General features: G+C 57.3%; 52 protein-coding genes and 6 pseudogenes. 29 read left to right on the top strand and 29 right to left on the bottom strand.

Annotation, left to right across the window (positions count from 1 at the left end; translation table 11 throughout):
* Positions 1-70 precede the first annotated feature (70 nt).
* Both GS429_RS21695 and GS429_RS02760 read left to right on the top strand, forming a co-directional pair.
* A complete protein-coding gene (locus tag GS429_RS21695; RefSeq protein ID WP_201293945.1) occupies positions 71-241 on the top strand; it encodes an HVO_0758 family zinc finger protein in 171 nt (56 codons plus the stop codon).
* Between the two features lie 315 nt (positions 242-556).
* The gene (locus GS429_RS02760; RefSeq protein ID WP_160062483.1) at positions 557-1,195 is read left to right on the top strand and encodes a hypothetical protein; all 639 of its coding nucleotides are present in this window, start codon (positions 557-559) and stop codon (positions 1,193-1,195) included.
* Positions 1,196-1,361: 166 nt separating this feature from the next.
* On the opposite strand, the gene GS429_RS02755 is transcribed toward GS429_RS02760, so the two are convergent.
* From GS429_RS02755 to GS429_RS02745, 3 genes are all read right to left on the bottom strand, one after another.
* Entirely contained in the window at positions 1,362-1,916 is a 555-nt protein-coding gene (locus GS429_RS02755; RefSeq protein ID WP_160062481.1) for a metal-dependent hydrolase, read from the bottom strand.
* 172 nt (positions 1,917-2,088) lie between these two features.
* Complete coding sequence (locus GS429_RS02750; RefSeq protein ID WP_328821209.1) at positions 2,089-2,607, bottom strand: metal-dependent hydrolase; 519 nt, start codon at positions 2,605-2,607, stop codon at positions 2,089-2,091.
* On the bottom strand, positions 2,600-3,205 hold the full coding sequence (locus tag GS429_RS02745) for an OB-like fold-containing membrane protein (protein ID WP_235920716.1): 606 nt from the start codon (positions 3,203-3,205) through the stop codon (positions 2,600-2,602). The genes GS429_RS02750 and GS429_RS02745 overlap by 8 nt, the downstream gene beginning before the upstream one ends.
* Positions 3,206-3,535: 330 nt before the next feature.
* On the opposite strand from GS429_RS02745, the gene GS429_RS02740 reads away from it, so the two are divergent.
* Positions 3,536-3,919, top strand: a complete 384-nt coding sequence (locus GS429_RS02740) for a CFI-box-CTERM domain-containing protein (RefSeq protein ID WP_160062479.1) — start codon at positions 3,536-3,538, stop codon at positions 3,917-3,919.
* The gene (locus GS429_RS02735; protein ID WP_425438174.1) at positions 3,912-5,471 is read left to right on the top strand and encodes a glycosyl hydrolase family 28-related protein; all 1,560 of its coding nucleotides are present in this window, start codon (positions 3,912-3,914) and stop codon (positions 5,469-5,471) included. The genes GS429_RS02740 and GS429_RS02735 overlap by 8 nt, the downstream gene beginning before the upstream one ends.
* A 169-nt stretch (positions 5,472-5,640) precedes the next feature.
* Here the strand turns inward: GS429_RS02735 and GS429_RS02730 are convergent, their stop codons facing one another.
* Complete coding sequence (locus GS429_RS02730) at positions 5,641-6,843, bottom strand: MFS transporter (RefSeq protein ID WP_160062477.1); 1,203 nt, start codon at positions 6,841-6,843, stop codon at positions 5,641-5,643.
* 120 nt (positions 6,844-6,963) lie between these two features.
* Entirely contained in the window at positions 6,964-7,725 is a 762-nt protein-coding gene (locus GS429_RS02725) for a proteasome assembly chaperone family protein (RefSeq protein ID WP_160062475.1), read from the bottom strand.
* A gap of 362 nt (positions 7,726-8,087) precedes the next feature.
* Here GS429_RS02725 and GS429_RS02720 point away from each other — a divergent pair, with 362 nt between their 5' ends.
* The gene (locus GS429_RS02720; protein WP_160062473.1) at positions 8,088-8,372 is read left to right on the top strand and encodes a PadR family transcriptional regulator; all 285 of its coding nucleotides are present in this window, start codon (positions 8,088-8,090) and stop codon (positions 8,370-8,372) included.
* Between the two features lie 107 nt (positions 8,373-8,479).
* The gene (locus GS429_RS02715; protein WP_160062471.1) at positions 8,480-10,351 is read left to right on the top strand and encodes a hybrid sensor histidine kinase/response regulator; all 1,872 of its coding nucleotides are present in this window, start codon (positions 8,480-8,482) and stop codon (positions 10,349-10,351) included.
* A 181-nt stretch (positions 10,352-10,532) separates the two neighbouring features.
* Here GS429_RS02715 and GS429_RS02710 read toward each other — a convergent pair whose 3' ends face one another.
* Positions 10,533-11,870, bottom strand: coding sequence for an RNA-guided endonuclease InsQ/TnpB family protein (locus tag GS429_RS02710; RefSeq protein ID WP_328821208.1), 1,338 nt, complete (start codon positions 11,868-11,870; stop codon positions 10,533-10,535).
* 1,060 nt (positions 11,871-12,930) lie between these two features.
* Here GS429_RS02710 and GS429_RS02705 point away from each other — a divergent pair.
* The 4 genes from GS429_RS02705 (at position 12,931) to GS429_RS02690 (ending at position 16,644) form a co-directional block, all read left to right on the top strand.
* Positions 12,931-13,644 (top strand): FxLYD domain-containing protein, encoded by a 714-nt coding sequence (locus tag GS429_RS02705; RefSeq protein ID WP_160062469.1) that lies wholly within the window; start codon positions 12,931-12,933, stop codon positions 13,642-13,644.
* 223 nt (positions 13,645-13,867) lie between these two features.
* Positions 13,868-14,482: a DUF7437 domain-containing protein gene (locus GS429_RS02700; protein ID WP_201293944.1), complete on the top strand. Its 615-nt coding sequence runs from the start codon at positions 13,868-13,870 to the stop codon at positions 14,480-14,482.
* Positions 14,479-15,024, top strand: a complete 546-nt coding sequence (locus tag GS429_RS02695; protein ID WP_160062467.1) for a PIN domain-containing protein — start codon at positions 14,479-14,481, stop codon at positions 15,022-15,024. The genes GS429_RS02700 and GS429_RS02695 overlap by 4 nt, the downstream gene beginning before the upstream one ends.
* 450 nt (positions 15,025-15,474) lie before the next feature.
* Positions 15,475-16,644, top strand: coding sequence for a hypothetical protein (locus tag GS429_RS02690; RefSeq protein WP_160062465.1), 1,170 nt, complete (start codon positions 15,475-15,477; stop codon positions 16,642-16,644).
* 695 nt (positions 16,645-17,339) lie between these two features.
* On the opposite strand, the gene GS429_RS02685 is transcribed toward GS429_RS02690, so the two are convergent.
* Entirely contained in the window at positions 17,340-17,585 is a 246-nt protein-coding gene (locus GS429_RS02685) for a hypothetical protein (RefSeq protein WP_160062463.1), read from the bottom strand.
* Between the two features lie 93 nt (positions 17,586-17,678).
* On the opposite strand from GS429_RS02685, the gene GS429_RS02680 reads away from it, so the two are divergent.
* Entirely contained in the window at positions 17,679-19,760 is a 2,082-nt protein-coding gene (locus tag GS429_RS02680; RefSeq protein ID WP_160062461.1) for a PKD domain-containing protein, read from the top strand.
* 133 nt (positions 19,761-19,893) lie between these two features.
* Here the strand turns inward: GS429_RS02680 and GS429_RS02675 are convergent, their stop codons facing one another.
* Positions 19,894-20,427: a hypothetical protein gene (locus tag GS429_RS02675; RefSeq protein WP_160062459.1), complete on the bottom strand. Its 534-nt coding sequence runs from the start codon at positions 20,425-20,427 to the stop codon at positions 19,894-19,896.
* A gap of 410 nt (positions 20,428-20,837) precedes the next feature.
* Positions 20,838-21,383, bottom strand: a complete 546-nt coding sequence (locus tag GS429_RS02670; protein ID WP_201293943.1) for a hypothetical protein — start codon at positions 21,381-21,383, stop codon at positions 20,838-20,840.
* A gap of 256 nt (positions 21,384-21,639) precedes the next feature.
* On the opposite strand from GS429_RS02670, the gene GS429_RS02665 reads away from it, so the two are divergent.
* Both GS429_RS02665 and GS429_RS02660 read left to right on the top strand, forming a co-directional pair.
* Positions 21,640-22,494, top strand: a complete 855-nt coding sequence (locus GS429_RS02665) for a hypothetical protein (protein WP_160062457.1) — start codon at positions 21,640-21,642, stop codon at positions 22,492-22,494.
* Between the two features lie 17 nt (positions 22,495-22,511).
* Complete coding sequence (locus GS429_RS02660) at positions 22,512-25,562, top strand: CFI-box-CTERM domain-containing protein (RefSeq protein WP_160062455.1); 3,051 nt, start codon at positions 22,512-22,514, stop codon at positions 25,560-25,562.
* Between the two features lie 348 nt (positions 25,563-25,910).
* Here the strand turns inward: GS429_RS02660 and GS429_RS02650 are convergent, their stop codons facing one another.
* The 5 genes from GS429_RS02650 to GS429_RS02630 form a co-directional block, all read right to left on the bottom strand.
* Positions 25,911-26,060, bottom strand: a complete 150-nt coding sequence (locus tag GS429_RS02650; RefSeq protein ID WP_160062453.1) for a hypothetical protein — start codon at positions 26,058-26,060, stop codon at positions 25,911-25,913.
* Between the two features lie 83 nt (positions 26,061-26,143).
* Positions 26,144-26,980 (bottom strand): DUF8137 family protein, encoded by an 837-nt coding sequence (locus GS429_RS02645; RefSeq protein ID WP_201293942.1) that lies wholly within the window; start codon positions 26,978-26,980, stop codon positions 26,144-26,146.
* 344 nt (positions 26,981-27,324) lie between these two features.
* Positions 27,325-27,486, bottom strand: a complete 162-nt coding sequence (locus GS429_RS02640; protein WP_201293941.1) for a hypothetical protein — start codon at positions 27,484-27,486, stop codon at positions 27,325-27,327.
* A gap of 67 nt (positions 27,487-27,553) precedes the next feature.
* Entirely contained in the window at positions 27,554-28,111 is a 558-nt protein-coding gene (locus GS429_RS02635; RefSeq protein ID WP_160062449.1) for an IS1096 element passenger TnpR family protein, read from the bottom strand.
* A gap of 315 nt (positions 28,112-28,426) precedes the next feature.
* Positions 28,427-28,795 (bottom strand): calcium-binding protein, encoded by a 369-nt coding sequence (locus GS429_RS02630; protein ID WP_160062447.1) that lies wholly within the window; start codon positions 28,793-28,795, stop codon positions 28,427-28,429.
* 150 nt (positions 28,796-28,945) lie between these two features.
* On the opposite strand from GS429_RS02630, the gene GS429_RS02625 reads away from it, so the two are divergent.
* A complete protein-coding gene (locus GS429_RS02625; RefSeq protein WP_160062445.1) occupies positions 28,946-29,317 on the top strand; it encodes a DUF7964 domain-containing protein in 372 nt (123 codons plus the stop codon).
* Positions 29,318-29,401: 84 nt separating this feature from the next.
* Positions 29,402-29,896 (top strand): DUF8045 domain-containing protein, encoded by a 495-nt coding sequence (locus tag GS429_RS02620; RefSeq protein ID WP_160062443.1) that lies wholly within the window; start codon positions 29,402-29,404, stop codon positions 29,894-29,896.
* A gap of 14 nt (positions 29,897-29,910) precedes the next feature.
* On the opposite strand, the gene GS429_RS02615 is transcribed toward GS429_RS02620, so the two are convergent.
* From GS429_RS02615 to GS429_RS02605, 3 genes are all read right to left on the bottom strand, one after another.
* Positions 29,911-30,159 (bottom strand): hypothetical protein, encoded by a 249-nt coding sequence (locus GS429_RS02615; protein WP_160062441.1) that lies wholly within the window; start codon positions 30,157-30,159, stop codon positions 29,911-29,913.
* A gap of 272 nt (positions 30,160-30,431) precedes the next feature.
* Positions 30,432-31,799, bottom strand: a complete 1,368-nt coding sequence (locus GS429_RS02610) for a DUF790 family protein (RefSeq protein WP_328821207.1) — start codon at positions 31,797-31,799, stop codon at positions 30,432-30,434.
* The gene (locus tag GS429_RS02605) at positions 31,786-33,219 is read right to left on the bottom strand and encodes a DEAD/DEAH box helicase family protein (RefSeq protein WP_160062437.1); all 1,434 of its coding nucleotides are present in this window, start codon (positions 33,217-33,219) and stop codon (positions 31,786-31,788) included. The genes GS429_RS02610 and GS429_RS02605 overlap by 14 nt, the downstream gene beginning before the upstream one ends.
* A 777-nt stretch (positions 33,220-33,996) precedes the next feature.
* Between GS429_RS02605 and GS429_RS02600 the strand changes: the two genes are divergently transcribed.
* Positions 33,997-34,386, top strand: a complete 390-nt coding sequence (locus GS429_RS02600; RefSeq protein WP_201293940.1) for a hypothetical protein — start codon at positions 33,997-33,999, stop codon at positions 34,384-34,386.
* A 1-nt stretch (position 34,387) separates the two neighbouring features.
* A complete protein-coding gene (locus GS429_RS02595; RefSeq protein WP_160062433.1) occupies positions 34,388-34,945 on the top strand; it encodes a hypothetical protein in 558 nt (185 codons plus the stop codon).
* Positions 34,946-35,046: 101 nt separating this feature from the next.
* Here GS429_RS02595 and GS429_RS02590 read toward each other — a convergent pair whose 3' ends face one another.
* From GS429_RS02590 to GS429_RS02565, 6 genes and pseudogenes are all read right to left on the bottom strand, one after another.
* Complete coding sequence (locus GS429_RS02590) at positions 35,047-35,820, bottom strand: RNA-guided endonuclease InsQ/TnpB family protein (RefSeq protein ID WP_201293939.1); 774 nt, start codon at positions 35,818-35,820, stop codon at positions 35,047-35,049.
* A 50-nt stretch (positions 35,821-35,870) separates the two neighbouring features.
* On the bottom strand, positions 35,871-37,103 hold the full coding sequence (locus tag GS429_RS02585) for an RNA-guided endonuclease InsQ/TnpB family protein (RefSeq protein ID WP_160062431.1): 1,233 nt from the start codon (positions 37,101-37,103) through the stop codon (positions 35,871-35,873).
* Between the two features lie 100 nt (positions 37,104-37,203).
* Positions 37,204-37,545 (bottom strand): annotated as a pseudogene (locus tag GS429_RS22060) (RNA-guided endonuclease TnpB family protein); the annotation flags it as partial.
* Positions 37,546-38,423: 878 nt separating this feature from the next.
* On the bottom strand, positions 38,424-38,948 hold the full coding sequence (locus tag GS429_RS02575; RefSeq protein ID WP_160062429.1) for a DUF7342 family protein: 525 nt from the start codon (positions 38,946-38,948) through the stop codon (positions 38,424-38,426).
* Between the two features lie 340 nt (positions 38,949-39,288).
* Positions 39,289-40,713, bottom strand: coding sequence for an SWIM zinc finger family protein (locus GS429_RS22455; protein WP_328821206.1), 1,425 nt, complete (start codon positions 40,711-40,713; stop codon positions 39,289-39,291).
* Between the two features lie 414 nt (positions 40,714-41,127).
* Positions 41,128-42,537: an ATP-binding protein gene (locus GS429_RS02565; RefSeq protein ID WP_160062425.1), complete on the bottom strand. Its 1,410-nt coding sequence runs from the start codon at positions 42,535-42,537 to the stop codon at positions 41,128-41,130.
* 128 nt (positions 42,538-42,665) lie between these two features.
* On the opposite strand from GS429_RS02565, the pseudogene GS429_RS02560 reads away from it, so the two are divergent.
* From GS429_RS02560 to GS429_RS21690, 5 genes and pseudogenes are all read left to right on the top strand, one after another.
* Positions 42,666-42,899 (top strand): annotated as a pseudogene (locus GS429_RS02560) (DUF7437 domain-containing protein); the annotation flags it as partial.
* 5 nt (positions 42,900-42,904) lie between these two features.
* Positions 42,905-43,084 carry a hypothetical protein gene (locus GS429_RS02555; protein ID WP_160062423.1) on the top strand — a complete coding sequence of 60 codons (180 nt, stop codon included), beginning with the start codon at positions 42,905-42,907 and terminating at the stop codon, positions 43,082-43,084.
* Between the two features lie 214 nt (positions 43,085-43,298).
* Positions 43,299-43,574, top strand: a pseudogene (locus tag GS429_RS02550) (hypothetical protein).
* Positions 43,571-43,996: a type II toxin-antitoxin system VapC family toxin gene (locus GS429_RS02545; RefSeq protein WP_160062421.1), complete on the top strand. Its 426-nt coding sequence runs from the start codon at positions 43,571-43,573 to the stop codon at positions 43,994-43,996. The pseudogene GS429_RS02550 and the gene GS429_RS02545 overlap by 4 nt, the downstream one beginning before the upstream one ends.
* Before the next feature lie 244 nt (positions 43,997-44,240).
* Positions 44,241-44,441, top strand: coding sequence for a hypothetical protein (locus tag GS429_RS21690; protein ID WP_201293938.1), 201 nt, complete (start codon positions 44,241-44,243; stop codon positions 44,439-44,441).
* Positions 44,442-44,612: 171 nt separating this feature from the next.
* On the opposite strand, the gene GS429_RS02540 is transcribed toward GS429_RS21690, so the two are convergent.
* Positions 44,613-45,650 (bottom strand): DUF8008 family protein, encoded by a 1,038-nt coding sequence (locus tag GS429_RS02540; protein ID WP_235920715.1) that lies wholly within the window; start codon positions 45,648-45,650, stop codon positions 44,613-44,615.
* Complete coding sequence (locus tag GS429_RS02535) at positions 45,643-46,245, bottom strand: hypothetical protein (RefSeq protein ID WP_160062419.1); 603 nt, start codon at positions 46,243-46,245, stop codon at positions 45,643-45,645. Before GS429_RS02535 ends, GS429_RS02540 begins: the two co-directional genes overlap by 8 nt.
* A 234-nt stretch (positions 46,246-46,479) precedes the next feature.
* Here GS429_RS02535 and GS429_RS02530 point away from each other — a divergent pair, with 234 nt between their 5' ends.
* Both GS429_RS02530 and GS429_RS02525 read left to right on the top strand, forming a co-directional pair.
* Entirely contained in the window at positions 46,480-46,740 is a 261-nt protein-coding gene (locus tag GS429_RS02530) for a MarR family transcriptional regulator (protein ID WP_201293937.1), read from the top strand.
* A gap of 431 nt (positions 46,741-47,171) precedes the next feature.
* On the top strand, positions 47,172-48,002 hold the full coding sequence (locus GS429_RS02525) for a hypothetical protein (protein WP_160062417.1): 831 nt from the start codon (positions 47,172-47,174) through the stop codon (positions 48,000-48,002).
* Positions 48,003-48,300: 298 nt separating this feature from the next.
* Here the strand turns inward: GS429_RS02525 and GS429_RS02520 are convergent, their stop codons facing one another.
* Complete coding sequence (locus GS429_RS02520; RefSeq protein WP_328821205.1) at positions 48,301-49,767, bottom strand: flippase; 1,467 nt, start codon at positions 49,765-49,767, stop codon at positions 48,301-48,303.
* Between the two features lie 195 nt (positions 49,768-49,962).
* Between GS429_RS02520 and GS429_RS02515 the strand changes: the two are divergent.
* Together GS429_RS02515 and GS429_RS02510 are read left to right on the top strand one after the other, a co-directional pair.
* A pseudogene (locus GS429_RS02515) lies at positions 49,963-50,930 on the top strand (IS1595 family transposase).
* A gap of 5 nt (positions 50,931-50,935) precedes the next feature.
* Positions 50,936-51,833, top strand: a pseudogene (locus tag GS429_RS02510) (ISH3 family transposase); the annotation flags it as partial.
* A 242-nt stretch (positions 51,834-52,075) separates the two neighbouring features.
* On the opposite strand, the gene GS429_RS02505 reads toward GS429_RS02510, so the two are convergent.
* On the bottom strand, positions 52,076-52,900 hold the full coding sequence (locus GS429_RS02505; RefSeq protein WP_160062415.1) for an FkbM family methyltransferase: 825 nt from the start codon (positions 52,898-52,900) through the stop codon (positions 52,076-52,078).
* A 155-nt stretch (positions 52,901-53,055) separates the two neighbouring features.
* On the opposite strand from GS429_RS02505, the gene GS429_RS02500 reads away from it, so the two are divergent.
* Together GS429_RS02500 and GS429_RS02495 are read left to right on the top strand one after the other, a co-directional pair.
* Positions 53,056-53,979, top strand: a complete 924-nt coding sequence (locus GS429_RS02500) for a polysaccharide deacetylase family protein (RefSeq protein WP_160062413.1) — start codon at positions 53,056-53,058, stop codon at positions 53,977-53,979.
* Positions 53,969-55,063: a GNAT family N-acetyltransferase gene (locus tag GS429_RS02495; RefSeq protein WP_160062411.1), complete on the top strand. Its 1,095-nt coding sequence runs from the start codon at positions 53,969-53,971 to the stop codon at positions 55,061-55,063. The genes GS429_RS02500 and GS429_RS02495 overlap by 11 nt, the downstream gene beginning before the upstream one ends.
* Positions 55,064-55,547: 484 nt before the next feature.
* Here GS429_RS02495 and GS429_RS02490 read toward each other — a convergent pair whose 3' ends face one another.
* Positions 55,548-56,351 carry an IS5 family transposase gene (locus tag GS429_RS02490; RefSeq protein WP_160062409.1) on the bottom strand — a complete coding sequence of 268 codons (804 nt, stop codon included), beginning with the start codon at positions 56,349-56,351 and terminating at the stop codon, positions 55,548-55,550.
* Between the two features lie 93 nt (positions 56,352-56,444).
* Here GS429_RS02490 and GS429_RS02485 point away from each other — a divergent pair.
* Positions 56,445-56,609 (top strand): annotated as a pseudogene (locus GS429_RS02485) (transposase); the annotation flags it as partial.
* A gap of 168 nt (positions 56,610-56,777) precedes the next feature.
* Here the strand turns inward: GS429_RS02485 and GS429_RS02480 are convergent.
* On the bottom strand, positions 56,778-57,284 hold the full coding sequence (locus GS429_RS02480; RefSeq protein WP_328821204.1) for a transposase: 507 nt from the start codon (positions 57,282-57,284) through the stop codon (positions 56,778-56,780).
* Positions 57,285-57,324: the final 40 nt, after the last annotated feature.

The following is a 57,324-nucleotide window of genomic DNA, read 5'->3' as shown; positions in this document are numbered from 1 at the left end:
CGGTTCCCTGTCACCAGCGAACTGGAGGAAGCCATGGTCTTTTTCTCCCCCACCTTCGTAGGGGGGGAACATGCAATCAGTCCGGAAGGCACTTCGCAACGGCGACCTCGAGAAGGACACGTACGATCGACTCGTCTGTGGCGAGTGTGAAAAGCCCCTGAAGACCGAGAACGACCCGGATCAGATCAAGACCGTCCGCATCTGTCCGGACTGCGACGCAGAGTGGAAAGAGATTCGGTAGCGTTCTCATTTTGTAGCGCCGCCCGGGCTCTCGAGTCCGTCAGCCGTCCGCCGTAAGCGTCGGCCTCGCGGCTCGCTCGGTGAGGCGTGGGTCCGATGGAGCCGATATCGGCTGCGATGAGTTGTATGCCGATCGCTGCGCTCGATTTGATCGTGACGTGCTCGTGGCTGCTTCGTGGCGGCTGTCACAGTGCAGTTGGTCGTCGGTCCGTGGGGCGAGGCCCACCGTATCAGCTGTCCGTTCGGTTTGTATTGCATGGCAGAGCAGATTTTCACCTTGGAGGACGTTCTTGTATCCTCGTCGGGAATTACGAGTATGAAACGGCGGCCCCTCCTCGCGGGAATCGGCGCACTGACGCTGGCGGGCTGTCTCGGCGAGACCGACCCAACCGACGGCGAGACCGACAGCGAAGAACACGGCGAGAACGATACGGAAGGCGCAGAACTCGTTGAGAGCGAGTTGAGCCGGTCGGAGGTAGGCGAGAAACTCGAGGACGCGACGGACATCGAGTACGAGGAGGTACACGTTGCACGGACCCACGAGACGCCGCCGTGGGCGGTGGATAGGGAGAACCCCGCCGGCTACGCCGCCCTGTACGACTCGGCGGCTGACGCGACCGAGAGCCTGCCGTTCGAGGAGGTCGAAGCGGATCGAGAGGACGACCTCGAGGCGTTCATCGACGAGACAGACTTCGATGCGGCGCGGCTACTCTACGTCGTCGCCGTCGGACTCGGCACGAGCGACCTCACAACCGACGTCGATCAACTGGGGGTCCGCGACGGCGAACTCGTCGGGAGTGCCTCCGTTGGGAACGGCGACGAGGGCGACTCGATGAACATGTACGCGTCGACGCTGGTTCGCGTAACGCCCGACGGGGGCGGCCTCCCGGATCGGGCGACCGTGCTCGTACAGTCCCGCCAGGACCGGGAAATCGTCGTTGAGGCGACGAGCTAGTGGCGCTAGCCGCTTCGGAAGGACCGCGAGGAGTGCCACCGCACAGTGTCTCCCGGACTGCGTCCTCCCGCTGCTCGGTTTTCCCGAACCCCACCCGCTAGCACCGACTCGTGTCCATCACGTCCGATCAGGTGTGTACCGACGTTTAGCGAGACTCCAGCTTCCATTACCCCGGTGTCGGCCTCACTCGAGCGAGCGCGGCTCGAAACGGCTCGAGGCCGGGGTAGCCGTCTCGACGCCAGAGCACGAACGCGATCGCGGCGAGGACGAACTCCGAGAGGAAGTAGGGGTCGCCAAGCGAGTCCTGAAAGAGCTGGAGGACGCTCGGCGCGCCGGTTTCGTAGGGTTCGACCGGCGTCACCGGCCAGAGGAGGTGCTCCGCGCTGGCGGTGTCTCCCCAGAGCGCTGGCAGGGCGTCGACCAGCGAGTGTGAGAGCGCCCCGATCGCGAAGGCGATCCCGTACTCGCTGCGGCCGTAGCGGCTGGCGAGTGCGTAGACGGCGATCGAGAGCGGGGCTAACACGAGCAACGAATGGGCGAGCGTTCGTCCCGTCGGGATGACCCCCAGATACCACGCCAACGGCTTATCCACGAGATCGGGGAACTGGCTGCCGAAGACGAGCACCAACACCGGAATATGTGCCGGCGGAGCGTCGAATCGGGCTCGAGTCGCGACCGTGTAACAGAGGTACGCGACGGCGGCGTGTCCGAGTGGCCACATTACGTCGGGGTGATGTGTGGGCGGAATATAACTGGCGCGGTTGGACGTCGTCGCTAGAGGGTGGCGCGGTGTGGCGGTTACGCGCACGGAGCGGTTTCGAGGGTGTCGTTACTCGAGCCTGCTGGTGCTTGAGCCTGTAGTCATTCGAGGGTGCAGTTACTCGAGCCTACAGTTAGTCGATCGTCGACGAGTCCGTTCCGGTCGCGCCCTCGGAATACCGAGCGACCGCCCAGACGAGAGCTGCGCCGAGCCCGGCGACGGCCGCCGGCCAGCGGTCGCTGCTCAGGAAGAGCCCGCCCGCGGGCGGTCGGTACTCGGTCAGCGGCCAGAAGACGGCGTAGGCTTCCCCCGTCGGCGTCATAAGCAACACGTCGAGGACGTGGTGGGACAGCGCGCCGATCGCGAACAGGACGATCGCCTGTGCTCGGTACTCGGGAGCGAGCAGGAGCGATCCGAGGGCGATGACGAGGACGGAGCCGCCCAGCGTGTGCAACGGCGACCACGAAAACGGCACGCCGAGCAGCGCCGATGCGAGGCCGTCCGGGATCAGCAATTGGATCTTGACGAAATCCGGCGAGAGCGCGCCGATCATCACCAGCGTGACGTGGGCCGGTCGGAGTCGCTCGTAGCGGATCGAGAGGAGCGTGCCGATGATGTAGCCGACGAGCACGTGGGTGAGCAGGTCAGGCACGGCGCTCGCCTCCGTCAGCGTTGACAGGGTGGTCCGACGGGTTCGCACGCCGATCGTCTTCCCCGTGGTCTCTCGAGGCTCGCCGGTCGGCTTCGGAGGACTGCGCTCGCGGGACGAACGCGAGCGTCTCCCGATCGAAGCGCCAGCCGCGGACGAACCGGCCGGCGACCCAGAGGCCGGCGATCGCCGACACGACGAGCATGTACCTCGTCTCGGCCCGTTGGCGGGTCGTCGTTCGTTCGACGACCAGCGTCGACTCGTCCTCGAGCGTGCCGAAGGCGGTCACGCGGTCGCCTTCGTCGAGCGGGCCGTCGGCGTTCTGGAGGCGTTCGTCCGCACCGACGAGCGTGAACTGTCCGTACCCGCTGGCGCGGGTCGCGATCACGACGGGGTCGGTGTCGACGACTTGCCCGCCAAGGGAGACTTGCTCGCCGACGTACGACTCGGGCGCTGGCGTCACCTCGACTTCGTCCGGATACGCGCCGTCGATCGGGTCCCCGGGCGTCGCGCCCGCCCAGAGCAGACACCCGCCGAGGAGGGCTGCGAGAACGACTGCAGCGAGGATCCGCCCGCGCTGGCCTGCCGGAAGCGACTGCATTGATTCTCTCGAGAACAGCGATTAGCCGAACGAAAGGTCTTGTGTTCTGCTCGTCGCTTCGGCGCGCGCGTGGCGATCTCTCGAGGGCGCGCCTGGAGACGGATCGGCGTTCGATTCGGTCGTTGGGACTCGGTGACCCGACCGCACGACGGTACCGCCGTTTCAGACGTGCGATAGGAGGGGTGTGGTGTTCTCTCACCCGGCCCGGTTCCGGACTGTCGTTTCGTCGTGAAACGGACGTTCGGCGGCCGACGACCGCAACTCCTGGCTACCGTGACCTCGGCCGACTGTCACGACAGACCTATATAATGTTACTCCAACAGGAGTGGCATGTCAGTTTCGAGGCGACGGCTGATCGCCGCCGTCACCGGCGCGCTGTCGGCGATCGGGCTGACGGGCTCGGCGTCCGCCGGCGAGACGGAAACGGGGTGGGGCGAGGGGTCGTGGGGAGCCGGACCGTGGGGCGGGACGACGTCCCAGGACTGTTTCATCGCGACCGCCGCCTACGGCTCGGCCGATCACGATCGCGTCCTCGAGTTACGCGAGTTCCGCGACCGCGTTCTGGCCCGGCGCGCGCTCGGCCGACTGTTCATCCGAACCTACTACCGAATCAGCCCGCCGATCGCGCGATGGATCGGCCGCAGCGAACGACGAAAGCGACTGACGCGGCGGTACCTAATCCGCCCGGTCACGAGGCTCACGACTAATGTCTGAGGACAAGAACCCGACCCAGAACCACGACCTGCCACGTCCCGTCCCCGGTTCCTACGAGGGGAACTGGGGCGAAGACGTAATGAACGACGACATGACCGCGAAACTCGAGGCGAAACTCGTCGCTCGAGATCGCGAAGCGAACAAAGGCGAGTACGAACCGTACGCGGACGCGATCTTCATCGCGACGGACACCGGCCGCGTCTTCGACGGGAACGGCTCCGAATGGGTCCGTGCCACCAGGAAGTACGAGACGGTGGCTTTCGAATCGGGGGTCGGAGATGTCCTCGACGTCGTCCACGGACGAACCGCGGAGACTCCCGTGTGGAACGTCGAGGCTCACGGAATCGACGGCGACGGTACCACCGAGGTCGGAGGGGACGTACACGACCTCCTCGAGACGGTCGACGAAGCGGGCGGCGGCGTCGTGTACTTCCCGCCGGGGCGATATCTCCTCGAGCGCACGCCGCTGATCGGCGACGATACGCTGTTGCTGGGCGCCGGCCGCTCGACCGTTTTCGAAGGGCCACGCCCCGACGGCGACGAAGGACGGGCGCTGTTCTCCAACCGGGGCTACGACGAGACGGGGTACGACGGCGCGTCGAACTGGGGCATTCGGAACGTCCGAATCGACGCGCCGGAGGCGAACGGCGTTCTGCCCGCCCACGCGGCGAACGTCCGACTGGAGAACATCTACGGCGACCGGATTTACTACCATCACATCGATATCGTGTCGTCGAAAAACGTCGTCGTGGACGGTTACTGGGCGACCCGCGGCGGGGAGCACGAGATAGACGCGCCGTTTCAGCTCGACAATCAGAACGAGGGTACGGAAGCGAACGGGATACAGGACGGAGACAGGTACGCACGCGTCGAAGACGACGGCACTCCAACCAGAAACTGCACTCTCACGAACTTCGAGATCGATCCGGAGAACGGCGCGGAGTACGGCGTCCACATCCACCGCGACGGGAACGAGTCGATCACGATCGAAGACGGGTACATCACCGGCTGTCGGGATTCGGCTATCAGGGCCGATACCGGCGGGCTGCTCGAGGACCTGACCGTCGACGGCGTCTCGTGTATCGACAACGCGCGGGGAATTTCGCTGGGGCATATCGAGAGCGGTCGACGGGAGTTGACGATCAGCAACGTCACGATCAGGACCGACGACGAGGGGCTGGCTGCCGGATCGGGGCTGTACGCGAGCGGCTTCGACGGCGCCGAACTCTCCAACCTAAGCGTCGACGGGGCGTTTACGAACGCGATCCTCTTCGACGACATGGATGACTTGAAAATGAGCAACGTGACGGCGAGCGGCGCGGACAATCAGGCGTTTCGCTTCCGGGAGAACGTCGACGTGACGCTGACGACCGCCCGAGCGGCCGATTGTGGCACCGTCGGCATTTACGCGGGCCCCGACAGTAGCGTCGCCTACGGCGGCGTCGCGTTCGACGGCGTCGGAACTCGAACGGCCACTGGAGACCCCGACGACGACACCGACGGGGACGTCGGCGAGTTTCGAGCGTGGACTACGTCCCCGCCGTCTTCGTAACCAGCGCCGTTTGTGGCCGGCTGTGACGGACGACCGTTGTGTGGCAGCGAGACGCTGTTTTGGGGACTCGAGACGCAGGGTTCGAGATTTGAGACCGGAGACGAGCGATCGGGGCCGGAACTCGAGAGTCGAGGTCAGAGACTCGGAACTCGAGCCGGCGACGAAAGCTCTAGGCCCGCGGCATCCGAAGCGTAAGGAGCGTCACGACCCCGACGAGGACCGCCAGCAGCAGGTACCCTTCGTCGAAGTAGCCGCGCTCGGCGACCGCGCCGAAGAAAACCGGGCCCCCGGCCCCCAGTATCGCGGCGCTCGAGCGGATCACGCCCAACCCGGTGCCCTGAATATCCGGCGGGATCGTATCGGCGAGGTACGACTGCGTGATCGCTCCCGAGCCCAGCATCGTACTGATGAGGACGGTGATCCCGACGATCGGCCAGAACCCCTCGGCGAACGGAAGCGCGGCGAGTCCGACGATCGAGCCGGCGAGGACGAGCGGCAACGAGCCGCGGAGGCCGATCCTGTCGTAGGCCGCTCCGGCCAGCGGCTTGGCGACGACGCCGACGGCGAAGAACAGCCCGAACAGGCCGCCCGCCGTCGTCGTCGAGAACCCCTTCACGTTGACCAGGTACGTCGGGTAGAACGCCGAAAACGTCTGCCAGACGAAGATAAACAGGAAGAGAATGACGGCCATCGTGCCCATGGCCGGCGTGCGGAGTTCGCCGAGTACGTACCTGATGCTCTCGACCGAAAGCGTGTCGACGGCGCTGTCGGCCGGTTCGTGTCTCGGCAAGACCAGCCAGATGACGATCGCGGTGACACAGAGCAGCGGCAGCACGAACCCCAGTCCGAGCTGCCAGGCGACCGCCACTGCGAGGGCGCTCGCGACCGGCGGGAGGATCGTCTGCCCGATATCGCCCGACGCCATGGTGACGCCTAAGGCGCGTCCGATCCGATCGGGATAGAGATCCGACAGGGCCGTGATTCGGGCGATCGGATACTGCGAGAGCCCCAGCCCGACGAGCGCGGTCGCCGCGAACAGGACGACTGCCGTCGGCGCGAGGAGGACACAGCCCACGCCGACGACGACGAGGGTGACGCTCGCGGTCAGCACCTTTCGCTCGCCATGTCGATCCGCGAGCACCCCGCCGGGGACCTGCCCGACGGCGTAGCCGAGCCAGATGATGGTCACGAGCAGCCCGGCGGTGGTGAGCGTGAGCCCGAAATCCTCGCTGAAGTAGGGGAGCAACACGGGGTAGATCATGCGAGTCCCGTTGAGCAACCCCCAGCCGAGCGCGATCGCGATCAGCGTCTTTCCGGTGCCGCCCGCCCACAGGCCGCTCACCTCTCGACGCACCCGCAGTAACCGGTCCATCAGCAGTTTCGTGTTCGAAGGAGGCGTTCGGCTCGAGGAAATCGTTTCGCCTTGATCCGAGCGGTCGAGGGAGCCTGGAGGGGCGTGAGGTGGGTGACTCGAGAGGGCGTGAGGCGAAGACTACCGGAACATGTTCCGCGCCTGCATGGGCTCTTCCTGCTGGTCCTGGTCCTGAGCTTGCTGTAACTGCTGTGCGACCTGCTGTTTTTGCGTCTGGATCTCCGCCGCTTGCTCGCGGAGTTCCTCGGTGTCGATCTCGAACTCGACGAGCGGCTCGAGCGCGTTCTCGATCACCGACCGTGCCGCGGCCGGATCCGGGAGGCGCGGGTTCGCTCGGACGAGCAGGAGTGCGACGGGTACGTCCGCCTGATAGCACGCTGTCACGAGCGCGCCGGTCACGCCGCCGACGGCACCGGTTCCCTCCGCGAGTTCGATGCCGGCGTCCTCGAGTTGCGTCTTCAGGTCCTCGGTCGTCGCCACGCCGACCACCTCGCCCTGTTGCTCTTCGGACTGAGCGGGCGCGCCGGCGAGAAAGATCGCGCGGCCGAAGTCCGCGACCAGCTCCGCGAGGACGCACTGGCCCAGTTCGGTGAAGGCGTCCTCCGGAATCGGAACGTCGCTCTGGAGGGTCAACACGTCGGGCTCGGTACCTCCGTAGACGCGGACCGTATCCTGGACCAGACCGTCCGCGAACGACGTCACGGGCGGAAAGCGCTCGGACCGTAGCGATCCGTACTGCTCGAGGCCCAACTGGTCGGTGATCTGATCGACGGCGATCGAGGCGACCAGCCCGTGGCCCGGCAGCCCTTCGATCAGCGTCGGTGCCTCCGCCTCGATCTCCGTCGAGCGGTGAAATGTCACCGCGGACGTATCGTCGGTCATACCCGGCGACCTACACCGGCCCGTTACAAATGTATCGGGGTGGAGCGTACGCCCTGGGGTCGAGTCGGCGGGACGTCGATGTCGGCCAGCAGTAGGGTACGGTGTCAGGTTCCGATCAGAACGGCGTCCCGTAGGAACCTGCTGGCGGAGAGTCGGTCTCGAGGACGGCTCCCATTCGGGCCGTTCGAGCGAGACGGTCGTCTCGCAGCGGACGGCTGAGGCAGGTGTGGGCCGCTCGCGGGAGGAGTTACAGCTCCCGTTCGAACGGATCCCGATCCTGACAGCACACTCACCCGAAACCGACTGTCACTCGCTAAAACATAGATGGGATTTTATATATCTGGTTCGAGCATCCAGACACGATGTACGATCTCACGGGATTCCAGCGCGATCTCCTGTACGTGATCGCCGGGCAAGACGAACCGCACGGACTCGCGATCAAGGACGAACTCGAGGACTACTACGAGAAGGAGATTCACCACGGGCGCCTCTATCCGAACCTGGACGACGTCGTCGACAAGGGACTCGTCGAGAAGGGGACCAAAGACCGACGGACCAACGTGTATTCGATCACGCGACGCGGCCGACGAGAGATCGAAGCGCGGCGGGAGTGGGAAGACCAGTACGTCGACTTCGACCACGAGTGAGACGGATCGTTTCCGCTGTTCCCGCTGTTTCCGCGGCGAGAGCGACGTCCAGAGACGGTCGGTACTCGGCCAATACGCCTAAATAACAGTTCATGGTGGTACCACGCATGAATGACAGCACGGATGAATGTATCTCTCTGTTACTCGTCGACGACGATTCGGCGTTTCTCGATCTCGCGACGACGTTTCTCGCTCGAGTCGACGACCGGTTCTCGATCCGATCGACGACCGATCCGTGCGAGGCGGTCGCGATAGTTCGCGACGCGGAGATCGACTGTCTCATCAGCGATTACGATATGCCCGGCACGAACGGGCTGGAGCTCCTCGATATCGTTCGGGAGGCGCGTCCGAACCTGCCGTTCATTCTCGTCACCGGCACGGGAGAGGAGGCGCTCGCATCCGAGGCGATCCGGGCCGGCGCGACCGACTACCTGCAGAAAGATCACGGCAGCGACTACTACACGGTCCTCGCGAACCGTATCGAAACCGCCGTGGAAAAGCGCCGGGCCGAACGGTGTGCCCGCGAGTGCGAACTCGCGACGAGTGCCGCTTCGGACGCGTTTTTCAGGCTCGGCGTCTCGAGCGAAACGCTGACGCTTCGGTCCGGATTCGAGCAGTTCGGTTACACGGTCGACACGACCGATCTGGACTGGTGGTTCGAACGCGTCCATCCCGACGAACGAGCGGGTCTTCGCGAGGCGTACGCGGCGGTGAAAGCGCGAGAGGAATGGGCGTTCGACGACCTTGAGGACGATCGCGGTCGATTCTCCGGAACGGTTCGCTGGCGCTGTGCCGACGATTCGTTCGTCACCTGTCAGTTGCGCGGGATCGCCGTCTACGGGAACCCAGAGCCCAGGATCGTCGGCACAATGACCGACATCACGGAGCGCAAGGAACACGAACGAGCCCTGACGGCGCTCAACGATGTCGCGGTCGATCTCGGCACCTACGACACGGTCGAGGGGATCTGCGAACGGAGCATCGAGGCCAGCCAAGCGATCCTGCAGTTCGACCTCAGCGTGATCGATATCGAAGAGGAGGGCTACCTCTCGAAGGCGGCCATCTCCGAGGACCTGCCGGAGATGTACACGATCGCGATGCCGGTCGAGGAGGGGATCGCCGGGAAGACGTATCGGACCGGCGAGTCGCTCCTGATCGACGATATCGACACGCATCCCGAAGCGAACCCCAAGGGGCCGTACCGATCGGCGCTCAGTATTCCCATCGGCAGCCACGGCGTCTTTCAGGCGGTCTCCGAGGATCCGAACGCCTTCGACGACACCGATCTCGATCTGGCGGAGCTGCTGGTCAGTCACACGGCGAGTGCGCTCGATCGCCTCGAGCGCGAACAGCAGTTGCGCCACCAGAACGAGCGCCTCGAGGAGTTCACCCGGATCATCTCTCACGACCTGCGGAATCCGTTGAACGTGGTCGACGGCTATCTCGAACTCGCCCGCGAGGAGTACGACTCATCGGAACTGGACGAAGCCGCGGCGACGCTCTCTCGAATGGAGGCGATCCTGGAGGATACGCTGACGCTGGCCCGGAGCGGACGGGTCGTCGCCGAGATGCAGTCGGTGGCACTCGACGACATCGCGGGGGACTGTTGGCAGAACGTGGCGACCGCGTCGGCCACGCTCGAGGTTTCCACGACGACGGAGATCCGCGCCGATCCCGGCCGACTTCGGCACGTCTTCGAGAATCTGTTTCAGAACGCGATCGACCACGGCGGCTCCGACGTCACCGTCCGCGTCGGCGATTTCGACGGCGGCTTCTACGTCGAAGACGACGGCGCGGGAATCCCCGAAGATCGCCGCGAAGACGTGTTCGAGTCGGGATACACCGACGCCGACGGCTCCGGGTTCGGGCTCGCCATCGTCCGGCGGATCCTCGAGGCCCACGGCTGGGACGTACACGTTACGGACGGGACCGACGGCGGGGCTCGATTCGAGGTTTTTGTGAGCGACGGGTCGAATTGAGGGGTTTGGATCGACCGTCTGCGTTCAACGTGGGTTCGGAGCGATAGTGGACTGACAGTAACCGGAAAATTGATTGCTTTTGCGTCACGTTACTTGGTCACCTCGAGTCACGTTACTCGAGTGGGATGACATCCTCCCCGACGTGAACGCCGAGGTTTCCTCCGTGGGAGTCTCAGCCAGTCTAAGATTCTCCGGAGGCAACATTCCCGTCACGGTGGACGGTACTCGGGTCTGTGCGCTGTTCTTTGGGACGGTGAGAGCGTGGTGACTCCGACCATTCATGGTCGTCCCACTCGAACCGCACGGGCCGTGCCATCGACCAAACCGTCTCGTTTGTTTGCCGCTCTAGGAACGTCCCCGACGCTGTGAGGTCGGCGTGCCCCTCGAATCCACACGGACAGGTCAGCGTATCCTGATGCCGTGTCGTTCGGTCTGTGCCGCCACACAGCGGACACTCCTGACTGGTCCACGCCTCTGACCGCACTTCTACGGAGATACCGTATTCCTCGGCGGTACACGCCAGTCGCTCGGTGAACTGCCGGAACGCCCAGAAGTTGTGGGTCTTGGCGTTCGTCTCGACCGACCAGTGCGTGTCAAGCACATCGGTCAAGCCGCCGATATACACCGTGTCCACCCCTTCGGCGTACAGTCGTTCCAGCAGGTCACGACACAGTGCTTCTTGTGCGTGGTCGCGGCGACGAGTCCGTTTCTGGTACAGCCGCCGGATACGCTCGCTACTGTATCGACCTTCTTCGAGTTTCGACTGTAACCGGGCGATTTCTCGTGTCATCTCGCGGAACCGCTGGAACAACTCACGGCCCTCGTACAGATATTGCTCGCCGGTCGTCGTGGTACAGGCGACGAGATTGTTGGCACCAATGTCCAAAGTGGCCGTTTCATCGGCCAGTGGAGTGTCCCGTGCATCAGTGACAGTCACGGGTTGCGAAGCTCGGAAGGTGCTGTCTGTCTTGTCGTACCACAGGTCAAGTCGGCCCTGTTTCTCGTAGTTGGGCCAGTTCGGGTCGCCAGCGATTTCCAGCCGGAGACGCCCGGTGTGGTCGTATCGGTCTTTCAGTTCGCTTCCGACCAGTATTTCGAGCCGGGAGCGGTCGCCCCATTCGACGGTGTACGACGTGTTGCGGATGACGGTATGGAGTTTGCGTCCGTCGTCTTTGTTGCCCCAGAATCCCGGCGGTTCTGGGTGTTCAGTGACCGACGTATTCGACTCGTCGTGATACTTGTTCTTCGTATCGAAGAACCCGCGCCACGCTTCGGAGTTCTTCCGTATCACCTGCTGGGCGGTAGACGCGCCGAGAACGCCTTTGTACTTGCCTTCGAGACTGCCTGTATCGGCGTCCCATACGCCTTCGTCTTCGTAGCTATCCTCGTCGTTGTACCGCATGAGGCGTTCGTAGTTGACTTCGTTCCAGAGAGCGGCGGAAGCGTCCAACAAGTCCCGTAGCAGTTGCTCTCCATCTTCGGAGAGGGGCCGCACGGCGAACGTGTTGGTACGCTTCACGACAACAGATTATTATACTTTTAGTCTTAAAGTCCTTTCGTCATGCGACCCAACATCGATATTTCACACACGCTCGGTGGCCGAGTCAAAGACTATGCAGAAGCGAACGACTTGGGGCTTTCAGAAGCCTATACAGAGGTATTAGAAGCAGGCCTGGAAGCGTTGGAGACTCAGGACCAGCAGTAACACGACGGGTTCCCACCGGAGCGTACGCGATTCACGCCCGTCCCCAGAACGCGGCGCGTTCTGGTGTGCGAACGAGCCGCGAAGCGTCTCGTCAACGCCGTGAACGGCGGCACTCTCTCGCTGTTGAAAGGTAGTACTCAAAAAACGCCGGCCGACAGCCGACGTCGAACCCCCTTCCGGTGGTGTGTCAGTGGAAGAGCGATCGGAGACTGCGCGCCTACTCGGTCGACGTTGGAACGACCGCGGTCAGTGACGGAGCAGTTTCGAACGTCTCTGGCTGGCGGATATCACCATTGGTTTCACTGGTGTTTCCGCGACTCCACCATTACATTCCAGTCGATTAAGCGTATTGGCCGTTGGACCGTCGCCGGTTCGGTGCCGGTCTTCGGATACCGTGCGTCGGCCCCGAAACAGGGTTCGGTCCGCGAACCGCGTATCCGCCCGTGATCGGTTCGGCTATCGCTCGAGGCCGGAGCGGTTCCGAAAACGTGGGGGTGAGGATGCGCCCGCGGGGTCGCCGCACACCAGACAACGTTCCCGCGAGCGTGGTAGTAGCTCACACGGCATCGTAAAAGAGGCTGCGGCCAAAGATTGTTGGACTGAACTGTCGGGTTTTCTGTTCGATCAGGTTCACGAGTTCCGTACAGTCACCATGCATACGACTGGGCAACTCCTTTGCGTGAGAGTGACACACATTCGACTGGCCTGCCTTCAGTGACCGGTGTGCGGTTTTCCACCTGAGGCAGGTCCGTCGTCGCTCACACCGGGGGATTCAGGCGCCGATGGTCGTGGGCCGCTTCCAATACCCATTTTTGGCTCCCAAGGTCGGCACGTCCGTGTTAGCCATAAGGGGATGGATGTGGTGGGTGGTAACATGCTTCGGCGACAGTACCTGATCGCCAGTGCGTGGCTGGCAACCGCCACGGGTTCATGGGTGGGAGCCGGACGTGAGCGTCAGGACGACGCGGACGACGACCCAGCGTGTCCGCCCTCGGACGAGGCGGCCGCTCTCGAGGACGGCGACCCCGACATCGACGTCCGCGACCACGAGCTGGTGATCGACGAAAACGGCCCTGCGCCGGACGTCTTCGTCGACGTTACGGTCGAAAACGTCGGCGACGCCCCGTCGGGCCGGATCGACCTCGAGGTGGAGTGGTACGACGAGAACGGGCTGTCCCTGTACGAGACGTTCGAGTGGCTCCGGACCCTCGGCGCGGGCGAAACGTGGCAGGCTCGCGTCTATCATCTTCCCGATCCCGACGAAGTGGCCGACTACGACCTTGCGATCAGCGTCGACGACGAGGCGCCGACGGCCCCCGACGGAGTCGTACTCGAGGACAGCGAGATGGCGGTCGGCGAGCGACGCGTCGAGATCGAGGGGCTGGCGGCGAACGAAATCGGGGCGGAACTCCCGTACATCGAGGCGATCGGGATCATCTACGACGAGGACTGCGTCGTCATCGGAAGCGGCCGCACTAACGCAACCGACGTCCCCGCCGACGAACCGTGGGCGTTCGACCTCTCCTGGCGCGGCCGGGATCGACTCGAGGACGCGGCCGCACACCGGATCGTGCTCTCCGACTGGTAGCTGGTGGTCGGTTGGGTATCGGGTCGTCTCGGAGAATGTTTTGAACTCGAGTACGGTCACGGAGCGTGATCGGGGTGTTCAGAGGGCTTTTGCCTATGGTTCACAAGGGAGCGAACTGATATTCGAATTTATCTGACGCGTGCTCAGTCACGTCGTTCGAACATTTTCGAGAGGGCAACGGACCAGTGGTTTTTAGTCCTCAGTCCGCGTACTGTGGACTCGAATGGCCCACGCTCCCCCCGATACTTCACCCGAGGCCGAAGAGAAGAGAGAAGAGTTCTTTACAATCCACGAGCTGCTCTACAGGCCGGAACTCGCGGTCTTCTACACCGATATGCTTCTCAACTCTCCGACCACAGTCGGCGAAAGTGTAGAGCGCGTCCATCTCTCCAGTAGCGCCGCTCATAACTATGCGAAGATCCTCCAACAGCTCGGCGCAGCGGAACAGTTAGACGAGAGACGAGAAAGGGCCATCCTCTGGAAAGCAAAGCCAGTATCCGGCATGTGGAACGGAGAAGAGCCTATTGGTCCGGTCATGATTGCCGTGTATGGTGCAATTGAACTGAACGAAGATATCGAACTCTTCGTTGAGCGTCACGGAAAGCCGAAGCTCAGCTCCGCCATCGCACAAACCATCGAATACCTACGCGGAAACACAAGCCGCCGCGGAGCAGCAGACGCGCTTGCGGTTCCCGCTGTCGAAGGAATTGCAGTCACGCAAGCGATCGAGAAGATCGTCTACCTGCTGAAGGACCTTGATCCCTCCATCCCCGCCACTGAATTCGACGTTTCGCTTCCCGACAGAGCCCTCGAAGAAGCCCCGTATACGCACGAATGAGCGGGAACGATTTGACGCCGTTTCCTTCTGCGTTGGTCTTGGACACGAGTTTTCTCCGGACACTCGGGGGAACTCGAACAGCCAAGTACCAAACCTTCATCGAGTACGTGAAACAGGAGGATGTAAGGCTATTTTTAACACAACGAGTACTCACTGAACTTGACGAACAGCAAGCGTACATGAGTATTGACTGGGTAGACAAAGCTCAGACTGCCGAATGGATCGAAAAGACTGGGGAACTCCAACCGGGAGTTCGTGTCCACGATGGACCACGTGCAGGGGAACTCTTTGACAGCGCACATACCAAAATCGCCGAGCGAGAACAGGAGAACCCTGACGAACTCCGAAAGACGGACGCGTCGCTTCCGGCAATCTCCATCATGTTACTAGGATCCAGGAACTTTGACCGGATTGGAATTCTCTTCGATGATAGACACGCTGAGGATTCTATCGAATCTGCTCTGCGTAACACGTACTACGACGGTCGAATCTCCGTTTTGAATATCTGGGACGTGTTGTCCTACATGGAAACAGAAATTTGAGCACTATCTTTTCGTACCTGTACCCCGTTCCTTTCGAACCGAGTCTTCTCTTCTAAACTAATGTATAGTCACGACCTATAGGAAGTCGAAGTGAAGCCTACTGCTAGCGATTGATTAGATAATGTCCGAATGGGGTGCTTTTCGCTCATATGAAACGGAGAACAGGATGTGTGCGGGTGAGTCCGCCGTACATTTTATTGCATATGCTCGTGCCGCGGACAGTTCGGTAACCGTGGACGTACTGTTAGCAGTTTGATTGGTAGTGGTATCCTCTGTCTCTTCGACGGCGTTTGTGCGGTGATCGATATCGATGCCGTTCGATGTGCGTGGTCGCTTTTACTCGTCTTTCGGTCTCTGAAGGCACCATCGGTAATTACTTTCTATCAGCTAGTCACTGCCGAAATATATCAAAGAAAAAGAATTATTAGCTCCGCGTAGGTTGTCCGTGGTATGGCATCACCATCGACATACGGAAAGCGGTTGATCGGACTCGCCGGAGTGTTAGGCATCGTGAGTTTCACCGGTGTCACCGAGGGGCCGGATGCACCGCTCAGCGCGGTGGAACCGCTCGTCGGTCTCTGGTGGCTGCTGGCCGCCGTGGGCGTCGGCCTGCTCGTGGTCGCCCGCTACCAGGGTGCAAGCGGCGGGGCGTTGCCCGGTACCCGGCCTAGCCTCGGCCACGACCGTCAGGACATCATCGCCGCGACCGACTGGTCACGGATGGGGAAACACGCCCTGCGGCGCTCGTACGGCGTCGCGTTGATGCTGTCCGCGGCGGTCGTGATGGTCCTCGCACTCGCGCTCCAGGAGTTTTTCCTTGCCGGCGTCCTGGTCGCGACGGCGCTCCTCGGCGCGATCGTGGCAGTGTTGACCTGGCGGGGCGCCTACGAGATCTTCGACGACCACACGGAACAGTTCACGATCCGGGCGCCCGATAACTTCGCCGCGCACTCGTTCCACATCGCCCTGCGCCAGCGCGCCGAAGACCTCGGCTACGTGGTGTCGACGAACGTCTCGCCGACCCAGGGTGGACGAGCCTCGGCCGCGGCCGAAGACGTCTTCCACGCCGAAGGCGGGTTCAAAGCGAACAACCGGCCGATCGAGCAGTCCCAGCCCCTCGTCCCCGACCTCGACGACGAGTACGCCGATTCGCTGTTGACGGTCGCCACCCTGGGCGCGTTCCTCACCGTCGTCGGCATCATGCTGGTCGGCGCGGACGTCGGGTCGGCCACCGCCTCCGTGCTCGGTGCCGTCCTCGTCCTCGTCGGCGGCGGCGTGCTCGCGTACGATTACGCCATCCGCACCCGGGAGTGGGCCGAACTCGCCTGCGTCGAAGAGGGAACCGTCTACCCGGTCGCGCACAACGAGTTCAGCGCCGACGGCAGCGACGGGCCGTTCCCCGTCCCCGAGACGACCACGACCGAAACGGCCGCCATGCTCTCGGTGACCGTCAGCGCGAAGTGTACGCCGCTGTTCGACGAGGAGGAACTCGAGTCGGACTTCGAGTCGCTCGTGGCGGCCGTCGAAGCGGCCGCGGAGGACTGTCAGTTCGACGTCGAAGGCGACGCAGAGGAACTGGCCTACGAGGAGTCGACGCCGGTCGACGCCGAAGCGAACTGATCGGGTCGGCGTCTTTTTTCGGTGGTGTGGGCGTGAGTCGGGAGAGGATGTCCTCGAGCGGTTTTCATCCCTCTTCGCGAGTACTCGATAAACGATACGTACAGAGATAATACTTAAAGGTTGATGGATTTAGTTTGACATGAAAGAAAACGAACCTATTTATAACTCGTTTATCCCGTGCTGAGTTTTCTCCGGACTACAAGGGTAAAGGGTTGATATGAGTGATGGAAGATTCGGGATGATGATCCCCAATTTCGGCTGTTTAGTTCCGTGTGGGACGAATTTCGGTTGGAGTACTCGGATATTGGAAAACATAAGGAGATAGAAGAGAACTTTAACCAAGATATAAAAAATCTTATTAACATTCGCTATTTGATACCAGTATGGTAGATATTGCTGACGGTAATTTTGTGGGAGTTGATCGGTCACGGAAGAAACAAGTCGCCACAAGCAGGCGGAACGTGCTGAAAACTACAGGTGCGGGGGTACTCGGTGCAATCGGCTTCGGAGCGACCGGCGGGACCACGTCGGTCGCGGCGTCCTCCAACGAGTTTGAAGCGACTATCCACCCCGATGATGGAGACGACTTCAATTACATGTACCACCTGTACGGTCCGCCGCGGATCCGTGACGACCAAGAACGGCCACTGCTCGTGATGCCGGTCCCCTTTTCGCAACCGGACGACGATCTGGGATCACACGTTGAGGACGCAGAGAATTGGATCGAAGCTAGGGGCAGGCAGTTCGCCCGCGAACTCGAGGTTCCCGTGCTCGTCCCAGTTATCCCATGGTTCGAGACCGAACCAGAGGATGAAACGTACTGTGCTCCGGCGCTGGACGCCGAAACGATGGGGCTCGACGAGGGGCCGCTCGAACGCTTCGACGAGCAACTCCTCGCCGCGATCGACGACGCAGCGGATCGCCTGACTGACGAGTGGCATCCCGTTGCTGATGGCGTCTTGCTGAACGGTTTTCTCTATGGCGGACTGTTCGTCAACCGGTTTGCGGCACTCCACCCCGAGAGAGTCCGGGCGGTGGCGGCCGGTGGATTCAGCGGGACGGCGCTCCTTCCAGAAACGGAAGCGAACGACACCACGCTGAACTACCCCATCGGCGTTGCGGATGTCGACGAGCCGTTCGATCAGACTGCGTTCGCAGACGTCGATCAGTTCCTCTACACAGGCGACGAGTCGGAAATGGATCTCGTCGATTCCGATTTGGTGTGGAATGAGGAGCAACGTCAGGACGTAACCGACGTGTACAGCAACGATCCTCTGGCCCGATTCGAGCACAGCGAGGCGGTCTACGAAGAGGCTGGCCTCGAGGCGCAGTTTAAGCAGTACGACGACACCAGCCAGTTTGAGACGCAGAGTGATGCAGTACCCGATATCTTGTCGCATTTCCGACCACACGCCGGTGTAACAGGGATCGACATTAGGGAACGACCCGATCCAGGTGCTGAGTCCATCGAGGTAGAGGTCGTTGTTCCGTCGGACGGCGATCCGGTAGACGTCCGCGCATTCCATTGGGATGGAACTGATCTAACGGATCAAGCCATCACCGTCCAACCCGGCGAGACCGTCGTCGAAACCGTCGAACTGGTCGAGCCGCTCGAGGCCGGAGACGGCCTGGATATCGCTCTCCTTGAAGAAGGGGTCACAGACCCCGACGAGGCGCTCCGTAGCGCTGGCGAGACGGTGAACGCCACACACGTCGATTTCACACGACAACCGACTGACGACGACGACTTCGTCGAGGTGATCGCGACCGTCTCCGACGACCACCGGGATACGGACGGGGAGGACTTGGAGCTGCGGATCGTGGACGCGGATGGCGTTGATCTGATTGACGTACCCGAGTACGTGACTATCTGGGGCGACCGGCTACCACTGACTGAAGAACTTACCGAGGGTGACGAAATCACGGCGGCCATCCAGGAAGCTGCGGACGAGTACGACGAGGAGAAGGTACTGGTTTCGGAGCAGACGACCGTCTTTGGTCACCCGGAGTTTGACGTCGCGGAACGGCCCAGCGTCGGTTCAGAGTCTATCGAAGTTAATATTGACGTTCCAGCTACTCGTGACGACGGAGTGGATGTACGAGCATTCCGGCCCGATGGATCGGACTTGACAGCGGACGTCCTGACGGTTGATCCTGGCAAGAATGTTCAAGACAGAGTCGGCCTGACCGACGGACTCGAAGCAGGCGATATCCTAGAGATTGCTCTCCTTGAAGAAGGAGACGAGGACCGCGACAAGGCGCTTCAGAGAGAGCCGACCTCAGCGGATGCATCGTACGCCACGTTTACGCAACAACCGTCCGACAGCGACGAGTACGTCTCCATCAGCGTTACCGTGTCCGACGAGGACTTTGCCGATCACGACGAGGTAGAGGTGCGCGTCGTGGATGAGGCAGACGACGAACTTATCGAGGAGCCAATACTGCTACCACCCGAAATACCCTTTGGCTATGGGCTGATCGAACTGACCAGGGATCTGACCGAAGGAGAGGAGATTACCCTTGCTGTCCAGCCCCAGGCCGGGGAGTACAAGCCCGGCGAAACGTTAGCCTCCGATACCGTTACTGTTGCCGATGACGCAGGCCCGACGGCCTCGTTTACGTTCTCGCCGGAGTCTCCCGACGTCGAGACCGAGGTGACGTTTGACGCCAGCGCGTCCGAGCCGGCCGAAAAGATCGAGGAATACATGTGGGACTTCACGGACGATGACAGGATCGACGCCACTGGGACCGAAGCGACCCACACCTTCAGCGACCCAGGCGATCACGAGGTTACGCTATACATTATGGACGACACAGACATGCCTCTCGCTGTAACAACCGAGACGGTCAACGTCCGGGAAGGCTGTTTCATCGCAACGGCGGCCTGTGGAACACCCGACCACGATCAGGTCGAGACGTTACGAGCGTTCCGTGACTCGAGCCTGAAAGGAAACACGATTGGTGAACTGTTCGTCCGATTGTACTACGGGACCAGTCCGCCGGTCGCTGATTGGATTGCACAGAGTCCACGTCGACGCTCGATCGTTCGCTCGACAGTCGTCCGACCTGCAGCCCGGGTCGCCTCCGCACTCGGATTCGATGGATCTGACGCATGATTCCCTGACGCCATCGTCTTCCTGAGTCGCTCTTTGCTGTATTTCTGCCAGTAAACGAAGATCCACGAGAATTATTCTATGATTGCTTCCGATACGGTGTTTGTCTTCTCGAGCGGCACCTGTTAGAACGCGGTCAGCGACGAACCCGTCCGTACCAGAGCGCGCCGATGACACAGCCGATGGCGAACAGGATCAGCGACTCCATCGCGATCAGCATGTAGATCGGATCGAACACGAACAGGGCGAAGTACGTCTCGGCCGTCGAAATCTCGCCGGTCAGCTCCGCGTCGAAAAAGAGGCTGTAGGGCACCGAAACGCCGTCAGGGACGGTGGCGGCGAACTGGGTTCCTGGTGCCGTCCCCGTCAACGGATCGCCGCTGAACGCGTCGAGGCTCGTTCTGAGCATGCCGCCGACCCCCGAGTACACGATCAGCGCGGCTACCGCCGGCACCGCGACGACGACGCCGCGGACCAACTCGAGCCAGGTCCCCTCCACCGCGTCCGTTCGACCCGCACGCCAGGACAGGACGAACGCGGTCGCGACCCCGACTCCCACGGTCGACCAGACCGGCAGGGAGCCGATCACGATCCAGTAGGTCCACAGACAGTACAGAATCGCCAGCATCGCCCCGGAGGCCACCGGAACGACCCGTTTGTGTGCCGTCATTGTACGCCACACTCGTCACGGACATTATATAACTATCCATGAATGTCTTCGAACAGTGTTCTCGAGTGTACTTCTGGTGGGATGAATGCTCGAGAGGTGGCTTCCCCTGAGCATGGTCTGGCACGGCTCAGCGTTTAGGTCTGCTACGCAACATTCTTTGGGACGAATCGCGTCCCGATCTTGGATCCTCTTTTGATGACACACCGAAGACGGAATCCAAATAGTAAAATTGCGATTAGTAAAACCACGATTTTACTAATCGTGGTTAAGATACGGCACGATTTTCTCTTGATAGCGTAGATTTGCGTGGGAAGCAGGACGAGAGAGTATATTTTGTCTGATGGACGAAATATATGGCCTAGACCCATTGTATGATCGGTCGCTGGCACGTGTTGTCATCAAAAACGAGATTACGGAAACGACACGGTTCCATCGCTACCTGCGACATGGGCGATTGATCCCGAATCGACGACAATACCGTTTTCGTTTACGACCCCGACCGTAATTTCGTAGGCGTGTCCCTCGGTGCCTCCCTGTGAATACGTCACCGTACCGGTCGGGGCCTCGTCGCTCGTCTTCGTCCTCGTCGCCCATCCTTCGCCAGGTTCCGTGTTTTCGAAGGTTACGCGCACCTCTTCGAGCCGGTCGGACTCGGAGACTTCGTAGTCGACCGTATACTCGGTATTGTCGTTGAGCGTGTCATCAGTAACCGTGAACGTTTCAAGCTCCGGTCCGTCCGGGTTGCTCGGCTGTTGGTTCCCCGTCGGATCCTCCCCATCAGCGATATCCGTTACTGTCTCCGAAAGAACGACCGACCCGCTCGTATCGTACTTCGGCCGCTCTCTCGAGTTGTGACGGCTGCCGGATTGACTGATAGTGATGAGGTCTGAGCGAGCAGGTCTGTGGGTCTCGAGAAGTGGGTAGGCGCTCGAGCCCGCCGTCCCTTTCGATCCCACCCACTGTGGAGTGCGTAGCCAGCTGTTGGCGGTAGGGAGTATCGTCGCTGGAAGGATCAGTTATTTCGGACGATTACAGATCGTTTACAAGTTTTGTACAGCCCGATATCCGAAGGAACGGTCTCATCGAGTGATCACCAGAACTAAGAAACACCGAGAAAATTAGTGAGTATGTCAGATTCTGTTACTCTCTCACATAGATACCTAACGAAGAGTCGTTTGGAATCACAGATCGCAATACTCAGCCGAGGCTGCGATGTCTGATTCCGGTATCAATCGTCGCGACCTACTGAAAACGACCGCCGTTACGACGACGGTTACGTCAAGTGGGTTGGCCGTCGGTGCAGTGAGCGCTGACGGCAAGGGACGTTCGCTAACAGCCAGCAACGGCGAACTGGACGTGACGGTGATCTCGGCCGATAGCGATGCTGGGTTCAACTATCCGTACTATCTCTACGCTCCGGCAACTGTTGACGAGTACGATCGCCCGCTTCTCGTCGAACCGAACAACACGGGAGGGACCTCGGATTCGCTCGAGGATCATCGCGAGGCTGCGGAGAGCCTGATCGAGAGACAGACACCGAGACAAATCGCCGACGAACTTCGTGTTCCCGTCCTCGTCCCCGTGTTCCCGCGCCCGGCGTCCGATCCAGTCGATGGCTACCACTACGTCCACGCACTCGACGTCGAGACGATGCAAATTGACGGCGGAAAGTTAGAACGAGTCGATCAACAGCTGCTTCACATGATCGAGCACGCGAAAGCGAAACTCGCCGACCGTTCGTATCCCGTTGCCGACGGGATCCTCATGAACGGATTCTCCGCATCGGGGAACTTCGTGAATCGATTCACTGCGCTTCATCCGGAGATCGTCAGATCGGCCACCGCTGGCGGGATCAACGGAACGGCACTCCTACCCGAAACCGAAGCGAACGGGCACCAACTGAACTACCAGGTCGGCGTCGCCGACCTCGTGTCCCTGACCGGCCACGAATTCGATCTGGAAGGCTGGCAAGAGACCGATCAGCTGGTGTATATGGCGGGGATGACCAGAACGATACGATCCCGTACAACGATGCCTGGAATCCATCACAGCGCGAGATTGCGCTAGACGTCTACGGAACCCACATGCAGGAGGATCGGATGCCGTTTTGCAAATCGGTGTACGAGGACGCGGACGCGACGGGTCGAGTTGAGGTGTATCCGAACGTCGGCCACCGCCCGGTCACCGAGGACGTCATCGACTTCCACAGAAAACACGCCGTCCCTCATTTCGTCGAGTTCGTCGACCCGCCATCGATCGATTCGACGACGGTCCGAGTCGCCGCGCGGACCGAGTCGACGGCTGACCTTCGAGTTTTCAGCGACGAGCAGGGGGAGGTGACGGAATCGCCGTTCGAACTCGAGCCCGACGCGGTTGTCGAAACGGAACTCGAGCTCTCGAGTTCGATCACAGAGGACGAATCCCTGGAGGTTGCACTGTTGGACCCCGGCGTTTCCGACCGGGGGCAAGCGATCGTCTCGGAAACGGTTCCCGTTCGCGGGCGGGTCGCGTTCGTTGAGCAGCCCGTTGCCGGTGAGACCGAGGTGACCGTCGAGTACGCCCTCTCAGAGAAGTACCAGGAACGAGAGCAGGTCACGCTCCGTCTCGATACCGAACAAGGTGGTGCAGCGGAGCTCCTTGAGCTCACCCCTGGAGAGAGCGGTCAGGAAACAGTTGCGGCAGCGGACACGGAAAACGGCATTCCGTTCGAGCAGACCAGAGACGTTACTGCTGGTATCGTCGACGATGATCCGTACGGAATCGATCCAGTGGCTATCGACACGGTCGCAGTCGGCGAGCCAGCCGATCCGGCCGTCGACATTGCGGTCGATGCCGGTCCGATTGCCGAGCGCGGTGAGGATGCATCCGTCGAGGCGACGGTCCGGGGACTGGGTGGCGACGAGGACGATCTGAACGACCTGTCGATCGTCTTTGAAGTCGGCGACGAAGTCGTCGGCACGGATTCGGTCTCGGTACCCATCGGTGAAACGGATGCTGCACAGGTTTCGGTTCCGACCGACGGTGGGCAGAACGAGCTCGTCGTCACCGCGAGTGTCGGTGAGACGACTTCAACGGATACGATCGTCATCGCCGACGAGCCGGCACTCGGAGACGGAACCGCCACCAATCCCTACGAAGTCACCGACGGCTCGGAATTGGCGTACGCCGACCTCGAGCGAACGGCTCACTTCGAGCTCGCGAGCGATATCGATCTCGGTGAGTTCGAGAACTTCGTTCGTATCGGAACGGGAGATAATCCGTTTTCCGGTACTCTCGATGGGCAGGGCCACGAGATACGCGATCTTCGAATCGAGCAATTTGTAGACCAGTTCGAAGGTGTTGGATTGTTCGGCAACGTCTCCGGCGGGACGATCAGCGACGTTCGCCTCGTGGACGCAAATCTCTCCGGCGAGGACTTCGTCGGTGGTGTCGTCGGACTGGCTTCTTCGCCTGTCGAGATCTCCGCGGTCTCCGTGTCAGGTGATATCGTCGGCGAGGACAACGTCGGCGGTATCATCGGTGGCACGATATCGGGCGAAACCGTGGAAGAGGACGTCGTGATTACCGACGTGCTCTCGGAGGCTCGAGTCGAAGGTGAGAGCACAGTCGGTGGCATTATCGGCCAGTCGTCGGGCGATCACGTGGAGAAATCAGTAGCACGGGGATCCGTTCACGGCGATAGAGGTGCCGCAGGGATCCTCGGACTGAACGCTCTCGGCGGGACCGTGACAGAATCGTACGCGAGTGCGAGGATCACCGGGGACGCGAACGGGCTCGTCGCCTCAAATTCGGACGGGACCATTTCTCGTTCCTACTGGGATCTCGAGGCCACGGAGACGGAGACGACGGACGGTGGTGGGACCGGGCTGACAACCGACGAGATGACCGGGAACGCTGCCGAGGCGAACCTCAATGACTTCGACTTCACCGAGACGTGGGTCGTTACCGATGGATATCCGGCACTCGCTTGGGAACACAGCGTTCGGATTGAGGCAATTGAGGCTCCCGACGTGCTCGAGCAGGGCGAGATGCCGACCGTGTCAGTAACGGTAGCCAACACCGTCGACGAATCGGTTGACGACGAGATCGCGTTCCGGTTCGATGGCGAACAGATCGATACGGAAGATGTGTCTCTGCCAGCTGGTGAGGACAGGGAAATCGAGTTCGAACTCGAGACCGCCGACTACGAACTCGGATCGTACGAGTACGTCATCGTTGCGGATGAGACAACGCGGACAGCCCCGGCACAGCTCACGACGACCGAGGAGTCCGTGTTCGAAATCACGGCTGTCGACGTCCCCGATCTGGTTGAGTTGGGAACGGACATGAGCCCCGAAGTGACCGTGACGAATCTGGGGTTGGAAGACGAGCAGGAAGTCACCGTCACAGTTACCGACGACACCGGCGACGCCGTTCGGACCGAGGTGCTCTCCACACCGACACTGGATACCGGTGACCAGATGGACACACCGGTCGATCTGGATACCGCTGCGCTCGAGCGCGGCGAGTACGATCTGACCGTGACGACGGACGACGATAGTCTGGAGCGAGCGTTTAGTGTCGTACAGACGACGACCGTGGAGTTCGCTGCACAGCCACAGGCCGGCGAGACGGTTGTCGTGGTAAACTACAGCATCAGTCCGGGACACGATGAAAATCTGCGGATCCGAGTCGGCGACGAAAGCGAGCAGGAAATCACTGCGAGCCCAGCTACGCCACATCCAGGGGAGGACCGAACGGAACGGACACTCGAGCTCACTCGGGAACTCGAGGCGGACGAGGAAGTGCTGGTCGTCATCCAGCCGTCAGGCGGGTTCACTCCGGCCGAGGCGTTCGACTCCGCGACGGCGACCGTCGAGGGCGACGACGAGGTCGACGAGTGTTTCATCGCGACCGCCGCGGAGGGCAGTCTCGATCACGACCACGTCGTTCAGTTACGTGACTTCCGCGACACGACGCTTCGCTCGAGTCGGCTCGGGCGGCTGTTTGTCGAGGCGTACTACGCGACATCGCCGCCGATCGCCGAGTGGATCTCTCGGAGTGATCGGCGACGTCGGCTCGTGCGCGAGTTGTTGGTTCGGCCGCTCTCTCGAGTTGTGACTGCTGCCGGGCTGACTGGGTCTGCGGAGAACTGAGCGAGCAGTGGTTCTCGAGTGCATCCTGCCGCGTCGATTCGTCTTCGTATCGCTTGTTCACACCGAGGCGCAGTTCGGTCACGTGACTGCACTGATCGCGTAGCGCCCCTCATCGTCGAGTTTGGCGACTCGATCGGCGACGCCACCGCGATCGATATCGACGAGCACGAGTGCCACAGAGCATCATCGTCGAGATCCTCGAGTCCCGCGGCTCAACTGTCCCCGGGCTTCGGGCGAGCTTGCGGAGTGGCGTGCCTACGTCGAAGAGATCAAAGACGAACATACCGAAAATACAAACTGCGGCCGTTGCTCGAGGATCTGCTGGAGGAGTTCCCGGAGTAATTCCTGTCACGCAACTCGGCCGTTTTCGATTTGTTCGTCGAGGCATTCAGCAGCCTCGATCATGAACTCTTCCCACGTCAATCCCAGGAATTCTTTCATTTCCGTTGCATACTCGAAATCTTCATCATCCAATGTCACAGTCACTCGCTTGCTCATGTCTGACGTTGGTCCCCTCTCTGAATCAATTGTGGAGTATTGGCCAAAACCACCGCTGTACCCCGATTTTTATGGACCGACTGTCAGATTTCCATGTCGCGGAACGTCCAGTCCTCGTCCAGTCGCCGGTGGAACCCCTCGGCTTCGATCGCGTCCCGAAGCCGTGCCCTGACCGTCTCGTCCCACTCGAACTGGTAGTCCCGTTCCTCGTGAAGGTTCCAGTAGCGAGGAATTTTCGGCGTCGAATCGTGGGCGACCGTGGCCAGGATTGACGCCAGCATGTATCGATCCTCGTAGTCGATCCGCTCGTCGGTCAGCAACGCTTCGAGCAGATCGGCCGCGGCGTACTGGTCGGCGTAGAACGTATGCGGGAGCACTCCTCGCACCCAGAACAGTTCCGTGGTGACGACATCGTGGAGGTGATCCGCGACCGAGTGCTCGGGATGGCCAATACCCCAGCCGTAGGTGAACGACTCTTCCCCGCTGACATCGCCTATCGATTCCCAGAACGAGCCAAGATACGCGAGTGCCTCGACGGGGATGGCCGCGACGCCGTCGCGCAGTCGCGTTCGGACGACGTGCCGTCCGACCGCGTTTTCGATGATCGGGTTCACGAACGGATCGTCACCGGTTCTTTCGCGCGGATAGGCATCGATCAGATCTGCGAGAAACTCCCATCCCTCGCGCGTGGCGATCTCGTCGAGCGCCTCTGCGGCCGGTTCGTAAAACGCCCAGAGGATTCCGCGATACGTGTCGTAGTCCTCGGCATTGTGGTACTCTTTGAGCTCTCGCTCGTACCGGGCGATCAATCGGAAGGCGGCGTCGACATCTCCCTGGGCAGCTGTCTCAAGATTGGTCTTCAGCGTCTCGCTCGCGGCTTCGAGTCCTCGTTTCTCGCGCTCTTGTACGTTTCGCTGCATGTCAGTTTCGAGCGAATTCGAAATCGAATCGAGGAAGCCAGCGAACGAAGATCGTGGATCCTGGCTCTCTGACTCCGCCTCCAGACAGTCGTGCAGGCGAAGACGACTCAGCGTGGTGAAAGTCTCGCCGCAAGTATCGCATTGCCGGGGCATTCTCGTGTTCGTGTGGATGTGCGAGGGAGAAACGTATCTGTGTTTGGGTCCGGCCATGTGAGGTTCGTAAGCATGGCCGTGCGGTCGCTCGATGTCGTTCGTTCCCGGGTCAACGGTTTCAGGTCGGCCGTTCCGACTTACGTCCCATATCTTGTTTCACGCTCTCGTGGGATAGCAGCATTTCCATCGAGTCAACTACTGTTCCAGTCGATCCCATCGGTTGTCGCGGCGACATCGACGAGTTCGATTACCTTCTCGAGGTACTGACACATGACGTCCCGAAACCGACTCCCACCACCGCGCTCGAGTGCGGTCTCGATCGACTGGTTCCACGCCGTGAGTAGGCCGTACACGTCGCGCTGATTGCCGGGTGTTGTGTCCGTGAGCGCGTGTCAGCGGTGCGCTGTCGCGTGGCCTGTCCTAGTCGTCTCCCTTGGGGTACTGGGGTGGTGCTGTGCCCTGTTCGTCGACGACAGCTGGTGCCCCATCCAGCGATTCCTCGCGGGTTTCCTGTAATTCGATGTAGTGTTCCCAGTTGTCGCCCATATCGAACGTGTAGGATAGCACTCCCATCCCTTCGGAGTCGAGATCGCCGATCGTGGTGTCAGCAACGTTGCCCTCCGTTGGCGGATTCGACTGGAGTTCGCGGAACCGCTGTTTGGCGTTTTCGGAGACATCGTCCGGCACAGCCTGGTCGATGAATCGGTCGATCTCCTCGTCATCCATCGGTGGCCAGCTTGGACCGCCGTCATAGAGCTGTGGGTGGGGGTAGCTCCGGAGCGCAATCCCCTCGCCATCACGTGCGATGAACTCGTATCCGTGGGTGTCCCATCGCTCGAACGCGTCGAAAATTGCCTCGTGGAACTCGGCCAACGTGTGAGATTCGTCGATTTCGATGTCGCGCCAGACCTCATCGTCGGGATTGAACTCCAGCGGTGGATTCGGCTGCAGCCACACGCGAAACACGTAGCTTGTCATAGGTAGCCGTTCAGGACCTGGGGTTGTAGATGTCCTCCCGGCAATGATCTCATTCTCGATCAGTCGATGTCAGGAGCGGTCGCTCGCGAAACAATAATTTGTCCATCCGGCGATCATGTATACGAGAGGATCTTGCAGAGATGATTGACCCACCTACGTCCGAGGATAGCGGTCCAGTCGTTGTTCTGGAAGCGTTGCCCGATAACAGCCTGAGCAATGCCCATCTCGACGTACTCCGAGACTGATCGGCTGTTCAACGTGATGGACGACGCAGTGGAAGCGCTGTCGATGAACGGCGAGTAATCGAATTTATTGTCATATCTCATACTCACGCTCGGCCCAGTAATGCCAGTCCGCTACCGGTTCTTCCGTCTCACTGTCCACCTGGATCGGCTCCAACTGTGCGAGTGGCACACCCAGTTCCCGCCCCATCCGGTCCACCGTCACAAACATCTCGCTCTGTGATGCCTCGACGGAAGACATTCCGCTCACGTGCATTTCTTCGCCTTCTTCCAGTGGCGATACCTCCCGCTCTTCGATACACCGGGCCTCGAATGGAAATCTGATCGTGTCTGCGAGGGAGGTGTACCAGCCGATTGCCCGTTCATCTCGGTTACAGGCATCGACAACGATCTCCATTTTGATGCGCTCCTCCCGTTCCTCGTCTCTGTCTATCCTCGCCATGACCAGCAGTACCTTCCCCAGAAGTAAGACGTTCCGCGGCGTCGGGACACTTCTTGCTCTGTCAGTGAGGATACCGTTGTGAGACTCGAGCGGTTTCGAGATCCGCTGCCGAGACCATGGATTCAAGCGTCGCTCCGCGAACACCCACACATGACTGATGACGAGACTTCGGCGACCGAGGACCCACCATCGTTTCTCTCGTCGCTTCCGGACCAACCGATCACGGACAACGTCGTAAAACAGATCGGCGAAAGTGATCATCCAAAAATTCACGGAGCGATGGGGCTTCCAGGATCAACACCCGGAAGCATCGAGGCGTTTCTGCTGAACCTGGAATCGAAGACGCACGTGATTGTGTTCGACTCGACCGCAGACCAATGGCGGGTCTACGAGTCGTTCGAGACGGACGAGATAAGCCACCAGGAAATGGTTGATCGGGCCAGCGACATAGCCAACGAGTGGCTCGCCGAAAGCCTGTCCGATCGAATCGCCGCTGCAGACGACACCGATTCAGGCACCTGACTGGTGGAGGTGTCGATCGGTCAGGACCAGCTCCTGGGTAGCGGGACCAAAGCCACTACCCTGCTCGCTTGCGTGAGTTCTGGTATGAAGGTCCGATATTATGCCGACGCCGAGGTCCAAAGTTGGCACGAGCACACGATACGACTGTTGAGAACAATACATGACGAGCGTGGACTCTCAGTCGAAATCGACCGCATTGACGAACGATACAGCTCAATTACTGATTTTCCCGGCAAAATTAGGTATCCGACTCCTGAGGCGGTCTACGAGCGCGATCTCAAACGCAATCGTGACTTGACCGAACGCATCGATCACCGACCATCCGACGCGTACAAACCTTATGGAAACTTCGATATCGCCGGTAATATCGCACTCGTTGATGAGGAGGGGACCGTCCAGTGGGCCTCAACCCTTCCGGGCTACGCCGATGGATATGGCCCTGACGCCGGTCCGCACACGTCCCTCGACTTCCTCGAAGACATCGCCATCTCTCCCAGCAACCGCGTATGTGTCGAGTGTCTCCAACTGTTGGATGGTGACGAAACGTTCTGCCCGAACTGTGGCTACGAACCCCCGTAACTGCTCCAGCGCGCTCAGAGCCCCTGTAACCGTTCGATGTACCGTTCCCGGTCGAAGGGGTCCTTCTCAGACATCATCTCGGACATCTCTTCGAGCAACACTGCCCCGACCGTATCGACGGCCTCCTCTCTGCTGTTCCCCTCGTCCATCAGCCGATCAACCGCATGGTTGACCTCCTCCAAATCGGGTTGCTGGAGTTGTCGTTCAACCACTGTCCGAATTTCGTCCCCGAGCCGTGGGTTCTGATCGTTTCGATCGCGCATTGTGCGGTCCCCGTTCAGTAACGTAGGCGATGCAAGGATATCAACGGCGGGGACCGACTGGAGCGACCGTACGCCGAGCTATGACGACACGCCGATACCGCTGTTTCAACATCGGAATTGGCCGGACGTTATCGTGGATCTCTTCAGGTCAACTGCCTCGGGGTCAAGCCCCGAGGTATCCGCCTTGCGTTTTGATGAACAGTTCCGTCGCGAAGATTTATCCCCGGGAGCAGTCACGAGAGCACCGCGATCACCGTCTCCGGCAGTGCACTTCAATTGGAATCTGAACTCTCTGACGGAACGTGAACCGCATGCGCTTCCGCTAATTCAACGAGATCGTAGACGTGAATCCCTGTTTTGAACCACAGCACACGGTCGCTCGCCGCACCGAAGTCTTCGCGAGCACAGTCTAGGGTTTCGGAGACAGCAACGATCAGGTTCTCGGCATCTGCCTGGCGAATCTTCTCCAGCTTTGACTCGAGGTACTCGGGCGTCCAGAACCCCATGATCTCGAGAATTGCTCGTTGACCGTCGGGGTGTTCGATCGCGAAATCGGGAATCAACACCTCTTCGCCGATATCGAAAACATCGTCCTCACGGACTAACTCCCAGTCGGTCGTCGCTCGCTCCCACTTCTGGGCGAGTGTCCGCTCGAGGACGCTGTCGAACCGTTTGCCAGCGCTGTAGTGAGACTCAAGTTCGTCTGTCTGCTCGAGCGTGAACCGATGCGTTTCCCCTGTGGTATCGTCGGTGAGAATCTCCGCGTCCATCTCCCACCGATCACACAGCGGTAACGCCGGCAAGAAGTTCGCCATCCGGATGCCGTACTTTTGGGACTTGGAGAACAACGAGGCAGGCCCGTCCAGCACTGCTTCGTAGCCGTCGGCGAGATCAGTGCTTGCCACACGGTGTCCGTCGCTGTCGATTGGATACAGCCGGTGCATCAACCCGAACAGCTTCACGTAGCTGAATATCGTCCCGAAGTGATCCCACACGCGGATATGCATGCGCGTCGCATCGTACAGAACCGCCTGTGCGAGTGCGAGATTGTAGCGAGTGAGCAACCACGCCGCTGTGAGCGTTGTCTCCTGGTAGGCTTCGTCACTGCTACCGGTCAGGGTCGTCGTCGACGGTGTCTCGTCACCAGTCTCTTCCGCCGTGATTTCGTTAGCGGTGCGCTCTCCCAGCCGAACGAGACGCTTGTTCTCCTCGAGATCTGCGTACATCCCCTGGTGACACTCGGCAAGAGAGATGCCCAGTTCGTCCGCAACGGTACTGTACACGTCGAGCTTCTGGGTATCCTCACCCAGTGTTGGCTGGCGAACGATCGGATACTGTTCGTTCGCATGCTCGAAGAGGTGGTGGCGGATCGTTTTGGGTTCGACCGCTGCGTGGACCTCGAATTCACACTCGTCCGTGAGGAGCTTTGCTAACCCCTGGATGATCTTGTACTCCGTATCTTCGATCGTGAGTTCGTTGATCGCCGCCTCGAGGTCGCCCTTGGGCTCGCCCAGATGGGCCTCGAACAGCTCGATGAGCTCGCGAGCGGTTTCCCGGTAGCGTTCTTCGGTTGGATCGATGAACAGGGGAACGACTTCGCCACCAGTCGTGCGTGAGCGAGCGAGATCAGCTGTCAGCACTGGAACGCACCCCCTTCCGCCGTCGTTGGGAGACATACTGTTCGTTCGTGTTCGCAGCAATGATCTCGTACAGTCGTGCCGGCTGTCGATCGTCTGTTGGGCGGAGTATCCGGCCAAGGCGCTGGGCGTACTGGCGTTTTGAGGCACTTCCGGAGAGGATGATCCCGACGTTGGCCGCGGGCACGTCGATTCCTTCGTCCAGCACTTGCGACGTGACAATCATCGAGTACGTCCCAGTACGGAAGCCATCGAGGAGGTCGGTTCGCTCGTCAGTCGGTGTCTGGTGGGTGATACAGGGAACGATGAATTCTTGGGAGATGTCGTAGGCAAAGTCGTTGTTGGCGGTAAAGATGATGACACGGTCATCGTGATGCCGTTTGATGAGCGTATCGAGGGTATCGAGCTTTTTGTGGGCTGTTCGGGCGATCGTTTCGGCGCGCTGTTTGGCGATCAGTGCCCGCCGGCCCTGCGGATCGTAGGACGAGCGTCTGAGAAACTCCTGATACCCTCGTTCCGTCCAGATATCGAACTCGTGGGTATCGACGTACTCACGATAGATCTCGTACTCCGTGTCGTACTGCTGGCGTTCCTCGGACGTGAGTTCGACCTCGAGGTGGATGGTTTCGTACTCGCTAAGGTATTCACCGGCGAGTGCGTCTACGTTCTCTTCGTAGACCACTGGGCCGAGCAGTTCGTCGAGCGTTTCGTGTTTATCGTCGGCCCGTTCGTAGGTGGCGGTGAGCCCGAGTCGGTACGGCGCGATCATCATTTCGGGGATCTGGCGGTAGGTCGGAGCCGGGAGATGGTGTACCTCGTCGACGATGAGGAGACCGAACTGATCACCGTACTCGTTGACGTAGCGATAGGCGCTGTCGTAGGTCGTGACGGTCACGGCAGTGATTTCGTGAGACCCACCGCCGAGTACGCCAACGCCGTTCGGCAGTTGGTCATCGAAGGCATTGGTCAGCGTAGCGTGCCACTGGTTCATGAGATCGATTGTCGGAACGACCACGAGCGTCGCGACACCAGCGTCCGTGATCGCTTGCAGTCCGAGAAAGGTCTTCCCACTGCCGGTCGGCAACACGACACTGCCTCGGCGTTCGTGCTCGCACCAGGCCTCGAGAGCGGCCTGCTGATAGTAGCGAGGATCAACCTGAATTGTCGGTGTGAGTGCGAGATCGGGATAGGAGCGAGCGCTGTCCGTGAGGTCGAGCGCGTGGGATCGACGAGCGCTCTGCTGAAGGGTTGATTGGCTCTCGTCACTGGAGTCGGTCTTCCACTCGTCTGCCCACTCGAGAAGCGACCGATAGCGATAGGCCTGCACCCGAAATTCGTCGACGCGGTCATCCCACTCCGCGTCGGGGACTCCCTCGGGTGCGTCGCGGAGCAGGAGCGTTCCGTCATCGAACTCGAGGTCCATTCGTGACCAGTATCGTCGATCAGTGCGGTTAGCTGTGTTGGACCGGGGCGCTGGTACCTGTCTCCGATCGCGGTGAGTCTGTCCGGTTGGCAGTCGACACACCGACAGGTCGTTCGGTTGGATCCGACGTCCGCGTTGTTCGCGCTCGAGACCGAATTGAAGACGACTTCAACGGACGATGCAGCAACGAATTTTCGCTGCAATCTCTCCAGTAAGAGGTGGAGCGTATACCTGTCAACTAGAACTGGCATAGTGCAATTATCGACGATCGTCATCGATACATCATCCGCTGTTACCCGCGAACTCGTCGAGTTCGCGTTCCCGATCGGCAGCGTTCAGAAATGCAGCCAACCGACCGATACCGCGATCGTCTCGACGTCGTCCGCAAAGTGAGACAGTAGGTATCCGTACGGCTGAGTCACAGAGAAACACTGAGACGAACTCGAGTAGTTGGCGCCGGCGGTTCGTCGGTCTCGAGGGGACGATCCTGGGCGGCGGCCGAGGCGTAACGTTCGACGAAGTCGGGGATACTCTGCGGGAATATTCTGAGACGAACACGGTTTCGAAATGAGCTCCTGGCGGTGAGTACACGTACGAGGATATCCGTGTGCGCAACGAGGGGATGCTCGAGTCCGAGGTATGGCCTGCCGAAGTGAGTACCACGATCGGGACGGGCGATGACGAGGTCGACGAGTGTTTTATCGCGAGCGTACTGATTTAATCCTGTGAGGTTCCATCATCAGCCTTATTCATGTGTAGATCCTACACATGGATATGATGCCAGAGGAGAAAACCCGGGTCGATTTCAACGCCCCCAGTTCGCTCGTAGACCAAGCGGACGTGGTCGCTGACCTTCTCGATGTCTCTCGGACACAACTCCTCATCGAGGCGCTCCGAGACGAAATTGAAGAACTCGCCACCGATGACGGATTCCGGCGGATGATCAGCGACGCGTACTATTCCGGAGAGATTGACTTCGAAACCGTCGAATCAATCCTCGGTACAGAAGAAGCGATGCGGATGAAACTCTTGCGAGCCTCGTTGAACCGCGACCCACCCGAACCGCAGATCGAGAGCGAACTTTCACCACCAGCGGAATTTTACGACGGTGATGTTCCCGAGTGGACTCCTCACGAAGAAGCAGACGATACGGAGTCACGCGCATAGGATGGGCGAACGGGCCATCGTCGTCGATACGAACGTTCTCCTTAACCTTGCAACGCCAGTGGTTGACGGACGCTCCCGGGCACCGACTGGTGAAGACCCACTCAAAACGGTGCTAACGGGGTACGACGTCCACGTCCCGTCGAGTGTCCTTGGCGAAGTACATGACGCACAGGGGAGCGATGATCTCCTTTCGGCAGCTGCAGATCTGGTTTTCCAAGCTTCGCATCATCTCACCACTCACGACGTCAATGACGAAATTGACGATCCGCTCGACTTTGGTCTTGACCAGGGTGAATCACACGGAATTTGGCTTGCAAACGAGATTTCCGCTGCGATGTTCGTCACGGACGAATTCAACACAACGAACTATCTCTTCGTTTCCTTGGCACTAGATGACCGAAACATCTTGTTTACGACCCCACATATCCTGTGCGTACTGGCCGATCGTGGACTCTTCACTTCCCAGTATGTAGATGCTGCATTGACGTACTATATCGAGACGAAACAGTGGGATCGGCAGTACGTGAATCAACTTCGAAACACCTATTTCACGGAGTAAACCGGTCTCACCGATTGATCCGAGTAGTGACCTCCTCCGAGTCCTGAAGGACGCGGCTTCCCGAACCGCACCGAAGCGTTGGGATATTTGCCGGTCTACGGTCACACCTGTTCTTGTGGGGCTACTCTCCCCGTCGATTTGTCGAACAGGCGCACCGATGGCTGGGCCAGACAGCCGTTACTCCTATCCTGTGACGGACTCGGAGTTACCGTCTTTCGCATGTTTTCAGCCGCATTACAGTCGCTATTCGCAACCAATTCACACTCTTCACAGACGTACAACCCACGCTCAACACGGTTCGAGTCAGCTTTCATACCACACTCACAGCACGTTATCGACGTGGCTAACTCGTACTCGTCAATCCGCTCAACCTCGATCCCACGCTCTTCGGCCTTATACTCGATGTGACTCAGGATGGTTTCAAACGCCCAGTCGTGCAGGCGTTTGTTCCCGTGCCTACCCCAGTCTTCATCCTCGCGGATGTTCTTCGGGTGGCCGACCGCTATCTTCCCAACATCACGGTCTACACACTGCTCAACAATGTCTTTCGAGAGAGCGTGCAGGAAATGTGTTTGTCGTCGGGATTTCTTCTGTCGTGCCCACTCAGCATGGGTGCTGGGGCCGTTCTCGCCTTCCGTATCGTATTCTTCCTGCCGGAAGTAGTGAGCGTCTTCTTTCAAGGCGTTGCCTGGATACAATACGGTTTCGTCACCGACAGAGATGGCGGCAGTGTTGCAGATTCCGAGGTCAACACCTGCGGTTGTCTCACCTGACGAGTCAGCGGCGTCGATGGCGACTTTACAGACGAAATGGAGTTCCCAGTGGTCACCGTTCCAGATGATGCGGACCTGTTGTACGTCTTCTACGTCGGTCAAGTCTGCGTCTGGACCGGTGTCGTATTCGCAGAGGGTGAATCGCCTCGGGGTCAAGCCCCGAGGCTTCCTGTTTCTACGACGCGCTTTGCAGACACCGAATAGGTGTCCGTAGGGAGCGCAGTCTCCACAGGCGTGGGTTCGGGCCATCCCAGCCCTAACTCAGAAAAGCCGCGTTGTAGAACGTTCATCGCCGCGTTCGCGTCACGGTCGCACTCGAACCCACATGACGGGCAGGAGTGTTCACGCACCCAAATTGGCTTCGCCGTCTCCACACCACACGACGCGCACTCTTTCGTCGTTCCAGAGGCTTCGACCTGCACGACGTGACAGCCGTACAGGTCGGCTTTGTAGTCGAGGAGGGTGATGAACTGTCGCCACGCCGCGTCCTGCTTGTTGCGAGCGTTGTGCGACTGTTCAAGCATCTCCTTTACGTCCAAACCTTCGACGAACACGGCGTCGTACTCCCGGACGAGCCACGTCGTTATCTTGTGCTGGTAGTCCAGCACCTTCCGACGGATGTGCCGCTTAACCTTCGCCACTTCCCGGCGTTGCTTTTCGTAGTTGTTCGACCCTTTTTGTTTCCGCGAGAGTTTGCGTTGTTCGCGGCGAAGAACCTCGTATTCGTCTTCGAGGTCGAGCCAGTCCACGGTTTTGCCGTCAGACGTGTGGATGTAGTTCTGGATGCCGAGATCAATTCCGACGCTGTTGCTCGTGTTGAGCGAGTTCACGTCGGGTTTCTCTGTCAGGTCAGCATCGTTGGTTTCCAATCCGAAAGAGACGAACCACTCGCCAGTCGTCTCCTTCTTGAACGTGATCTCCTTGATTGAAGTATGGTCGGGGACCGGACGGTGGTATCGGATTTTCACCCAGCCGATTTTGCTGAAGCGGACGTAAGCAAACCTGTCGCGGCCCCTCTTTTCATCGAGGTCGAAACCAGACTGGTTGTACGTCACGCTCCGGTAGTCGGTGGGTGCTTGCCGTTTGAGACGACCAACGTTGTATCCCTTCTCTTTCTTCTTGCGAAGATTCGAGAGGTTGCGGTGGAAGCGAGCGACAGTGGCTTGTGCGGCCTTCGAGTGCAGTTCGCTGAACACCGGCCATTTGCGTTTCCACTCGGGGAGTTTGTTGTTCTGGTCGTACTCACTCGGTTTGTCGTCCTCTGGGCTATTCGTGTAGTCCCAGCGGACGTGGTTGTAGAGTTGGCGATGAACGTCAAGATGGTGTTCCAGTCGCTCCGCTACCTCTTGTGTCGGATAGGCGTGGTAGCGGTGACTGTGTTCCATCGCTGTCTCTTGATTAACGATATGTTCACTTAATGGTTTGTATTCCTACGTGTCGGCTTCATCCCCGGGGTCTAGCCCCGGGGTATTCGCCTTGTCCGCTGATAAAATCACTCCAGCCGTCTTTCAGGTTTTTGCCTTTGGAGAGGCGGACTTGCTGGTGTTTCGTGTCGAGTTTGAAGCCGTCTTCTTTGAACGTGACAGTTGTACGTGGTCGTTCATCACCGTCTTTGCGGTAGCCCGGTGGGTTAGCGTCTGGGTCATCCTGTTGGAACCATGACTGGAAAGCGCCAGACAATTCTTCGACGATTGCCTGACTTGACTGCGAGTTCAAATCTTTCCAGCACGCTTGGTTCTTCATGTAGGACTTGAGCGGTCCCTCGTCCGGGATTTCTCCGGTGTGGTCCCAGATGCGGCTGATGGTCCACCGAGCGACGTTCCAGATTTTACTGCCGGAACGAGCGAGTGATACGGATTGCTGTAACTATTTACCGTCGATCACCAGGGACGGTATCGGTGATCGGCGGTAATTGACTACAGTAAACCGTATGAGTCGAGGTCACGTACGACACCCTCACGGTCGTTCGTGAGTGCTGCCGTAATGGTGCGTGTTGTGACCAGACTCACCATACATAGCCTATGACAATGAAATAACTTAATGGCTAGGATTTGACGTGGAATATCCAGTCAGCAGGAACGATGGCGGTATATTCCCGGAGCGTACGCGATTCACTCCCACCCTGCTCGCTCCTCGGTTCCGACAGGACGTCGGAACACTCGTCCCTCACGGGAAGGGTGGGATTCTCTCGCTGTATGAAGATAGGTATCACAACTGTACTGACCGTCCGTCGGCTAGTCGAAGATGGGTATGCGAACTGTTCTATTACTGGAAGTATTCTTGAAGTTCGTCGAGAACTTCCCACACAACTCGTGATGGCTCCTGGCTCCCAAACTGGAACGTCTGGTACGAATAGTCGTCAGTCTCGGACTCCCGCTCTTGGTAATGGCCCCACCCGCTTACATGATCCTGTTCATGATGGTGCCACCCACAATCAAATCCCGACTCGTCCGAATAGTGGAAGACGAATTCAGGACGGTCATCCGGTTCAGTTACGAACCACCGAACAGTTAGTGTCCCACTCGGATCATCTGCCCCAATGTGCGATGGTTCGACTTTAGCTCTCAATTCGGTATGAAGCGTATCGTGAGGAACGCCTTCAACACTCGTAATCGCGGGATGGCGATTGAGCTCCCTGCGAATCTGTCGTAGTGCTTCATGCGCTGTCTGGCGAGGATCATGACCCCCGTCGAAAACATACATATTCAAGCGTGAAGACGGTTATCTAAGTCTGCGTATTCACGATAGTTGTTGATTGCGTCGTTAGCGATCGAAAGATGGTACAGCGCCAATTCCCAGTCACTCGCATCTTTGCGATACTCTCGCGTCTCCTCCGCTGTCTCAGTTTCTGCCGCCTGTTCCCGCAACGTTTCCGGTGAGCCTACTTCGTACTGTTCCTGGAACTCTTCAATTTGCTCTTGGAGGTCTGACTTGAGTTCCAGAAGCTCTTCGTGGTCGTGATCAGTGATGAGACGCCGAAGTGCTCTGAACCGAGCGTAAAGCGGATCCGGTTCATATCGCGTTGCATCCTCTCCGTCTACTGCCCGGATGACATCCATTTCAGCAAGGCGCTTGAGATGCTCATGTGCCGTCGTCTGAGAAACCGCAGCTTCCGCTGCAATATACTTCGCTGTTCGAGGCCGATCAACAGCTTCTGCAATCGATCGAACTCTATCGAAAGCCGTCGTGTGTTCCTTCCATGCCTCCACACCACGTTTTGCTTCGTCCATAGAGGGAGTTGTGTCCTCAATCCAATAAAGTTATCTCCAATCCAGATATGTGAGCTCCAACTTTGTCCAGTGGAACCCCCATCCTCAAGAAGCAACGCAGCGATCAACGGGAGCGAGTAGCGTTAACGAGAGCGGGAGTGGTCTGCGCCACTTCTGAATCGTGGCTATGCCGGTACGCTATTCCAATCCGGGACTCGAGCGAACACTTCCGGAACGAGTATTCAAACCAAATCCCGATCACTCTCGGTCCCGCGCTACCCTCAAGGACCGAGGCGCGTATGCGCCGAAGGAGTAGGGTGGGGTAGTTTACGTGGAGTCAAGTGGTTGATCCGGTGATCGATCAGGCATCGAACTCCTTGTACATCCGTCTGCGGACCGTGATGTCCTCCTCAGCACGTGTCCGAAGAAATGCACGCAGTTCGTCGGGTGTCGCCGTCTCGAGTACCTCCTCGATCGATCGACCCTCTCCGACGGCTTCGACATCGCCGCTTGCGAGTACGGCTGCGACGATATGCTTGCACGGAACCGCGTCATCGGGACAGCTACACTGCCCTTCCATATAGCTCCCGTTCGAGAGCGTCACCTCGACAGTGTACGGTCGACTTCCCTGCACCGTGGCCCGAAGCCGATCGTCGACGCGCTCGATATCGGTCACGGCTCCGTGGTTGTAGTAGCGCTCACCACGGTCGTATCGACCGGGTTCGGTCATCGATCGGAGCGTCTCGGTGTCGACCGTTGACGACGGCTGTTGGGTCCGGAGGCGTGGAAATTCTTCGACGACCGGATCGGCACCCGGTATCGACGGATCACCTGCGTTCCGATGAATGTAGCCCTGCTGTGGCCAGCCGAGCGGAACCCAGTACGCCGGATCGCTTACGACATCCCAACACGCTTCGATCACGTCACCGCGGTCGTCCGGACGGATTCCGTCGAGAGTGACGGTGCGTGGCGTCGTGCCGACCTCGAGCGTGACCTCGGTCTGGTGGTCCTCAGTCTCGACGACGGTTTCGGCGTACTCGGAACGGGCAGCCTCGAGCGCGTCGATCCCGTCGGCCCCAAACCCGTGGCCGGTGCGCTCGAGTTCGAACACGAGGGCAGCGTACTTGCGTTTCTCCCGGTACTTGATCAGCGGCCGATTGCTCCCGACGAGGTCAGTCGGGTCATATCCTGGCAGGTCCGTCCCGAAGACGATCGGCACGAGCGGTTCCGACGGTGTCTCGGGGAGCCGGTCGGTATCGGGAGCCGTGTCGTCGGTCGGTTCACCCAGTGGCGTCTCGAACAGGCGACGACAGGCCGGACAGACCGTTGCGCCGAGGCCATCGCACGTCGTGCGTTCGTGAGCCCGACACCAATCACAGGCCCGATACGGTTCGTGATCGGTTCGATCCCAGTCGATGTCGCGGCGTGTCGTCACTCGTTTGAGTCCGGTGATGATCCGGGAGCGGCGTTTCTGGTGGTGTTCCAGTTCGGTGCGACACGATCCACAGAGTTCGGAGTCGCTCTCTTCGATGGCGGCCGGAAAGACGAGGCGTTGGTCGTCGGTTCGCCCGCGCGGGAACGAACTCCCGCCCACCGACAGCGAGACGGATACCGAACCGGGTGAGCCATTGTCAGGTTGCTCAGGCGGTTCGTAGGCGACGATATCGGTGGCAGTAGTGGTCTCATCGGGAGTTGCGTCTTCGTTTGCGAACTGGTGGCCGTATCGGCAGCCGTCAGGGCCGACGATATGCCACTTGCCGGCACCGGCTCGAGCGAAGGTTGGCACGGGTAGTGAACGTACGTCGTGAACGCTGAAACAGCTTTTCGATCCGGCGGACGAAACGGACGCCACTCGAAGACGGTCAGCGGAAGGAAATCGTTCTCGACGAGACACTGATCGAAGACGAACCGGCCGTGACGACGTCCGTCCAGCGGCGATCAACCCCATCGATATATCACTTGATAGATAGCGTGGAGTCCTTGTTTGAGTGAGGAGAAACTACACGCAGATGGACGCCGTTCTCGAGTTCGCGGGACTACACCGTTCCTTGTTCGCACTTGTCACCGAAGTCCAGCCGGTCGTTCGTCGTTCCACTCGACTGCAGTGACTGCATCGGGGAGTGATTCGAGTCGTCGCTCGACCACGTCGAGCAGGCGTGAGTCGATGAAGTCGGCTGGTTGATGGTCCGCAGCTGTAGCGTTATCGTTCACTCTCAAGAATAGCAACGATATCAGATAGGTCGAAGAGACGAAGATCATCACGCTCGTCTGCAGCTTCCTCGACGGAGCGTTTGAATCCAGAACGGCTGAACAAGGCGAATTCATACGTCGGCTCACCGCCTGTGGCAGGCGTCCAGTCGATGTGCTCCACGTCGCCTTCGAGATCCGTGAGCACATCATAACCGAGGGGGGTGTTGGTGAATTTCGCTTCGCCAGCGATCAGCGTTGACTCGTCAGTTGGTGCAACGACATCGACCTCCCGGCCCTTGTACCACCACTGGCTTGGCACCTGTGTGAGCTGGTAGTCTGCATAGAGCGCCGGCACCGCCTGGTGACAGAGCGATTCGAACGTTTCGCTGACGAAGTCGGGCAATTCCGGTTCGATGAGATCCGCGTAGGCGTTCTCGCCGTAGAGTTCGTACTGTCCCCCGCGGCCGTAGAGATAGCGGAAGTAAAACCGGAACACGGGATCCCGGATCTGGTATCGCGTCCGCTTGCTGCGTGCCGGGTCGGCGAGTGCTGGATGGTGTTTCCCGATGATCTGGAGCGTTTCCAGCCGGTCGAAGTAGTACGACGTGTTGGTGCTCTCGATGCCGGCTCCCTGGGCGATCTCGTTTCGACTGCGGTTCCCGCTGGCCATCGATTCCAGTACGGAGAAATACGTGTTCACCTCGTTGAGCTCCATCTGGAGGACAGTTTCGGGCTCGTCGTGGAGTGGGCCATCCGGGTCGCACAACAGCCGCGTGATGTTCTCTCCGAGGCTCTGTGATGGATCGAGAGGGCTGAGATATCGGGGTGTGCCGCCGAAGACGCCATAGACGAACACCCGTTCTTCGGGATCGTACGTCGGCACGAACTCTTGGATGGAACGAAACGGTAGCTGGGTGAGTTCGAGGCGGCCATTCGGTGTCTGGGATACCCGGCCGTAGAGTGGCGCACCGCCATCGAGGACGTGGGTATGAATCATACCGATTGCAGAGCCTGTGAGTACGAGCGTCGCCTGACTCTCCTCGACAGCTGTATCCCACAGGTGTTGAATGACCGATGGAAGCCCCTCATTCGATTCAATAAGGTACGGGAATTCGTCGATGACGATGATGGCGTCTCTGTCGGTGAGATACGTTAAGAGTGGTTCCCATTCCTCTTTGACAGCAGTGGTGTCTGGATGGGTCGTCGCTGCTGCCTCGGCGAATCGTCTAAGCTGTGTCGTCGCTGTTCCTTGGACTGCCTGATAGTACACGGCATCGTCGCGGTCGACAATCGATTGGCGGACGAGTTCGCTCTTGCCGATTTGGCGGCGCCCATAGATAATTGCGAGTTCTGCAGCGTCACTCTCATAGAGAGCCTGCAACCGATCGAGTTCATCGATACGATTGACGAACTGGTCCATACTTCTAGTCGCGGTGGGTGATACATATGTGCTCCGGAGTTATGACCAGAGCTATAATAGTCTGAGCTATAATAGCTGAAACTCTAATCATAGGTCCTTCATGTCCAGAGCCGATCTTATAGGTGACCGAACGGCAAATCACGCCGGAGTTAGTCGAGGCGATTGCCCGTCGAACCCGGGACGACGACATCGATACGTACATCGATCGCCACGGATTGGACGGGCTCGTTGTTGCGCTCGAATATGCTCACGAATACGTCGACGGATCAGTTACACATCACATCATGGCTCGCGAACGGGAGATTTCGCCCTTGGAGGCGGGTGTCATTCTGGATGCACTACGGCCGGTCGTTGAGGACTGATCGGTATGGAAAGCGACAGCGACGTCGTTTTCATCGATTCGTCGGTCCTCATTAGTTTTGCTCTTGTATTCGTCTTCCTCGCCCTCGGAGAGATGTTTCTTTCCGCTGGGCTTACCGCTGACCTCGTCGACAACGTCCGGCCAGCAGCCGACCGATGGAAAGCGGCGTCAGCTACCAACGGCTGAAGCCGTTGGCTTGTCAGCGGGGTCCCGTTCTGCCAACACGAGGATGTTGGATGTCATGCCAGATGCGTTCACAGTCATTGCTCCCGAATTCAGGGCGTACTGACAGAACGCCCCTCTAGCGGGGGAGTTCTGCCCTCCTTAGAGAGGTGATTTTACGCTCCGAACGCCCTCGGTCGTGGAAACGTTTACTAAGTTACGGATGGCACTGCAATATATGACGACAGCAGTCAACGTGGGCGAGGATGCAAAATCCCGCCTCGAGGAACTCCAGGCAGAGATCCGCCTGCAGACAGGGCGTACTGTCACACAGTAGGAACTGCTAACTCGACTCATTGATGACGCATACGAATCGCGTGATGACGTGATTGACTCGTTCCGGAACGCAGCAGTCCCCCTATCGGAGGACGAGAAAGAAATTATGCAACGGAATCGATACCGTTCGGGCTCCGAGACGAACGAAAGCGATATTGACGACGTCCTATACGGATGACGGTCTGTATCGACACTGGCGTGTTGTATGCCGATCACGACTTAGACGCATCAAGACACGACGCAGCGAGCAGGGCACTCGAGGCAGTCTTTGACGGCGAGTTCGGTCACCCATACGTAAGCGACTACATCTACGACGAAGCCGTCACGCTCAAACGAGGTCAAGCGTTCACGCCCGCCCAGCAGATCGGCGAAAAGATTCGCGGTGTCGATCCGTACCCACAGATATACGAGCTCCTTCGCGTTTCAGCTGCCGTATTCGCCGATGCCGTGGAGATGTTCGAACAGTACGACGACCAAGCGTTGCGTTTCACTGATGCAACGACAGTTGCGCTGTGTCGCCGCCACAACATTGACGCGGTCATGAGTTTCGATGACGATTTTGACGGTATTGTCGAACGAATTGATCCCACAACCGTGTGACGGGGCAGTCCCCACAGGAATACGCCTCGTTTCGAGACCGGTGACCTATCCCACCCTCCTTGCTCGCCAGTCAGGGGCAGCGTCTGTCCTGCTTTCGGGCTGCTGGTAGCAGAGACGCGTCCGGGCTTCAATTCACTGACTCTCACTGCGATCGAGCAGGGCTGGTGTCGCCAGGCCGCCGCCAAACGACGGCTCCAGTGTCCTCCTGCTACGCTGTCCCGTGCCGGGCTCGAGTGACATCGCGATGAAGACGGACGCTCCGTCTGGCCAGCACCGAACCGCGTCCGAACTGCGGGGAACCGACGTCTGGCTCGAAGAACGAGTCCGGTATCTCCAGTCGGATGCACGCTGTGCGACCGGGACTGGCGATGGACGCGTCACCGGCGACCGAGAGTATCGGCGGTATCGAAACTGTCGTCCGTGGACAGTCGTCGTCTTCGGATAGCGACTGGACGGCGTCGCCTGTACGGACTGCCGAGACTGCTCGAGACGGGAGACCCGCGGCTCCCGACCCGTACTAGCAAGGTGTCGGCAGGTGTGTCGTGGTGGCCTAGAGCGGGCTGGCGCTTGCTCGAGGCGGGCGTGAGGCGGGGTCGTCCACGGTCATCCGCGGACGTCAGCTGTCTCCGGTGGGGTGGTCGGTGGTCGCGGTCTCTGCGATCTCGTTTTCTCCGGTGTCACTCGTCGGGCTCTCACTTGCTGCAGTCTCACTCGAGTGCGCGTTCGAACTCGAGTGTGCGTTCGAACCGCCGGTCGCCGTCCGCCTCGAGTCAGTTTCGGTCGTCTCGCCCGGCACGTCGGCGTCCGCCGGGAGGATCAGCCTGCGTTCGGTGTACTCGAGGCCGTTCTTTCGCTCGGTTCGTTTGCGGACCGCGAGCCGGTTCTTCGAGAGCTCGAGGATCGCGTCGATGGTCCGCGAGACGAGTTTCTTCGCGTACGTGTCACTGACCCCCGGTTCCTGGCGGCGGATCCAGTGTTTGAGATCGCTCGCCTTGACGGAGGCGTCGACGGACTTGCAGCCGCCCGTCCAGGGATCGTCGCCGACGGTGGAATCGGCGCGGGCCCGCCACAGTTTCGCGGCCAACCGCGTCGGCACCGTGTCCGTCGTCGAGCGGCGCATCTCCTCGTCCATGCGCGCGAGTTGCTGAATCGGGAGCAGATCCCCGTAGGCGAGCGTCGTGCTCGAGTCGGCCAGCGGATCCGCGTGTTCGGGCAGCCGGACGTACGTCCCGTCGTCTTTGGTGAGTCGCTCGAGTCTGTCGTCGGGAACCTCGATCTCGTGTTCGTCGACGGTTTCGTTTCGCAGGTGGGCTCCCTTCTCGAGTTCCCTGGCCTGGAGCTCCTGGATTCTGGTCTTGTTGGTGTTCGCTTTCTTTCGAAGCGCCTCGAGCGCTCGCTCGGTGGTCGTGGTTTGGTTGTCTAGGGTGTCCAGGGTTGAGGTGTGGGACTCGAGGGTGGTTTCGTGGGAGTCGAGTTGTGTTTCGAGATCCTCGAGTTGCTCGTTCTTTTCTCGGAGTTGAGACTCGAGCGTCTCGATTCGGTCGGTCTTTTTGTCTAGTTCGGCCTCGAGGTCCTCGAGACGGTTCGTGAGGGTTGTGAGTTTTGACTCGAGGGCGGCAGTGTCCGTGCCAGGAGTCACGTCGGCGTCACTCATCGCGATCACCCTCGCTCTGGTCGTGATCGGTGTCGTTGTCGTCCGCGTCGTCCCGGTCGGATTTGTCGTCAGGACTCTCGTCGTGGTTCGACTGTTCGCTCGGGGCGTCGGCATCACGCTCGTCCGCACCACCGGCATCACGCTCGCTTTCATCTTCAGATTCCGACTCATCGCACGCGTTCCGCTCGTGGTCGTGTGCCTCCGGGTCGTGTACCGCCGCCGGACCAGCGTACGTCGTCACGATATCGTCGCCGTCGCCCGCAATGAGCGTCGTCTCCGGCGGCGCATCGTCCGGTCGGTACGGGATCGCCGCCTCCGGGCCGATCAACAGCAGTCCGATCTGGCTCGTCTCCGCCCTGATCTCACGCAGTCGACGGCGGGCTTCCCGGCGCGTGTCTTCGTCGACGTCCTCGAGGATCGGTGAGACAGCGTTGACGTCCTCGAGTAGTTTTTGGGTGAGGTGGTCGATGGCCTCGAGGCGTTTTCGGAGGGTCTGGGTGGCTGGTTCGCCGCCGTCTGGGAGGGGTCGAATATTCGAAGGCGATGCATCCTGTCGGTCGGGGCTTTCATTACCCCGTGAATCGTCATTCGACATGGCTTCCGTAGTCGGGTTACGGAGGCTTTCGCGGGTCCGGTGGCCCAAACACCGGTCCGCTATTCTGCGACCTCAGATCTAAGAGAGTCACGTAAAGCTTCCGTACCAGTGACAAAGTTCTCCTTTGACATAAATCTTGACTACATATGGCGTCTCGTATAAGCACCAAATGGTGTCTGGCTTCCTCGAGATGGTACTAGTTTTTCTGTTCTGGTGGCAGCGTATCGTGAATAGATGGTCGAGCGGGTCCCATGGATGGCTCCTGTTGACTACGAGATCCTGCTCTTTTTCGATGAGCACCCTATCCAAGTCTCTCCAAAAGTGCTCGCAGCGAATATCGACTACGATCGTCAGTATGTAGGCAAGCGATGTGGAACACTTGCTGACGCTGATCTTCTAGAATCGGTTGGTACTGGACTCTACCAGTTGACGAATACTGGAACGGCATATCTCGAGGGTGAACTTGATGTGAGCGAACTCGAGATTGACGAGTAGGAAGGTGTCAGAGAAGCCTTCTTATACCGTGATTTCTATGCTTTTCGGATTGTCACCACGTTTCTAGTTGGTGATTTTAACAACAAGACGGAGAGAAGAGTCCCTAATATCGTCATTCCCTAACTTGAACTACAACCTAATTCGGTTTTCATTCGAATCCAATCATGTTAACAATACAGACAGAACTACTCTGGAAAAGCATGAAACGAGAGATTGCACTAACCGATATTTGTGGTCAAAGATCACTTCAGGGAGTTTCTCATCTTAGTCCAAAAATAGAGTCAGCAATTAGCACCAATGGGTGACCCGACTATTGATAGATACCGGCATCAATTATATACTAAAGATGACTATGGATACTCAGGCAGAATCACAGTTGAGCCATAAAACAACCACAATCCTTACGATACTTACTAATAAGTAATAAACAAATGAAAACCCTAGTAAAAAGTGCAGCAGTTGTTTTGCAGAAAGAAGGCCCTGTATCGTTGCTTACGTCAGCAAGTTCCTTTACTCAACAAGCTTTGACGTCATACATAATAAGCAAGCAACCAAGATTGTATCCTCCGTTCCTTCAGTTACGGCAACACTTATCTCGGCATAAGTTCACCGATGCAGATCCATTGAAGATAATCTTCATCGATCCCACAAATATAGTTTATCAATCACCCCCAGGGAGGTCCCTCCAAAGGGGGGTCGTTCGAGATGGTGATTGGGACCAATCTAGCCGGAAATTCCTCCAAAATAGAGTTCCTCAAGCACTTGTCTCTCATTTTGAAGATGATGTCCCATGGGAATCTACTGGGTTATACGACGAGTTCAGAGAAAAAACTAATCAAGGCAATGCTTGGGGGTTCAGCTCGCTATCAGCGTTCGAAGAACGATGTCAAGAAATAGACGATCTTTATTATTCAATTCAGGAAAATGGGTACTATTCACAAGCCGAACTTCTTAACGCAAAGTCAGAAGAAACACGTAAAAGAAACAACCAACTAACGCCGACCCACTTGAATGAGGTAACAATTGATATCGGACGTGACGGTCAACTTCTCTGGCGAAATTTCGGCCAACATCGTCTAACAATCGCTAAGATACTTGAACTTGATAAGATACCAGTTCTTGTTTGTACACGACATAAAGAATGGCAACAAGTCAGAGACAAAATTCGATTTTGTGACGACCTCAATGAACTAGAACCTGAATTTAAAAGATACCTAGATCATCCCGATATTGAACAGATCGTACTTAGTAATGAACCGTAAGAGGATCATTGGGACACCGGATGTTCAAAGGCACATTGTGCGTGGTCCGTAGTATAGCAAAAGGTTCGTTTCTAACAATTCAAATTGACTAAATGTACTCATGTCGTCCACAAGTAGGAACAATAATCAACGATTTCGAATATCTTGGCCATAGGACATCAAATTTCAAACTAAGTAAAATATGGATTAAAATTATCACTCGCTCACAGACTCGACACCTACCGGTTCTCATGATGGGGGAAATCGATAACGTGATTTTCACTCGACCTGAATAAGCCCGGGCTACTCCCGAATCAATTTATGAAAGTGTTGAGATAATTCGGGCAATATCAAGAAGACCACTACTCACTGCAAGTATAGCCCAAATAGCGATACCAACACCAACCACAAGAAACAAACCTACAAAACTATTTATAAAATCAACCGTAAAGTAAATTGGAAGCGACATCACTCCTGTAATTGCTAGAGTTGCTACCATACGACGAAGTATGAAAATTATCCGTAAGTTTAGTTCCGTATGAATAATATATACATTTGCAAGCGTGTATATTGAATAAGTAGTGACGGTAGCAAATGCGGCTCCAACAACCCCAATTAATGGAATTAGAACGATATTGAGGGCAACGTTCAAAACAGAGGTGATTCCCTTGACGATTGCACGCTCCCGTGCCCGTCCGAGAAAATCGAGGCCATTACTTGTCAGCCTTGTCACAGACTGTAGTACAGCATAAATTGATAGAACTTGGAGAATGGGAACTGCACCAAGGTAGTTACTACCGAAGAATAACTCAACCATTGGATCAGCAACTAATACCAGTCCCGCTGCTGCTGGTATATATAACAGTAGGCCATGAACAAGTCCTTCTTCGTATATTCTGGCCGCAGTTTCAGATTTCCCTTTTGCTTTTTGAACTTCATACATTGGTGAAAGTGTAAATCCAAGCGCAGACATTGGAGTCTCAATAAATGATATTACTTGCTTACCAATCGTATAGTATGCAACACCCACTGGTCCACTGAAGAAACCAATTAAAATAGTGTCTACTCGCTTATCAAGAACATTTGCAGTACTTGTAGCTGTCAGTGGGATAGTATATTCTGCGATCCGACGCCGAATGCCAGTTTCAATACTGGTAGATGTGTTCTTTGGCCATAAATGATGGTGGTATATATAAATCAACCCAATAATAGCCACTAGTATATGTGCAAGAACGTAGCCCATGAGAGCACCAAAAGCACCGTATCCGAGAAGTACAAGTCCGACAGCAAAAACAAGTCGTGAACCACGATCAATCGCATGCAACGCTGCCGCAGGTTTGATATCTTCAAACCCTTGCAATATAATTCGAACAAATGTTACGAACGTTCCAAAAGCAATGAAAAGGATACCCAGAGACAGTAGTGATGCAAGATCTGGTTCTCCAATTACAGTTGCCAACAACTCATGACTGATAAGTAAACTAACACAGACTATTATAACAGTCACCACATTGAGTATGAAAGCAAACCTAACGATGTGTGGTAATTGGCTTGGGTTTGTTTCTTTGTACTCTGCAATAAAACGGGCTGCTGATTTTGCGATGCCGAGTTTGCTGAATAACTGAATAGTTCCCAATACAGAGGTTGCGAGAAATAAAAGTCCGTACCCGTCGGGATTGAGGATTCGGGCCAAAATGAGGGTTAAGAGTGCACTGGAAACAACTGCGATAATCTGTCCCATAAACTCTGCTTTGAATCGATCACCCAGTTTCGATGTAAGACTCACTACTATCAGACTAGCTAGTACGCGATAATTATTTGTCGGTATCAATTAGTAAAGGCCCTAGCAAACGACGTTGGGCAGTTGATTTATAATCAATACTTCACAAAGCCGTTGATTGAGAAGTCCACTTGCTGAGTCGCTCTTCGGTAGACTGACGGAACCAATAGTATTAGAGCCTCTGACCGGGCAGAAACGAACATGTCCACTGAACGCTCTGCCCTTGGTCAGAGGCTAGCGGAACTTGTGGAACTGGGAGCAATAGAGTTTCGGCCCGAGCCGCTCGACGCCATCGTCGAGCGGCGTCTCAAGGCAGTCTGAGCGGCGCGATCCTGTCCACACTGCGAGCAAGACACACTCCAAGCCCTCGACGGATCTGACCGTATCTGGTGTAGCCGCTGCAACTGGAAAACCACGTACACGCGGGGAACACCCTTCTACGATTCGGAACTCGCCCCCGGCGAGTTCCTCATCGCCTTCATTCTCTACGCTGACACGCTGCTCAGCATCAACCAGATCGCGTTTCTGCTCTCACCGTCCTACAAGACGCTCCGTGAGAACATCAGAGCGTTCGAAACCGCCTTTTGTCGAGGATTTCCGACTGTCTGGGATCGGATCTGCCAGACAGTCGGTGGCCCGACACAGGTGGATGAAACTCAACAGGTGTGTTCAGGGTTCAAAGGTCAAGAGCCGCCGCGGGAAGGGCTCGACCGCGGCGGCTCGCCAGAAGGCGGACGAACCAGATGGACGGGAGAGCACGGAGACGAGATGACGCTCGTCGCGGCGTGCCGCGACGTGCTTCGTGTAGTATCAGCACAGGAAGGAAGGACTACGAGGACGATTTAGGTCCGGTTGTCGAGGAAGCAGCCGACCTCTCTCAGCCGCTGGGAGAGGTCTGGACTGATGGACTGCCCGCCTATCAAAGAATGGAGCACGATCACTGGTACGTCGTCCACGACGATGGATACGTCTCCGAGGACGGCGTTCACACGAACCAAGCGGAGTGTCTCTGGTCGCTGTTACAGCCGTGGCTTGCGAAGTTCCGCGGCCTCTCCAAGCAGGGCTTGGAGCAGGCCGCTCGCACCTACGGATTCCTTCGCTCACTGAACCTGACCGGCGCACCGATCCATGGCCTCATCGATTGCATCGCCGTCAACGTATTCCGCTAAACTACCGAACAGCGTTCGATCTTGAGTCGGTTGAACAGGTTGGAAACACGCTTCTCCAGAAGGACGCACTCGCTATCCTTCCTGAGCAGGTGGAGGTCTGCGCAGACCTCCACCTGCGGCCCTACTATGGTGATGAAAACGACACAGACGGCCTCTATCACTCGGAAGCGAAACGTGGAACCACCGCGTTCCATGCCTATGTACTCTCTACGCGCGTGTACATAACAAGCGCTATACGCTGGCGGTGCGCCGTCTCACTGACGGCGACACCGCCAGCAGCGTCCTCGCTGAGTTTCTCGGGATTCTCGACCGTGAATTCTACGATAGCAAGTGTCTCACGCTGCTTCAGGCACACAACCACGCCTACGTGATGCCGATCATCCGCTGGGGACAGACGATCAAGCAGGAACTCTCGGCAGGTTGGAGCCGCGTCATCCAGCACGATCTGACGGCGAAACTCGACGGTCACAGCTGGACCGTCGGGTTTCCCGTCTACATCGATTGTACCTACCAAAACGGGCGATACAACGAACATGGAGTGGCGCGTCACGGCTACGCCGTTGACGCGCCGTTCATCGATTCACCACGCGACGCCCGATACCACTACGCGAAACGCTTCGGTATCGAGGCGACGTACCGACTCTCCGAGCAAAGCATCGCAACGACGACAACGCAAAACCCAGTGGTGCAGCTGTTGTACGTCGTGGTGAGTCTGCTGTTACAGAATGTTTGGCGGTATCTGCATTGGGAGTGCGTGGCGACGCCCCGCCGTGGCGGGCGTCGCCTCTGGTCCTGGTCGTTCAAAGAGTTCATCAAGATGGTATCCTGGGCAGCCTGGACGGCCCTCGCGGTGCGTCGGACCGTCCCGCAAATCGGCCACCGGACGATCGGTTCCACCGCTAACGCCCGACCGAGCCAGCCTCCCTGCAAGTGGCAACGCCGTCGCGTCGGCGGCTGATCGCCGCCGACAGCGACGACTCTGCTCGATCTTCGGTCAGGACTTTCGTCAATCACTACAGATCAGGATGAAACTGCGGCTTCAGCCCAAGTAAGCAGGGACGCTTTGAAAGGTACTGAATATAGAAATGTTATTGCATCTGTCTGTGTAATCCAACTAACCTTGACAGGTCTGAATCCACCTGTACTTACTTTTCCGCTTTAACATGAACCTCCCTATCTCTTTTCTCACTATATGTAATGTCAAACCCTAATTTCGATATCTTCTCTAACATACTCTTTTGAGATTCACCATAGTATTCAACAGATGGTCGGCTACCGCTCTTTTTCGGTAAATGAATTTCGCAGTAGAGAATTCGGCACGAGCTATGATTCAAACTTTCTTCTAATCCATCAATAACAAGTGGCTCAGACCCTTCAACATCTATTTTCACTACTGTTGGGGATGGAACAGACCTATCAGTTACCAACTGGTCCCCCGGAATTTCTTGTACCTCAATAGAGTCACCAGTTGGACTAATATTAGCAGTCTGGTTACCAGTGTCGTTACTAGGGGAACTAAATTCAATAGACCCTTGGGAGTTAGACAATGCAATATCAAAAACATCATAGCTAGAACTGGGTGCATTGTATGACAAATTCCGATTTAGTTGCCGATAATTCGGTGGATAGGGCTCAAAAGCTACAATGTGGCCTCGGGAAACTACTTGAGATGCAAAACAACTAAACACCCCAAGATTGGCACCAATATCAAAAAAAACATCATCATCTTTGAGCTCATTTGATATGTCTTTTAGAAAGCGCTCTTCGGCATTACACATCCATCGAATTTTATCACCACCTCGGTCAGTTGTAGCATCAAATTCAGCACTTAGGTTACCGATAGTCAAGGTTTGAGTCCCTCCCTTGACGTTCCAATACTTGTTTTTTAAATATGATTTAGTTGAGTTTAGAGCAGATATAGTACCGTGATTGTGTTGAATTTCAACAAATCGTCGAATTTTCTGTTCCATACGTACTAAGTATTCCACAGAGGGTAATACCTATTGACTAGTACAGTGCGAAAGGTGAAATTAAGATGAACTATTATAGCGATCTACTCCAAAGTTGTGATAATAATAATAATAAGCTTTTTATAATCCTAGATTAGAACTCTCCCTACTAGAATATGGGCTCCATTATATTTTCACTTGATGCTGAACTTGCTTGGGGATTTCACGACGAGGAAATAATCCCAACTGACCGAGTATACCAGGGACGAAAGGCATGGCAGGAACTAGTTGATCTATTTGATCAATTTGACGTCCCTGCTACTTGGGCCATAGTAGGACACCTCTTCCTTTCAGAGTGTAATGGTAACCATGGCAATATTGTCTCGACAAATAATTGGTTCGCACGCGACCCGGGTGGTAATGTTGAGGAAGCTCCACAGTGGTTTGGTCCGAACCTTATTGAATCGGTCTCTAAGGCTAATGTTGACCACGAGATCGCCACACACACTTTTTCACATGTCGAATTTGGGAAAAAATCAACAACTAAAGACATCGCTAGGGAAGAAATTCAAAAAAGTATTAAAATAGCTGAAGAATGGGGAAATAATATCAAGTCTGTTGTCTATCCCCGAAATAACATTGGTTACCGTGAGGTACTCGCAGACCAGGGCATAATCTGTTATCGAGGACAAGAACCAATGAAGTGGTACGATGAATCGAAAGTGTACCCTCTTATGAAATTTGCATCCACCCTTTCATCATCCGCCCCAAAACTTGTTTCTCCAGTTATAGACGAGTACGGCTTAGTTAATGTTCCTGCTTCAATGTATCTGTTCACATTTGATCAGCCACTTGGCATATTTACTGAACCGGTGTTAGGTGATGTAATCGTCCGACGTGTAAAACGAGGAATCGACGCAGTAGCTGGCTCTGACAAAATATTACATCTCTGGTTACACCCAAATAATCTGACTCAAGAATCATACTTCGATAGAATGTATGCAATTCTTAAGTATGTGGCAAGAAAACGTCAACAGACCGATTTAAGGGTACAGACGATGGCTGAAATCGCTGAAGAACATATAACTCATGGGACGTGATAAGTACACCATTAGAAGGTTTGAAATAGATGATATTGAAGATATTCTGGATCTTTACCATCACACTTGGTTTATTAGACCATCATTCAATTGGTTCAGGTGGAAGTATATTGACAACCCCTTTATTGACCATATTCCTATTTTCGTAGCTGAGTTCAATGAAAAAGTTATTGGGGTTAAAGCATTTTTCGCATTAAAGCTATCTATTAACGGGAAAACATCATTCGCCTTGCAACCCTGTGATACCATGGTTCATTCTGACCATAGACGTCAAGGGTTATTCACTAAGATGACTGAAAAATCTATCCATGAGTACTCCCAAAGTGATGTGGATATCTTCTTCAACTTTCCAAATCAGAACAGCGCTCCAGCAAATAAAAAAATGGGGTGGGAAACTATTGATTTGCTTAAAACGTATTATCGCTTTCAGAATCCGCTGGCAATTGTTGCAGACAAGACCGACTTGCCAATCCCATCCCACACATATGGAATTGGAAGGTTGTTATATAATTCTCCATATATGGTCCGACAAAGATTATTGTCGCAGAACAACCCAGTTGATGTCCGCTCCTTATCCACTACGCCAGCAGATTCACTTACACGACTCTACGAACATCTAGTTCCAGATAGAGCACATGTTTTTCGAAACGAACGGTTCTATAATTGGCGATTCGACAATCCAAGACGGGAGTACACTACATATCTTGGATACATAGATGGTGAACTTAGGGGTGCTATTGTCACCAGTAAACACACTGATGGAAACGAGTTTGAAACTACACGATTTGTAGAAATATTACCACTACTTGATTTGCAGAATCAAACAATGACTATAGATGCATTAATTAAACAATCCATATATGATAACTGGAATACAGACCTATTTATTGTTCCAAATAATTTACTCCCAGATGATATCCTTTCTAAAAATGGTTTTCGATCTGATTCTTCGTTCCCAATCTCAAAAGTATCCTCGGAAACAAGGTTTATGGCAAAGCCGTTATCAAAAAAAGATAGAATTACTGACTTGACTTTAGATTCTAATGAGTGGATTTTGACCTCTATTGAACATGACATCTCTTAGACATATTATTTGAAAATTCACATTTCCTGTTTGAGGGCACTGATGGGATGAAAGCCTGCTAAGTCCCCACGCATGGATGAACGAAGGTGGTGGCAAAGGCTGACAACAAGACAGCGCGACAAGCGCGTGGCACTGATTAGCTGAAATGCCAAGGAAGCGCCATCATGAGGCTAAGCCCGACTGCACGGCAGGCAGTCGGGCGACGACCTCGAATAGGTGTAGCTCCCTCCATTCATTACCATGTCAGAGGAAGCCATGTTGCCTTGTTGAACGCAAGATAGCGTCGGGGTGAGGTTGACAGCCTACAGCGTCATGGCGTCAGAGACAGGTTTTCGAACGCAGAAGATGCAGTAGACGCAGCTACCGTCGTTTGCTGAAGGGTCAGAACTATGGCATCTAGTGTTCTTGCTTCGGTGACGACGGCGATGCCTCTCCCGGATACGTCCGGAGAAGGGGAGCAGGCAGCGAGCCCTTAACTCGCCGCCTACGTCAGGTTATGGACGATGCACTTCCGAGTCAGCTCCCGGAACTGGCCGTGCCAGCTCCGGGAGCGGAGCTTCTCGCCGTCGTCTTCTTTCAACTGTGAGAAGCCCGTTTCACTCATCCAGCGCTGGTTGTAGTCCTCGTTCATCCGAACGTTGTGCGCCTTCTGCAACGGGGTCTGTTCTCTGTGTATGACCAACGGTCGCGTCGAGTTGGAGCGACACTCCTCACAGAGGTTGCTCCACGAGTAGTTCGCGTCAGCAGACAGTAGGCGCAGGTCTTCCGCGTTTCGGCGGAAGACCTGCATCCCGATATGGCCGTCCCACGCCTTCTGCGTCGTGTAGTGAACGTCCTTGATCGCTAGCGAGTTCACATCGATCAAGATCGTCGTCTTCATCGACTGGAACGAGTAGTTCGCGCGGTCGCGGTAAGGATGGCTGGTTTGATCGCGCTGGAACCCACTCGCGTCAATTGCGGCTTCACCACTCCAGCCCGCCTGCTCCGCCGACGTGCGGAGCAGGCGGCGGAGTTCACGCATCCGGTAGTCTTGCTCCCACCGACAGAACGAGCTGTAGTGTGGTGCCTCGTCAAGTCCGAACACAGCGAGGACACGCGGCATCTCGTTGAGGTAGTCATCCGTCTCGCGGAGGCTCTTCTCTAATTCGACACGGTACAGAATTAACGCGATCTGCACCCATTCGGCGTACCCGTCCGCGCCGTCCGGCGTGGCGGGTACGTCCGGCTCGTCAACGTGCTGTTTGGCAGGGTCTCGACACATCCGCGCAAGCCGTCTGAGCGATGCCATATCGCCAGATGGCGTCCATTTGCCGGTTAATCTGGCGAAAGATTACTGTGAGAGTGTCTGAGACTGTCGTCACTCAGCGGCAAAACAAGGCAAGTTATTTTCTATTCATCTTTGTTGATCACAGCCGAGATTGGTGAAATTGACCGGTTCAACACTGCAAAGCAGGTTGTGAGTTATGCTGGACTAGATCCAGTCGTCCGCGAGTCAGGTGACTCGCGGACTGAAGGGAACATCTCGAAGCACGGAAGCAGCGACTTATGATGGATCCTTGTCCAGTGTGCGAACGTTGCTGTAAATCGGTGTAATGATCCGCATTGTGTACGTTGAAAACACTTTCTCGATGGTGTTACGCTCAGAATTGTCAAGGTGACCGATGAGATCAACTCAAGCGAGGGGCATTAGAGATCTCGTACCATCTGTGTTCGGTTAAGGCCACATCTCCGTTTTGAAGGCTTGATCCACCCGTTTATTCAAGGTGAGGCGTGATCTCTCTGGTTGGCGAGCCTCACGACGTACCAGTTCAGGAAGATTCGGTGGTGGATGGCCCAGAGCAAGTCCGAGATCTGCAAGCACTGGCTGGGCGATCGACCGAAAGGTCGTCGCCCAGCGTTCTTCTGGATACTCAACGTCAGGTTCAATCTCCTGAAACACCGCTAATACGGCTCTGCTGACCACAAGCGTCAGCAGAGCCGCCGTCACGAGCAACTCTGCAATCGCTTCATCACCTGTCTCGAACTTCTCCAGTCCGTAGCGTGACTTCAACTCCCGGAACAGCAACTCTACTTTCCATCGAAGGCTGTACAGCGCTGCTACTTGTTCTGGGGTGAACTCATCTGGGAGGTTCGTCACATAGAGGTGGTAGTCGTCGGTGTCCTCGTAATGATTGAGAGTGCTTTGTTGAATAGCTGCTGAATGGTAGTTAGAGTGGTTCACAGAGCTTTTCTATGTTGATGATGGCGAACATGAGGACAAT

It is taken from the genome of Natronorubrum halalkaliphilum, assembly GCF_009834785.1.
In the GTDB taxonomy this organism is placed as follows: domain Archaea; phylum Halobacteriota; class Halobacteria; order Halobacteriales; family Natrialbaceae; genus Natronorubrum; species Natronorubrum halalkaliphilum.
The sequence above is the reverse complement of the archived record's forward strand: the minus strand, read 5'-3'. Positions and strand labels throughout refer to the sequence as shown.

Coding starts and splice junctions, on each gene's coding strand:
- GS429_RS02700 (WP_201293944.1), top strand. CDS start 13,868: ATGGCCCACGCTCCCCCCGATACTTCACCCGAGGCCGAAGAGAAGAGA.
- GS429_RS02650 (WP_160062453.1), bottom strand. CDS start 26,060: ATGAGCAAGCGAGTGACTGTGACATTGGATGATGAAGATTTCGAGTAT.
- GS429_RS02705 (WP_160062469.1), top strand. CDS start 12,931: ATGCTTCGGCGACAGTACCTGATCGCCAGTGCGTGGCTGGCAACCGCC.
- GS429_RS02755 (WP_160062481.1), bottom strand. CDS start 1,916: ATGTGGCCACTCGGACACGCCGCCGTCGCGTACCTCTGTTACACGGTC.
- GS429_RS02720 (WP_160062473.1), top strand. CDS start 8,088: ATGTACGATCTCACGGGATTCCAGCGCGATCTCCTGTACGTGATCGCC.
- GS429_RS02740 (WP_160062479.1), top strand. CDS start 3,536: ATGTCAGTTTCGAGGCGACGGCTGATCGCCGCCGTCACCGGCGCGCTG.
- GS429_RS02675 (WP_160062459.1), bottom strand. CDS start 20,427: ATGACGGCACACAAACGGGTCGTTCCGGTGGCCTCCGGGGCGATGCTG.
- GS429_RS02645 (WP_201293942.1), bottom strand. CDS start 26,980: ATGCAGCGAAACGTACAAGAGCGCGAGAAACGAGGACTCGAAGCCGCG.
- GS429_RS02585 (WP_160062431.1), bottom strand. CDS start 37,103: ATGGAACACAGTCACCGCTACCACGCCTATCCGACACAAGAGGTAGCG.
- GS429_RS02540 (WP_235920715.1), bottom strand. CDS start 45,650: ATGAGTGACGCCGACGTGACTCCTGGCACGGACACTGCCGCCCTCGAG.
- GS429_RS02630 (WP_160062447.1), bottom strand. CDS start 28,795: ATGGCGAGGATAGACAGAGACGAGGAACGGGAGGAGCGCATCAAAATG.
- GS429_RS02565 (WP_160062425.1), bottom strand. CDS start 42,537: ATGGACCAGTTCGTCAATCGTATCGATGAACTCGATCGGTTGCAGGCT.
- GS429_RS02490 (WP_160062409.1), bottom strand. CDS start 56,351: ATGGCATCGCTCAGACGGCTTGCGCGGATGTGTCGAGACCCTGCCAAA.
- GS429_RS02665 (WP_160062457.1), top strand. CDS start 21,640: ATGTCTGATTCCGGTATCAATCGTCGCGACCTACTGAAAACGACCGCC.
- GS429_RS02605 (WP_160062437.1), bottom strand. CDS start 33,219: ATGGACCTCGAGTTCGATGACGGAACGCTCCTGCTCCGCGACGCACCC.
- GS429_RS02615 (WP_160062441.1), bottom strand. CDS start 30,159: ATGCGCGATCGAAACGATCAGAACCCACGGCTCGGGGACGAAATTCGG.
- GS429_RS02725 (WP_160062475.1), bottom strand. CDS start 7,725: ATGACCGACGATACGTCCGCGGTGACATTTCACCGCTCGACGGAGATC.
- GS429_RS02595 (WP_160062433.1), top strand. CDS start 34,388: ATGGGCGAACGGGCCATCGTCGTCGATACGAACGTTCTCCTTAACCTT.
- GS429_RS02690 (WP_160062465.1), top strand. CDS start 15,475: ATGGCATCACCATCGACATACGGAAAGCGGTTGATCGGACTCGCCGGA.
- GS429_RS02660 (WP_160062455.1), top strand. CDS start 22,512: ATGCAGGAGGATCGGATGCCGTTTTGCAAATCGGTGTACGAGGACGCG.
- GS429_RS02695 (WP_160062467.1), top strand. CDS start 14,479: ATGAGCGGGAACGATTTGACGCCGTTTCCTTCTGCGTTGGTCTTGGAC.
- GS429_RS02760 (WP_160062483.1), top strand. CDS start 557: ATGAAACGGCGGCCCCTCCTCGCGGGAATCGGCGCACTGACGCTGGCG.
- GS429_RS02600 (WP_201293940.1), top strand. CDS start 33,997: ATGCCAGAGGAGAAAACCCGGGTCGATTTCAACGCCCCCAGTTCGCTC.
- GS429_RS02525 (WP_160062417.1), top strand. CDS start 47,172: ATGAAAACCCTAGTAAAAAGTGCAGCAGTTGTTTTGCAGAAAGAAGGC.
- GS429_RS02575 (WP_160062429.1), bottom strand. CDS start 38,948: ATGGACGAAGCAAAACGTGGTGTGGAGGCATGGAAGGAACACACGACG.
- GS429_RS21695 (WP_201293945.1), top strand. CDS start 71: ATGCAATCAGTCCGGAAGGCACTTCGCAACGGCGACCTCGAGAAGGAC.
- GS429_RS02535 (WP_160062419.1), bottom strand. CDS start 46,245: ATGTCGAATGACGATTCACGGGGTAATGAAAGCCCCGACCGACAGGAT.
- GS429_RS02555 (WP_160062423.1), top strand. CDS start 42,905: ATGGAAAGCGACAGCGACGTCGTTTTCATCGATTCGTCGGTCCTCATT.
- GS429_RS02635 (WP_160062449.1), bottom strand. CDS start 28,111: ATGACAAGCTACGTGTTTCGCGTGTGGCTGCAGCCGAATCCACCGCTG.
- GS429_RS02735 (WP_425438174.1), top strand. CDS start 3,912: ATGTCTGAGGACAAGAACCCGACCCAGAACCACGACCTGCCACGTCCC.
- GS429_RS02745 (WP_235920716.1), bottom strand. CDS start 3,205: ATGCAGTCGCTTCCGGCAGGCCAGCGCGGGCGGATCCTCGCTGCAGTC.
- GS429_RS21690 (WP_201293938.1), top strand. CDS start 44,241: ATGAAGACGGACGCTCCGTCTGGCCAGCACCGAACCGCGTCCGAACTG.
- GS429_RS02625 (WP_160062445.1), top strand. CDS start 28,946: ATGACTGATGACGAGACTTCGGCGACCGAGGACCCACCATCGTTTCTC.
- GS429_RS02715 (WP_160062471.1), top strand. CDS start 8,480: ATGAATGACAGCACGGATGAATGTATCTCTCTGTTACTCGTCGACGAC.
- GS429_RS02685 (WP_160062463.1), bottom strand. CDS start 17,585: ATGCCACTCGTCAGTCAGGCGATCCGCTGCGTCGTCGATCGCGGCGAG.
- GS429_RS02505 (WP_160062415.1), bottom strand. CDS start 52,900: ATGGAACAGAAAATTCGACGATTTGTTGAAATTCAACACAATCACGGT.
- GS429_RS02620 (WP_160062443.1), top strand. CDS start 29,402: ATGAAGGTCCGATATTATGCCGACGCCGAGGTCCAAAGTTGGCACGAG.
- GS429_RS02730 (WP_160062477.1), bottom strand. CDS start 6,843: ATGGACCGGTTACTGCGGGTGCGTCGAGAGGTGAGCGGCCTGTGGGCG.
- GS429_RS02545 (WP_160062421.1), top strand. CDS start 43,571: ATGACGGTCTGTATCGACACTGGCGTGTTGTATGCCGATCACGACTTA.
- GS429_RS02500 (WP_160062413.1), top strand. CDS start 53,056: ATGGGCTCCATTATATTTTCACTTGATGCTGAACTTGCTTGGGGATTT.
- GS429_RS02495 (WP_160062411.1), top strand. CDS start 53,969: ATGGGACGTGATAAGTACACCATTAGAAGGTTTGAAATAGATGATATT.
- GS429_RS02530 (WP_201293937.1), top strand. CDS start 46,480: ATGGTCGAGCGGGTCCCATGGATGGCTCCTGTTGACTACGAGATCCTG.